The organism is Nocardia goodfellowii, from assembly GCF_017875645.1.
Classification (GTDB): domain Bacteria; phylum Actinomycetota; class Actinomycetes; order Mycobacteriales; family Mycobacteriaceae; genus Nocardia; species Nocardia goodfellowii.
Genome location: NZ_JAGGMR010000001.1, coordinates 3027285 through 3082967 on the forward strand (window position 1 = coordinate 3027285; position 55683 = coordinate 3082967).

The 55683-nt window shown below is 67.8% G+C and carries 56 protein-coding genes (2 of these 56 running past the window's edge); 27 read left to right on the plus strand and 29 right to left on the minus strand.

Going from position 1 to position 55683, the window contains the following annotated elements:
- Nucleotides 1-690: the 3' end of a class 1b ribonucleoside-diphosphate reductase subunit alpha gene (gene nrdE, locus BJ987_RS13580; protein ID WP_245366949.1), read on the plus strand. It extends 1392 nt beyond the left edge of the window; the window shows 690 of its 2082 coding nt (coding positions 1393-2082); its start codon lies off the left edge, out of view; the stop codon is at nucleotides 688-690.
- Between the two features lie 45 nt (nucleotides 691-735).
- Here nrdE and BJ987_RS13585 read toward each other — a convergent pair whose 3' ends face one another.
- From BJ987_RS13585 to BJ987_RS13635, 11 genes are all read right to left on the minus strand, one after another.
- Entirely contained in the window at nucleotides 736-1500 is a 765-nt protein-coding gene (locus tag BJ987_RS13585; protein WP_209889053.1) for a response regulator transcription factor, read from the minus strand.
- 112 nt (nucleotides 1501-1612) lie between these two features.
- Nucleotides 1613-2605, minus strand: coding sequence for an LLM class F420-dependent oxidoreductase (locus BJ987_RS13590; RefSeq protein WP_209889056.1), 993 nt, complete (start codon nucleotides 2603-2605; stop codon nucleotides 1613-1615).
- A 66-nt stretch (nucleotides 2606-2671) separates the two neighbouring features.
- On the minus strand, nucleotides 2672-2998 hold the full coding sequence (locus tag BJ987_RS13595) for a 4Fe-4S dicluster domain-containing protein (protein WP_209889059.1): 327 nt from the start codon (nucleotides 2996-2998) through the stop codon (nucleotides 2672-2674).
- Complete coding sequence (locus BJ987_RS13600; RefSeq protein WP_209889061.1) at nucleotides 2995-4569, minus strand: FAD-dependent oxidoreductase; 1575 nt, start codon at nucleotides 4567-4569, stop codon at nucleotides 2995-2997. The genes BJ987_RS13595 and BJ987_RS13600 overlap by 4 nt, the downstream gene beginning before the upstream one ends.
- Nucleotides 4566-5798, minus strand: a complete 1233-nt coding sequence (locus BJ987_RS13605; RefSeq protein ID WP_372446858.1) for an MFS transporter — start codon at nucleotides 5796-5798, stop codon at nucleotides 4566-4568. Before BJ987_RS13605 ends, BJ987_RS13600 begins: the two co-directional genes overlap by 4 nt.
- Before the next feature lie 103 nt (nucleotides 5799-5901).
- The gene (locus BJ987_RS13610; protein WP_209889064.1) at nucleotides 5902-7242 is read right to left on the minus strand and encodes an LLM class flavin-dependent oxidoreductase; all 1341 of its coding nucleotides are present in this window, start codon (nucleotides 7240-7242) and stop codon (nucleotides 5902-5904) included.
- 18 nt (nucleotides 7243-7260) lie between these two features.
- Entirely contained in the window at nucleotides 7261-8139 is an 879-nt protein-coding gene (locus BJ987_RS13615) for an ABC transporter permease (RefSeq protein ID WP_372446859.1), read from the minus strand.
- On the minus strand, nucleotides 8132-8992 hold the full coding sequence (locus BJ987_RS13620) for an ABC transporter ATP-binding protein (RefSeq protein ID WP_209889070.1): 861 nt from the start codon (nucleotides 8990-8992) through the stop codon (nucleotides 8132-8134). The genes BJ987_RS13615 and BJ987_RS13620 overlap by 8 nt, the downstream gene beginning before the upstream one ends.
- A complete protein-coding gene (locus tag BJ987_RS13625) occupies nucleotides 8989-10068 on the minus strand; it encodes an ABC transporter substrate-binding protein (protein WP_209889073.1) in 1080 nt (359 codons plus the stop codon). The genes BJ987_RS13620 and BJ987_RS13625 overlap by 4 nt, the downstream gene beginning before the upstream one ends.
- Nucleotides 10069-10378: 310 nt before the next feature.
- Entirely contained in the window at nucleotides 10379-11095 is a 717-nt protein-coding gene (locus BJ987_RS13630; RefSeq protein WP_209889076.1) for an IclR family transcriptional regulator, read from the minus strand.
- Between the two features lie 146 nt (nucleotides 11096-11241).
- A complete protein-coding gene (locus tag BJ987_RS13635; protein ID WP_209889080.1) occupies nucleotides 11242-11745 on the minus strand; it encodes a hypothetical protein in 504 nt (167 codons plus the stop codon).
- Nucleotides 11746-11793: 48 nt separating this feature from the next.
- Here BJ987_RS13635 and BJ987_RS13640 point away from each other — a divergent pair, with 48 nt between their 5' ends.
- The 6 genes from BJ987_RS13640 (at nucleotide 11794) to BJ987_RS13665 (ending at nucleotide 15608) form a co-directional block, all read left to right on the plus strand.
- Nucleotides 11794-12090 (plus strand): hypothetical protein, encoded by a 297-nt coding sequence (locus BJ987_RS13640; RefSeq protein WP_209889083.1) that lies wholly within the window; start codon nucleotides 11794-11796, stop codon nucleotides 12088-12090.
- Between the two features lie 106 nt (nucleotides 12091-12196).
- Entirely contained in the window at nucleotides 12197-12589 is a 393-nt protein-coding gene (locus tag BJ987_RS13645; RefSeq protein ID WP_245365950.1) for a hypothetical protein, read from the plus strand.
- A gap of 321 nt (nucleotides 12590-12910) precedes the next feature.
- Nucleotides 12911-14290, plus strand: coding sequence for a magnesium transporter (gene mgtE / locus BJ987_RS13650; protein ID WP_209889086.1), 1380 nt, complete (start codon nucleotides 12911-12913; stop codon nucleotides 14288-14290).
- 143 nt (nucleotides 14291-14433) lie between these two features.
- Entirely contained in the window at nucleotides 14434-14700 is a 267-nt protein-coding gene (locus BJ987_RS13655; protein WP_209889089.1) for a hypothetical protein, read from the plus strand.
- 177 nt (nucleotides 14701-14877) lie between these two features.
- The gene (locus BJ987_RS13660; protein WP_209889091.1) at nucleotides 14878-15132 is read left to right on the plus strand and encodes a hypothetical protein; all 255 of its coding nucleotides are present in this window, start codon (nucleotides 14878-14880) and stop codon (nucleotides 15130-15132) included.
- The gene (locus tag BJ987_RS13665) at nucleotides 15129-15608 is read left to right on the plus strand and encodes a hypothetical protein (RefSeq protein ID WP_209889094.1); all 480 of its coding nucleotides are present in this window, start codon (nucleotides 15129-15131) and stop codon (nucleotides 15606-15608) included. Before BJ987_RS13660 ends, BJ987_RS13665 begins: the two co-directional genes overlap by 4 nt.
- Before the next feature lie 116 nt (nucleotides 15609-15724).
- On the opposite strand, the gene nrdF is transcribed toward BJ987_RS13665, so the two are convergent.
- Complete coding sequence (gene nrdF, locus BJ987_RS13670) at nucleotides 15725-16687, minus strand: class 1b ribonucleoside-diphosphate reductase subunit beta (RefSeq protein ID WP_209889097.1); 963 nt, start codon at nucleotides 16685-16687, stop codon at nucleotides 15725-15727.
- A gap of 403 nt (nucleotides 16688-17090) precedes the next feature.
- Here nrdF and BJ987_RS13675 point away from each other — a divergent pair, with 403 nt between their 5' ends.
- Nucleotides 17091-19211 carry an MMPL family transporter gene (locus BJ987_RS13675; RefSeq protein ID WP_209889100.1) on the plus strand — a complete coding sequence of 707 codons (2121 nt, stop codon included), beginning with the start codon at nucleotides 17091-17093 and terminating at the stop codon, nucleotides 19209-19211.
- 41 nt (nucleotides 19212-19252) lie between these two features.
- Here the strand turns inward: BJ987_RS13675 and BJ987_RS13680 are convergent, their stop codons facing one another.
- On the minus strand, nucleotides 19253-19660 hold the full coding sequence (locus BJ987_RS13680) for a hypothetical protein (protein ID WP_209889102.1): 408 nt from the start codon (nucleotides 19658-19660) through the stop codon (nucleotides 19253-19255).
- A gap of 129 nt (nucleotides 19661-19789) precedes the next feature.
- Between BJ987_RS13680 and BJ987_RS13685 the strand changes: the two genes are divergently transcribed.
- The gene (locus BJ987_RS13685) at nucleotides 19790-20665 is read left to right on the plus strand and encodes a glycosyltransferase family 2 protein (protein WP_209889106.1); all 876 of its coding nucleotides are present in this window, start codon (nucleotides 19790-19792) and stop codon (nucleotides 20663-20665) included.
- A gap of 81 nt (nucleotides 20666-20746) precedes the next feature.
- On the opposite strand, the gene BJ987_RS13690 is transcribed toward BJ987_RS13685, so the two are convergent.
- A complete protein-coding gene (locus BJ987_RS13690; protein ID WP_209889109.1) occupies nucleotides 20747-21796 on the minus strand; it encodes an ABC transporter substrate-binding protein in 1050 nt (349 codons plus the stop codon).
- Between the two features lie 373 nt (nucleotides 21797-22169).
- On the opposite strand from BJ987_RS13690, the gene ctaD reads away from it, so the two are divergent.
- The 7 genes from ctaD (at nucleotide 22170) to BJ987_RS13725 (ending at nucleotide 28617) form a co-directional block, all read left to right on the plus strand.
- The gene (gene ctaD / locus BJ987_RS13695; RefSeq protein ID WP_209889112.1) at nucleotides 22170-23912 is read left to right on the plus strand and encodes an aa3-type cytochrome oxidase subunit I; all 1743 of its coding nucleotides are present in this window, start codon (nucleotides 22170-22172) and stop codon (nucleotides 23910-23912) included.
- Between the two features lie 121 nt (nucleotides 23913-24033).
- On the plus strand, nucleotides 24034-25269 hold the full coding sequence (serB, locus tag BJ987_RS13700; RefSeq protein WP_209889115.1) for a phosphoserine phosphatase SerB: 1236 nt from the start codon (nucleotides 24034-24036) through the stop codon (nucleotides 25267-25269).
- 99 nt (nucleotides 25270-25368) lie between these two features.
- The gene (locus tag BJ987_RS13705; RefSeq protein WP_209889118.1) at nucleotides 25369-25830 is read left to right on the plus strand and encodes a protease inhibitor I42 family protein; all 462 of its coding nucleotides are present in this window, start codon (nucleotides 25369-25371) and stop codon (nucleotides 25828-25830) included.
- A complete protein-coding gene (locus BJ987_RS13710) occupies nucleotides 25830-26609 on the plus strand; it encodes an aminoacyl-tRNA hydrolase (protein ID WP_209889121.1) in 780 nt (259 codons plus the stop codon). The genes BJ987_RS13705 and BJ987_RS13710 overlap by 1 nt, the downstream gene beginning before the upstream one ends.
- A 103-nt stretch (nucleotides 26610-26712) precedes the next feature.
- Complete coding sequence (locus BJ987_RS13715) at nucleotides 26713-26970, plus strand: hypothetical protein (protein WP_209889124.1); 258 nt, start codon at nucleotides 26713-26715, stop codon at nucleotides 26968-26970.
- Nucleotides 26930-27763 (plus strand): ABC transporter ATP-binding protein, encoded by an 834-nt coding sequence (locus BJ987_RS13720; RefSeq protein ID WP_209889127.1) that lies wholly within the window; start codon nucleotides 26930-26932, stop codon nucleotides 27761-27763. Before BJ987_RS13715 ends, BJ987_RS13720 begins: the two co-directional genes overlap by 41 nt.
- Nucleotides 27764-27846: 83 nt before the next feature.
- A complete protein-coding gene (locus BJ987_RS13725) occupies nucleotides 27847-28617 on the plus strand; it encodes an NUDIX hydrolase (RefSeq protein WP_245366954.1) in 771 nt (256 codons plus the stop codon).
- Between the two features lie 124 nt (nucleotides 28618-28741).
- Here the strand turns inward: BJ987_RS13725 and BJ987_RS13730 are convergent, their stop codons facing one another.
- Nucleotides 28742-29569 carry a GNAT family N-acetyltransferase gene (locus BJ987_RS13730; RefSeq protein WP_209889142.1) on the minus strand — a complete coding sequence of 276 codons (828 nt, stop codon included), beginning with the start codon at nucleotides 29567-29569 and terminating at the stop codon, nucleotides 28742-28744.
- 94 nt (nucleotides 29570-29663) lie between these two features.
- Between BJ987_RS13730 and BJ987_RS13735 the strand changes: the two genes are divergently transcribed.
- The 3 genes from BJ987_RS13735 (at nucleotide 29664) to BJ987_RS13745 (ending at nucleotide 32780) form a co-directional block, all read left to right on the plus strand.
- Nucleotides 29664-30440 carry an enoyl-CoA hydratase-related protein gene (locus tag BJ987_RS13735; protein ID WP_209889144.1) on the plus strand — a complete coding sequence of 259 codons (777 nt, stop codon included), beginning with the start codon at nucleotides 29664-29666 and terminating at the stop codon, nucleotides 30438-30440.
- A gap of 133 nt (nucleotides 30441-30573) precedes the next feature.
- On the plus strand, nucleotides 30574-31548 hold the full coding sequence (locus tag BJ987_RS13740) for a class I SAM-dependent methyltransferase (RefSeq protein WP_209889145.1): 975 nt from the start codon (nucleotides 30574-30576) through the stop codon (nucleotides 31546-31548).
- On the plus strand, nucleotides 31548-32780 hold the full coding sequence (locus tag BJ987_RS13745) for a THUMP-like domain-containing protein (protein ID WP_209889147.1): 1233 nt from the start codon (nucleotides 31548-31550) through the stop codon (nucleotides 32778-32780). Before BJ987_RS13740 ends, BJ987_RS13745 begins: the two co-directional genes overlap by 1 nt.
- Here BJ987_RS13745 and BJ987_RS13750 read toward each other — a convergent pair.
- Entirely contained in the window at nucleotides 32758-34062 is a 1305-nt protein-coding gene (locus tag BJ987_RS13750; protein ID WP_307869598.1) for an outer membrane protein assembly factor BamB family protein, read from the minus strand. The two genes, BJ987_RS13745 and BJ987_RS13750, sit on opposite strands and share 23 nt — an antisense overlap.
- Before the next feature lie 175 nt (nucleotides 34063-34237).
- Here BJ987_RS13750 and BJ987_RS13755 point away from each other — a divergent pair, with 175 nt between their 5' ends.
- Together BJ987_RS13755 and BJ987_RS13760 are read left to right on the plus strand one after the other, a co-directional pair.
- Entirely contained in the window at nucleotides 34238-34987 is a 750-nt protein-coding gene (locus tag BJ987_RS13755) for an acyltransferase (protein ID WP_209889149.1), read from the plus strand.
- A gap of 30 nt (nucleotides 34988-35017) precedes the next feature.
- Nucleotides 35018-35569 carry a DUF1697 domain-containing protein gene (locus BJ987_RS13760; protein WP_209889152.1) on the plus strand — a complete coding sequence of 184 codons (552 nt, stop codon included), beginning with the start codon at nucleotides 35018-35020 and terminating at the stop codon, nucleotides 35567-35569.
- 11 nt (nucleotides 35570-35580) lie between these two features.
- Here BJ987_RS13760 and BJ987_RS13765 read toward each other — a convergent pair whose 3' ends face one another.
- The 3 genes from BJ987_RS13765 to BJ987_RS13775 are packed head-to-tail and all read right to left on the minus strand — an operon-like array spanning nucleotide 35581 to nucleotide 39294.
- Nucleotides 35581-36843 (minus strand): glycosyltransferase family 4 protein, encoded by a 1263-nt coding sequence (locus BJ987_RS13765; RefSeq protein WP_209889155.1) that lies wholly within the window; start codon nucleotides 36841-36843, stop codon nucleotides 35581-35583.
- Nucleotides 36840-38399, minus strand: coding sequence for a 1,4-alpha-glucan branching protein domain-containing protein (locus BJ987_RS13770; RefSeq protein WP_209889158.1), 1560 nt, complete (start codon nucleotides 38397-38399; stop codon nucleotides 36840-36842). Before BJ987_RS13770 ends, BJ987_RS13765 begins: the two co-directional genes overlap by 4 nt.
- A 58-nt stretch (nucleotides 38400-38457) precedes the next feature.
- Nucleotides 38458-39294: a class I SAM-dependent methyltransferase gene (locus BJ987_RS13775; RefSeq protein ID WP_209889162.1), complete on the minus strand. Its 837-nt coding sequence runs from the start codon at nucleotides 39292-39294 to the stop codon at nucleotides 38458-38460.
- A 217-nt stretch (nucleotides 39295-39511) separates the two neighbouring features.
- On the opposite strand from BJ987_RS13775, the gene BJ987_RS13780 reads away from it, so the two are divergent.
- The 3 genes from BJ987_RS13780 to BJ987_RS13790 all read left to right on the plus strand — a co-directional run bounded on the left by BJ987_RS13780 (nucleotide 39512) and on the right by BJ987_RS13790 (nucleotide 42314).
- Nucleotides 39512-40297, plus strand: a complete 786-nt coding sequence (locus tag BJ987_RS13780; RefSeq protein ID WP_209889165.1) for an electron transfer flavoprotein subunit beta/FixA family protein — start codon at nucleotides 39512-39514, stop codon at nucleotides 40295-40297.
- Between the two features lie 42 nt (nucleotides 40298-40339).
- Nucleotides 40340-41296, plus strand: coding sequence for an electron transfer flavoprotein subunit alpha/FixB family protein (locus BJ987_RS13785; RefSeq protein WP_209889167.1), 957 nt, complete (start codon nucleotides 40340-40342; stop codon nucleotides 41294-41296).
- 79 nt (nucleotides 41297-41375) lie between these two features.
- Nucleotides 41376-42314, plus strand: coding sequence for an aminoglycoside phosphotransferase family protein (locus tag BJ987_RS13790; protein ID WP_209889170.1), 939 nt, complete (start codon nucleotides 41376-41378; stop codon nucleotides 42312-42314).
- Nucleotides 42315-42335: 21 nt separating this feature from the next.
- Here BJ987_RS13790 and BJ987_RS13795 read toward each other — a convergent pair whose 3' ends face one another.
- Nucleotides 42336-43190: a LysR family transcriptional regulator gene (locus BJ987_RS13795; protein ID WP_209889173.1), complete on the minus strand. Its 855-nt coding sequence runs from the start codon at nucleotides 43188-43190 to the stop codon at nucleotides 42336-42338.
- A 113-nt stretch (nucleotides 43191-43303) separates the two neighbouring features.
- On the opposite strand from BJ987_RS13795, the gene BJ987_RS13800 reads away from it, so the two are divergent.
- From BJ987_RS13800 to BJ987_RS38205, 3 genes are all read left to right on the plus strand, one after another.
- A complete protein-coding gene (locus BJ987_RS13800) occupies nucleotides 43304-44578 on the plus strand; it encodes an NAD(P)/FAD-dependent oxidoreductase (protein ID WP_209889175.1) in 1275 nt (424 codons plus the stop codon).
- A gap of 207 nt (nucleotides 44579-44785) precedes the next feature.
- Nucleotides 44786-45607, plus strand: a complete 822-nt coding sequence (locus BJ987_RS13805; protein WP_209889178.1) for a GNAT family N-acetyltransferase — start codon at nucleotides 44786-44788, stop codon at nucleotides 45605-45607.
- 6 nt (nucleotides 45608-45613) lie between these two features.
- The gene (locus BJ987_RS38205) at nucleotides 45614-46936 is read left to right on the plus strand and encodes a lysophospholipid acyltransferase family protein (protein WP_372446860.1); all 1323 of its coding nucleotides are present in this window, start codon (nucleotides 45614-45616) and stop codon (nucleotides 46934-46936) included.
- A 78-nt stretch (nucleotides 46937-47014) separates the two neighbouring features.
- Here BJ987_RS38205 and BJ987_RS13815 read toward each other — a convergent pair whose 3' ends face one another.
- The 9 genes in view from BJ987_RS13815 to BJ987_RS13855 are tightly spaced (at most 26 nt apart) and all read right to left on the minus strand, a layout consistent with a single transcriptional unit that may run on beyond the window.
- Nucleotides 47015-47662: a response regulator gene (locus BJ987_RS13815; protein WP_209889181.1), complete on the minus strand. Its 648-nt coding sequence runs from the start codon at nucleotides 47660-47662 to the stop codon at nucleotides 47015-47017.
- On the minus strand, nucleotides 47659-48831 hold the full coding sequence (locus BJ987_RS13820; RefSeq protein WP_209889184.1) for a sensor histidine kinase: 1173 nt from the start codon (nucleotides 48829-48831) through the stop codon (nucleotides 47659-47661). Before BJ987_RS13820 ends, BJ987_RS13815 begins: the two co-directional genes overlap by 4 nt.
- 3 nt (nucleotides 48832-48834) lie before the next feature.
- A complete protein-coding gene (locus BJ987_RS13825; RefSeq protein ID WP_209889187.1) occupies nucleotides 48835-49674 on the minus strand; it encodes an ABC transporter permease subunit in 840 nt (279 codons plus the stop codon).
- A complete protein-coding gene (locus BJ987_RS13830; protein ID WP_209889189.1) occupies nucleotides 49671-50561 on the minus strand; it encodes an ABC transporter ATP-binding protein in 891 nt (296 codons plus the stop codon). The genes BJ987_RS13825 and BJ987_RS13830 overlap by 4 nt, the downstream gene beginning before the upstream one ends.
- The gene (locus BJ987_RS13835) at nucleotides 50561-51760 is read right to left on the minus strand and encodes an FAD-dependent monooxygenase (protein WP_209889191.1); all 1200 of its coding nucleotides are present in this window, start codon (nucleotides 51758-51760) and stop codon (nucleotides 50561-50563) included. The genes BJ987_RS13830 and BJ987_RS13835 overlap by 1 nt, the downstream gene beginning before the upstream one ends.
- 26 nt (nucleotides 51761-51786) lie before the next feature.
- Complete coding sequence (accC, locus tag BJ987_RS13840; protein ID WP_209889193.1) at nucleotides 51787-53139, minus strand: acetyl-CoA carboxylase biotin carboxylase subunit; 1353 nt, start codon at nucleotides 53137-53139, stop codon at nucleotides 51787-51789.
- Nucleotides 53136-53627, minus strand: a complete 492-nt coding sequence (locus tag BJ987_RS13845) for an acetyl-CoA carboxylase biotin carboxyl carrier protein (protein WP_209889195.1) — start codon at nucleotides 53625-53627, stop codon at nucleotides 53136-53138. Before BJ987_RS13845 ends, accC begins: the two co-directional genes overlap by 4 nt.
- A complete protein-coding gene (locus BJ987_RS13850) occupies nucleotides 53624-55291 on the minus strand; it encodes an acetyl-CoA carboxylase carboxyltransferase subunit alpha (protein WP_209889197.1) in 1668 nt (555 codons plus the stop codon). The genes BJ987_RS13845 and BJ987_RS13850 overlap by 4 nt, the downstream gene beginning before the upstream one ends.
- Nucleotides 55288-55683: the 3' portion of an alpha/beta fold hydrolase gene (locus BJ987_RS13855; protein ID WP_209889199.1), read on the minus strand. 378 nt of this gene lie beyond the right edge of the window; only the last 396 of its 774 coding nucleotides appear in the window; the start codon falls outside the window, past its right edge; it ends in the stop codon at nucleotides 55288-55290. The genes BJ987_RS13850 and BJ987_RS13855 overlap by 4 nt, the downstream gene beginning before the upstream one ends.

Genomic DNA, 55683 nt, shown 5'->3' on the forward strand with positions numbered 1-55683 from the left:
GGGTCCGAAGAGGGCATCGACTTCACCAACATCTACTTCTACACCGTTGTCTACCACGCGATTCGGGCCTCGAACCTGATCGCGCAGGAACGCGGCACCTACTTCGGCGGGTTCCCCGAATCCAAGTACGCCACGGGTGAGTACTTCGACAAGTACACCGATCAGGTGTGGGAGCCCAAGACCGAGAAGGTGCGTCAGCTCTTCGCCGACGCGGGCGTGCACATCCCCACCCAGGACGATTGGCGTCAGCTCAAGACCCTGGTGATGGAGCACGGCATCTACAACCAGAACCTGCAGGCCGTTCCGCCGACCGGCTCAATCTCCTACATCAACAACTCCACCAGCTCCATCCACCCGGTGGCGTCGAAGATCGAGATCCGCAAGGAAGGCAAGATCGGTCGCGTCTACTACCCCGCGCCCTACCTCACCAACGACAACCTCGAGTACTACCAGGACGCCTACGAAATCGGCTACGAGAAGATCATCGACACCTATGCCGCCGCCACCCAGCACGTGGACCAGGGCCTGTCGCTGACGCTGTTCTTCAAGGACACCGCCACCACCCGCGACCTGAACAAGGCCCAGATCTACGCCTGGCGCAAGGGCATCAAGACTCTCTACTACATCCGCCTGCGCCAGATGGCGCTGGAAGGCACCGAAGTCGAGGGTTGCGTGTCCTGCATGCTGTAGACAGCACACGGTGAAAGGGCGGCCTCCCCACGGAGGCCGCCCTTTTCAGTCGTTCCGGAGCAGGCCGAGGGTGGTCAGTTCCTCCATCAGCTCGATGGCCGAGGAGGTGACGAAGTTCGCTCCCGCGGTCAGTGCGGGTTCCCGGAACCGGGCGGCGGCGTCCCGGCTGGTGAAGATGACAACCGGCAGCGTTATCCCGCGCCGCCGCACCTCCTCGATCAGGTGCAGACCGGCTTGGCGGCCATCGTCCTTCCGGCCGATATCGGACAGGACCGCGCCGTAATGGTTGCGGTCGAGCAGGTGCAGGCCCTCCTGCGTGGTCCGGGCTGAGTCGACCCGAATTCCGCTGCGCTCCAGGCGATCCAAGATCAGTGCGTTGTTGGCGGGATTGTCGTCCACCCAGAGGACGGCGGCCAGGGCTCGCCGCGTGGCGACCGCACCCGCGTCCGGCGCGGGCACCTCGCCCGCCGGTTCCATCCACGGCGGCGGACCACCGAAGGTGGGGCCGCCGGGAACCGGATTTTCGGTCGTCCGCGCGGGCTCCAACTCACGTACCGGCACGGAGCGCCCATTGAGTTGCACCATTTCTGCCCGGAGCTGCACCAGTTGCGCCTGCAGGTCCGCGATCAGGTCGTCCTGCTGTTCGCTGAGCTGCTGCATATCGAGTTCTTGACCGCCGACGCGCAGGGTGAACTGGCGGCGCTCCGCGGAGGCGATCACCCTGGTCAAGGGGCGCTTGAAGACCACCAGGGTCACCAGGGCGAGTACCGGCCAGGACAAAGCGGCAATGGAATCGATGATTTCTTGCATGTATTCCCCCGAGAAGATGCGTTCGCTTCTCGTGCACCATATTTCAGTGCCGTCGCACGGAGAAGGGCGGCCTCCGCCGGGCGGCCGCCCTTCTCGTGGTGGCGGAGCCGGATCAGCGGAGCGCCGGGGCGATCTCGCGTTCGAAGAGCTCGATGCCGGAGGTGTCGTAGGCCGACTCGGGGAAGTTGAAGATGGCGTAGCCCAAGCCGAGATCCTTGACGGCCGTGAGGTTTTCGATGACCTGCTCCGGAGTGCCCACGGCGGGCGAGGTGCGGAACTGGCCGTCGACGAAGCCCTTGGCTTCGTCCTCACCGATGACGGCGGCCAGTTTGGCTTGCACGCCCGAAAGCCGTTCCTCCACTTCGGCTTCGGTGCTGCCGACGACGATGTTGAAGTTCGAGGAGCGGGTGATGGCGTCGAAATCGGTACCGACGGTGGCGCAATGGCCGCGCAGGATCTCCGACTTCGCCTCGAACTCGGCGAGGTTGCCGCTGAAGTTGGTGTACTGGGCGTACTTGGCCGCGATCTTCAGCGTCACCTTCTCGCCGCCGCCGGCGATCCACAGCGGAATACCGCCCTCCTGCAACGGAAGTGGCCGCACCAGGGCGCCGTTCACCTGGTAGTACTTGCCGTCCAAGGTGGCTTCGCCGGTGGTCCAGGCCTGCCGGAAGATCTGCACGCCCTCGTCGAGGCGGCCCAGCCGCTCCTTGGCGGAGGGGAAGCCGTAGCCGTAGGCCCGCCATTCGTGCTCGTACCAGCCGCCGCCGATCCCCATCTCGGTGCGGCCGCCGGAGATCGAATCCACGGTCGCCGCCACCTTGGCCAGATAGGCCGGATTCCGGTACGCCATCGCGGTACACATCTGCCCGAGGCGGATCCGGGAGGTCGAGGCCGCGAACGCCGACATCAGCGTCCAGGCCTCATGGGTGGCCTCCTCGGTCGGCACCGGCACGGTGTGGAAGTGGTCGTACACCCACAGCGACTCCCAGACCTCGGCGGCGTCCGCCCGTCGGGCGAGATCACGCATCACCTGCCATTGCGCGGCCGGCTCGATGCCGACCAGGTCGAGCCGCCAACCCTGCGGGATGAAGATGCCGAAGCGCACAGATATCTCCTTCGTGTTTTTACTCGAACCTAGCGGCTGGAAATCGGCTCGGCACGCCGTTCCCGGTCAGGGCAATTCGGGGCCGATCGCGTCGCGTGCGGTGAGGCGGCCGCCACCCCAGCCGAGGGCTTTGCGGTAGCTGCCGAGCAGGCCGTGCTCGATCAGGTGCCGCTCGTCGCGTTGCGGGTCGTCCGGCGGCAACGGCGTGGTGCGCGGCGCGACGAACAGGGCGTCGACGGGGCAGTACGCCTCGCACAGGAAGCAGGTCTGGCAGTCCGATTGCCGCGCGAGGACCGGGATTCCGTCCGGGCCGCGGTCGAAGACGCGGGTGGGGCAGACCTCGACGCACTTGTCGCATTCGATGCAGCGGTCGGCGGAGACGAGTTCGATCATGCCGGCACCAGCGCCCGGCGACCGCGGAAGACGGGTTCGGGAGTGGTCCAGATATCGTCGAGGCCACCGGTGAGCAGCCGGTAGTGCTGCGCGGGGTCGAGATCGGGGAAATCCTGGCGCCGGGCCATGCCGCGGGATTCGGTGCGGGCCAAGGCCGCGGTGTACATCCAGCGGGCGTGCGCGGTCATCGCCGCCGCCGAACGAGCCTTCGAGGTGTCGGGTGCGGACAGGCCCGATCGGGCCTGCCGCCACAGCTCGTTCAGGGTGGCCAGGGCGGGCCGCAGCCGGTCACCGTGGCGCAGGTAGTTCTTGTCGTAGGGCAGCACCTCGGCCTGAACCGCCGCGACCAGGTCCGCCGGTCGCAGCTCGGCGTCGGGCCGGTCCAGCGGGCGCACACCAGCGCCACCGGCGCCGAGGCGGGGGCGCGGCACCGAATCCCGTTGCCGCAGTGCGTAACCACCCGCGCCGGTCCCCGCCCAAATGCCCGAGGACATGGCCCAGGCGGCATTGTGGCTACCGCCGCCGGTGAAGCCGCCGCAGATCAGCTCGCGGGTGGCGACATCACCGGCCACGTACAGGCCCGGCACGCTGGTCGAGCAGTCCGGGCCCGTGATCCGGACGCCGCCGGTGCCGCGAACGGTGCCCTCGAGCAGCAGGGTGACCGGGAAGCGGTCGGTGAAGGGATCGATGCCGAGCCGGTCGAAGGTGAGGAAGAAATTCGGCTGGCCGCGGCGCATGGCCTGCCGCTGAGCCGCGTCGGCGCGATCGAGAGTGCAGTACACCGGTTCGGTCAGCAGCGCCTTGGCGATCGGGGTCCGGGCCTTGCCGGAGGCGCCCGCCAGCGGTTCACCGCTGCCCAGATAGAAGGTGGCGAAGGAGTAGTAGGCGGTCTTGGTGACCGAGGTGAATTCCGGGGCGATCGCGTAGGCGTTGGAGAACTCCATGCCCGACAGCTCGGCGCCCGCCTCGACCGCCATGAGCGCGCCGTCACCGGTATTCACGTTGCAGCCCAGGGTTTTCGAGAGAAACGCGCAGCCGCCGGTGGCGAGTACGACCGCCGCCGCCGCGACGTCGATCCGGGTGCCGTCGGCCAGGCGTTGCAGCCGGGCGCCCGCGACCGCGCCGTAGGGATCGACGAGCAGTTCCACCGCGGGGGAGTGATCGAGAATGCGCACACCGGCGCGTTGCACCCGAAGCCGTTGGCGCTTCATGTAATCGGGACCTTGGACCCCGGTGCGGATCTGCTGCCCGTCGGGTCCGACCGGGAACGGGTAGCGGCCGTCGGTCGCGAGTTCATCGACCCGGTCGTAGGTTTCGTCGAGCACCCGCGCCATCCATTCGCGGTCGGCCAGATAGCCGCCCAGACCTTCGCGGCTCGCCATCGCCCGCTCACGAAGCTCGGGCTCCGGCCGGACATACCAGATTCCGGTGCCCGCGGCGGCGGTAGCGCCGCTGCTGCCGCAGAAACCCTTGTCCGCCAGCAGGACCGAGGCGCCGGTGGCCGCGGCCTTCAGCGCGGCCCAGGTTCCGGCGGGTCCACCGCCGAGGACGAGCACGTCTGTTTCGATCATGAGATCACCTTCTGTGGAAGAGACAGGGCCACCGGGGGCCAGGGGATGTGGCGGGGGATGAATCGGCCCATCACCACCGCGCCGAGTGCCGCGACACCGCCGATGGTCAGCGCGGCGGCGGCCAGCGGCGCGGCACCGGCCAGGATGCCGAGCAGCAATGGGCCGCCGAAAGCGCCGCAATCGTGGGTGAGCCGCCAGGCGGCCAGGAACTCCGCGCGCATGCCCGGTGGCGCGACATCGGCGCCGAGCACCATGATCAGCCCATTGCCGATGCCGTTGCCGACCCCCAGGGCGACCGCCACCGCGCCGAGCGTGATGGTCGAATGAGTCAGCGGCACAGCCAAATACGAGGCCGACAGGATGCCGAGCGACGGGACCGCGATCGGTGCTCGCCCGTAGCGGTCCATGAGATGCCCGGCCGGATAGGCGAAGACGAGTTCCAGGGCGGCGGCGATGCCGAAAAGCAAACTCGCGGTGGCCGCGTCGATTCCGATGTGGTGGGCCCACAGCGGCAGGATCACCTCCCGCGAGGCGCGGGCCGCGCCCATCAGCATCGACCCTGCGCCCAGCGTGCACAGCACCGAACGATGCTGCCGGGCCACACCGAGCAGCGAAATGGGCGGGGCCACCGCCGGTTCGGTGTAGCTGCCGCCCGGCAGCGGCAGCCGCACCATCATCCAGCCGGCGACCAGGAACGCCAGGAACTGCACCGCGAACCCGCCGCGGATCCCCACCCCGAGAATCGCGGCCGCGCCGAGCAGCGGTCCGACGAAGAAGCCCAGCCGCATCGCGCCGCCGAACAGCGACATGGCGCGCGCTCGCAGCGGCAGCGCGATGGCCTCGGCCATGAACGTCATCCGGGCCAAACCCCAGACCGCATTGGACAGTCCGACGATCAGCAGGCCGACGCACAGCACCGGCACGTTCGGCGCGAACACGCACAGCAGCACGCCCACCAGGCCCACGGCGGTACCCCAGATGGTCGAGGCGCGCTCGCCCATCCAGGCCACCAGCTGACCGGACGGAATACCGCCGAGCACCTGGCCGAGCCCCACCAGCGCTACCGCCAGACCCGCGACCGCCACCGACGCGCCGAGGTCGACGGCGGTGAGCGTCATCACCGGCGCGGCAGCGCCCATCCCGATGCCCCGCGCCAAGGTGGGCACGTAGACCGTGAGCACCAGAGGGCGCAGGGAATCGATCGGGGCGGCTTCGAGACATGCCGTCACGCCCGCGGCTCGCAGGCACGCGCTCCCGCGGCGGGGCGGACCACGGTTTGCGCGGCGGACCGCAACATGGTTCGCGCGGCGGGGCGGACCATGGTTCGCGTCCTCACGCGCTCACTTCGGTGCGCACCGCCGCGAATTGACTTTCGACCGGTCCGAGCCCGTAATGCCCACGCAGAGTGTCGGATTCGTAGTCGGCGCGGAACAGGCCGCGCTCCTGCAAGATCGGCACGACCTTGTCCACGAAGTCCTCCAGACCGCCCGGCAGGAACGGCGGCATGATGTTGAAGCCGTCGGCCGCACCACCCTCGAACCAGGCCTGCAGTTCGTCGGCGATCTGTGCCGGGGTCCCCGCGAACGAGCGGTGCCCGCGGCCGCCGCCGAGCTTGCCGATGAGCTGGCGCACGGTCAGATTCTCGGTCTCGGCCAGTTCTTTGACCAGCAGGAATCGGCTCTTTCCGCCTTCGATCTCGGTGACCGAGGGTAGCGGCGGCAGCGGTGCGTCCAGGGCGTGCTGGGTCAGGTCGACGCCGAGCAGGCGGGAGAGCTGGCTCAGGGCGTAGTCCGGGGAGATCAGGTCGGTGAACTCCTGCTCCAGCGCGTTGGCCTGCGCCTCGGTGTCGGCGATGTAGGGCACCAGGCCGGGCAGCACCTTCAGATCGTCGGCCGAGCGCCCGTATTTGGGCAGCCGCGACTTCAGGTCGCGGTAGAACGCCTGCCCTTCCTCGAGCGTGCGCTGCGCGGTGAACACGGCCTCGGCGTACTGCGCCGCGAATTCCTTTCCAGCCTCGGAAGATCCGGCCTGCACCAGCAACGGGCGGCCCTGCGGGCTGCGCGGTGAGTTCAGCGGCCCGCGGACCTTGAAGCGCGGGCCGTCGTAGTCGAGGGTGTGCACTTTGTCCGGGTCGGCGAAGACGCCCGCTTCCTCGTCCAGCACGATCGCGTCGGATTCCCAGCTGTCCCACAGCCGCACGGCTAGATCGACGAATTCCTGAGCTCGCTCGTAGCGGCGGGCGTGCTCGGGGATCGCGTCGTAGCCGAAGTTGAACGCCTCCTCCTCGCTGCCGGAGGTGACGATGTTCCAGCCGGCCCGGCCGCCGCTGATGTGATCGAGCGAGGCGAATTTGCGGGCCAGGTTGAAGGGTTCGTTGTATGTGGTGGACGCGGTCGCGATCAGCCCGACCTTGGAGGTGGCGGCCGCGATCGCGGCCAGCAAGGTCACCGGCTCGAAGACAGCGAGGGTGTTGCGCTTGATCCGCGGGCCGACCGCGAGGCCGTCGGCGAAGAACACCGAGTCCAGCTTGCCGCGTTCGGCGATGCGGCCGAGTTCCTGAAAGTGCGCGACATCGAGCACGGCGGGTGCTTCGGTGCGCGGGTGCCGCCAGGCGGCCTCGTGGTGGCCGACGCCCATCAGGAAGGCGTTGATGTGGAACTGCTTGGGAGACATAGATTGTTCCTCTATCGATCAGGAGTTGGTCTGGACGCGCCAGCGGGAGAAGCGGCGCTCCAGCGTGACGAGCACGCCGTTGAAGGTGAGCCCGAGCAGCGAGATGGCGAGAATGCCCGCGTACATGTTCGGGATCTGGAAGTTCTGCTGAGCGGCGGTGATCAGGTAGCCGAGACCAGCTCGGGCGCCGACCATTTCGGCGGCCAGCAGCACCAGGATGGAACTGGCGGCGGCCATCCGCAGACCGGTGAAGATCGACGGGATGGCGGCGGGCAGGATCACCTTCTGGAACAGCCGGATCGGCCGCAGGCCGAGGGACACCGCCGATTTGACGAGCAGTGGATCGACCGTGCGGACACCGGTGATGGTGTTCAGCAGAATCGGGAACGAGCTGGCGTAGACGACCAGCGCGACCTTCGAGGTCTCGCCGATGCCCAAAATCAGCACGAACACCGGCAGCAGCGCCAGCGCGGCGGTGTTGCGGAACAGCTCGAGGATCGGATTCAGCAACTCCGAAACCGGTTTGTACCAGGCGATCGCGATACCCAGGGGCACGGCGATCACCAGCGCGATACCGAAACCGGTGACCGAGCGTCCCAGGCTGGTGGACACGTGGTTCCACATCTCACCGCTGCGCACCAGGTCGACGAAGGCTTCGGCGACGACGGTGAACGGCGGCAGGAATACCTCGTCCACCAGCCCGGCGGCGGGGGCGAACTGCCACAGCAGCAGGAACGCGGCGATGGCCAGGAACGGTTTGGTCACCCGCCAGGTCAGTTGCCGGGCGGCCACCAGCGCACGCTGTGACATTGCGGGAGAACGTGTTTCGTCCCGCTGATAGGTGGTCGCTACCCTGCTGCGGACGGGCGGCTCGACTAGTTCCACTGCGCTAGACATGACTCGGCCTTTCGGTGCGTGCTTCGGCGGAGGTGGCGTTCTCGGTACCGGATTCGAGCTCCAGGCCCTGCGCGCGTTCGACCTCGCTGCGCAACAGGCTCCAGATCTGGTGCCGGTAGGCGCGGAAGGCCTCGGTGGAGCGGATGTCCTCGTCGCCCGCACGGGCGATGTCCACCTCGACGACGGCCTTGACCCGGCCGGGCCGGGAGGTGAGCACGGCGACCCGTTGCCCCAGATACACCGCCTCGTCGATGCCGTGGGTGATGAACAGGATCGTCTTGCCGGTGGCCTTCCAGATCCGTAACAGCTCGTCCTGCAACGACTCCCGGGTCTGGGCGTCCAGCGCCGCGAATGGTTCGTCCATCAGCAGAACCTCCGGATCGAAGGCGAGGCTGCGCGCGATAGCGACGCGCTGCTTCATGCCGCCGGAGAGTTCGTGCGGGTAGCGGTCGCCGAAACCGGTGAGGCCCACCAGTTCCAGGTACTCCTCGGCACGGGCCCGACGCTCTCTACGGCGGAGACCCTTTGCCTCCAAGCCGAATTCGATGTTGGCCCGGGCGGTGCGCCAAGGGAAGAGGGCGTACTGCTGGAAGACGATGCCGCGGTCCAGTCCGGGGCCGGTGACCGGGACGCCGTCCAGCAGGATCTCGCCCGAACTCGGCTTGGTCAGCCCGCCCAGCAGGTCCAGCAGCGTGGACTTGCCCGAGCCGCTGGGTCCGACGAGGACCAGGAATTCACCGGCGCGCACGTCCAGCGAGATCTCCTCGATGGCGGTGAAGGTGTCGTTCGCGCCGCGAACCGGGAATCGTTTGCTCACCCGGTTGATCGCGAGTTTCGGAGTGCGGTCGCTCATTTCGCCGCCACCACCTCTCCGGTGGGGCCGCTGGCGGGTTGGTAGGTGCCGTTGGCGTACGGGTTCAACTTGTTGGTGAACAGGTCGGTGCTCTTCAGCTGGTCCTTCTTCAGCTCGCCGTTGCGGACCAGCCAGTCGATCCAGATCTGGATCTCCTTCTCCTGCACCACCGCGCCGGGCGTCGGCAGACCGGAGCTCTTCCAATACTTCAGCAGGTCGGTGTTCTCGTTGCGCCCGCGCTCGGCGATGATCGAGCTGAACCGCGCCAGCACCTCCTCGCGCGGGGTGACCTGCAGCCAGCGGGTGGCGCGAGCGGTGCCCTGCACGAAGTCCTGCACGGCGTCGGCGTTCTTGGCGAGGAACTCGTTCCGGAACACATAGGTGCCGTAGCTGGCCTGCCCGAAGATCGCGGTATCGGTGTAGAGCGGATGGATGCCGCCGCGTTCCAGGGCCGAATCCCGGAACACCTGGCCCAGGGTCCCGACCTCGACCTGGCCCTTGCGCAGCGCGTCCTCGGTGTTGGCCGGCGGGACGACAAGCAGTTGAACCTGCTTGATCTCGTCCTCGGTCAAACCTTCCTTGTGCAGCCATTCCCGAGTGATGAACTCGTGGTGCGCGCCGAGGGTGTTGACCGCCACCTTCTTGCCGATCAGATCCCGCGCGGTCTTGATGGGGGAGTCGTCGCGGACGTAGTAGCCGGTGAAGGTCTTGTCGTCCGAACCGTAGGAACTCAGCACCGAGGTGACCTTCGCGCCACCGGCGATCAGCTTCACCACCGCGCCGTTGAACGCGCTGCCGAACTCGACCTGGTTGGTGGCCGCCGCCTGGATGTTGGCCGGACCGCTGGTGGTGTCGCCCTCCCACCGCAGCGAGATCTTGGTGAAATAGCCGAGGTCCGCGGCCAATTCGTAGGGGGTGACCTGGCCGGTGCTGCCCTGGTAGCGCAGCACGGTCTTGCCGTCGGCGGTCGTGCCCGCGTCGGACCTGCCGCACGCGGTGAGCACGGACACGCTGGTGAGCAGGGCCAAAGTGGCGGCGATCGCGCGGTGTCGTCGCCGTGGTGCGGTGAAGCGCATGGTGTTCCTTCAGGATGAAAAATGCTGCCGCGCACGTGAAAAGGGCATGCGGCGGCCGAGGTGTCGAGGGTCTGGACAAGGGGGCCGGTCCACGGAATCCGCGGCCGGACGCGAAGCGTCAGAGTCGACAGATCCCGTGCGGCACCCGCATGAGGTCGATCGCGCGGCGGCGGATCAGCGCTGTGGATGTCAACACGGTGGGTACTTCCTGGTCTGGATCGGAATGCGGGCGGGGCCCGTGGCTTTCATGGTGTGGGCGCGCCGGGTGCCAGACAACGGCCATTCCACATTGTGAAAATCAGGGTGAGTTTTACTCGGGTGTGCTGTTCTGGACGACGGAGCCGATCCGCACCGCGAAATGCTGCATGGCCGGCAAGATCTCGCGGACCAGTTCGTCGGTGAGCCGCGCCGAGCGCGCCTGCACGCTGAGCGCGCCCCAGACCTGCCGGCCCGGACCGAAGACCGGGACCGCGACGGCCCGCAGCGGGTCCGCCACGGCGATCTCGTGCAGCGCGAAACCCTTGCGCCGCACCAGGTCCAGGTCCGGGACGCGCCGCTGGTCGGCCGGCGTGTAGGCGAGCAGGGCGTGGCCGGCCGCGCTGGACCGCAGCGGCTGCCGGGGCCGGGGCAGCTGGTTGTTGCAGAACAGCACCGGAGGACGTGCCTGCAGGATCGTCACGGCGTCGCCGGCATCGATCACGCTGAGATTGGCCGTGATCTTGATCCCCGCTGCCAGCGCGTACATGTGCGGAGCGGCGGAATCGATGCCGAGCCGGGTCAGCGCCGGGCGCGCCAGAGTCGCCAGGCCCTGGCCCACGCGATAGCGATCGGTAGCCGGATCCTGCTCCAGCAGCCGCCCGCGCACCAACGCCTGGGCCAGCCGATGCGCGGTGCTCACCGGCACCCCGGCCAGGTGAGCGAGCTCACTGAGGGAGAACTCGGGGTCCTCGCCCTCGAAACAATTGAGCAGATGAATGGCTCGCTCGACGGCTTGTGACCCCGAACGAGGCTGATCGGTACTGGTCATGGGTAGAGCCTCGGCGCTCGGGCCCGCGCTGCACAGGGTTAGACGCCCGATGCATCTAATTGGGTCGACGTCCAACAAGCGCCCCGCACGGGTACTGCAGCCCGGCCGAGGTCTACGTTGAGCATCTGAACAGCCCGATTTGCGGTTCAGCTGTCGGACCTGGTCCAGGTCAGGTATTCGGCCTCACGGGACGGTGTGCCGTTCCACGGATGCTCCCGGAAGCCCTCGTCGCGCAGTTCGGTCCGGCTCGGGAGGTGAGCGCAGACGCAGGCAATGGTCAATGTGGCTGTGCGGGAACCGAGTTCGTCGGCCTTGAGGTCGTGGGCCAGGCCGGTGGCGACCGGAAGGAGGTCGTTCATCGTCGCCGTGCCCGGCAGGCAGAGGTCGAGATACAAGTCGACCAAGCCCGGTCGCCCGGGCGACACGGCCGATCTTCCCGCGGCTATGCGGACATCCGATGGGAGGCGGGTGCGCTGCATGAATGTCGAAAGGTCGAAACCGGCGATCGTCTGTGGACCGGTCACAAATTTGCCCTGGCACGCCAGAACGGTCTGTGGAGGCTCGGGCGCGGTGGTGTCGTCGGGCAGCTGGCAGGCGGCGACCAGCGTCGCCGCGAGGATCGAGATCAAGGCTGTCGCACGTCGTCTCATCGGAAAATGATGCTAGTGGTTCGTCACCGGGCGATGTGAGCATCGGCGGTGACGACGGTCCGCGCCTACTACCCGGGTGATGATTGGTTCGTTGTCGGTGCCGACCGCGCGGCCGCCATCGCGGCGCTGCATGCGGAATTCGACCGGCGGATCCAAGATCCGGCGTATGTGGCCGAGCATTGGGCGCGGACCCAGCGTCATCTGAATGGTGAGGTCACTCCAGGTTTCGAGGTCCGCGAGCTCAGCACCGAGGAGTACGAGCGACGGACCACCGACAGCGCCTTTCAGCGCAAAGACGACGTGTCCGCGGGCGCGGGGCGTGTTCGAATGCGGTATGAACACTGATGTAATACCTCGCCTGGGCGTGGATTTCGGGCGAGTGATCCAAGGGGCACTGTTGGAACCGGGGGACGCCGATACGGTTTTCCTCGACGGAGGTTTTGCCGAGGCGATGCGAACACCGCCCAGTCCCAATGCCTTTGAAGTCCTGACTCGGCTGGTGACGCGGTTCGAGGGGCGGGTCTGGGTGATTTCCAAGTGTGGGCCGAGAGTGCGGGAGCGGACGCGGCAGTGGCTCGACCAGCACGAGTTCTACGCCCGCACCGGGGTGCCGGAAGACAACGTGCGCTTCTGCCTGGAACGTGCCGACAAAGCGGGGCACTGTGCCGAGTTGGGGATCACCCACATGATCGACGACCGGATCGAAGTGCATCGGGCGCTGCGCGGGCTGGTCCCGTATCTCTATCTTTTCGGAGCGCAGAGCAAACCGGTTCCCGACTGGGTTCGGCACGTACCTACCTGGGACGATGCCGAATCGTCCATCGTCGCGACGCTGCCGGACTGAGCGGAGTCACCGGACGTGGTGAGCGTGTTCTCGGATACATGTATCCTTCTCGAGGATGCATTCGCATCCGTTCAACGTTTTCCGGGTAGCGACGCGTAGACCGTCCGGGTCCGCGGCACGACGAGCAGGAGGTGGGTCGCCAATGCGCAGTGAACCTCCGAGTCGAAGGCCGCGCGGCGCCGCCCCCTCGCATCTCTAGTTCTCTCGCGACATCCGGGCCGGCGCCACGCGGTGTGAAGTATTCGACCTCACATCTCACTCCCGCAGGGCTTTCTCCGCTCCCGCCCTTCGGGCCCGCCGCTCCCCGTGCGAGGAACACTCATGTCGCCGACCGATCTGATCGAAGCACGCCCCCAGATCGACAGCCTCACGCTGTCGGAATCCCTCCAGGACATTGTCGACAGCCACCGCGTCGACGTTGCCCAGGAGTGGCTCGACAACCATCCGCCGCACCTCATCGCCGACCAGCTCGCCCGCATGGACGCCGTGCAGGCCGTCGTGGCGTTCCGGTTGCTCGACAAGGACGCGGCGCTCACGGTGTTCGAGGAACTCGAGCCGGTCGACCAGCAGCAGATCCTGCAGGGACTGCGCGATCAGAGTTTCCGTGAACTCGTCGAGGAGATGGCGCCCGACGATCGGGCCCGCATGCTGCGCGAAGCGCCCGCGAAGGTCGCCAAGAAGGTGCTCGCCGGGCTGAGTCCGCGCGAGCGCCGGATGACCGCCGCGCTGCTCGGCTACCCCGAGGGCTCGGCGGGCCAGTACATGACTCCCGAGGTGGTCGCGCTGCCGCGCAACCTCTCGGTCGCCGAGGCGCTGGCCATGGTCCGCGCCAAGGGCGCGAGCGCGGAAACCGTCTACACCCTGCCCGTGGTGGACGGCGGCCGCCGGCTCACCGGCATCGTCGAACTGCGCGAACTGGTGCTGGCGGAACCCGGCACCATGGTTTCCGAGCTCGTCGTCACCGAACCCGCGTTCGCCCGGGCCACCGACGCCGCGGAGAAGGCGGCCCGGTTGATGCGCGAGACCAACGACATCAACCTGCCGGTCGTGGACAGCGAAGACCGGTTGGTCGGCCTGCTCACCATCGACGACGCGGTCGAGGTCATCGAGGCCGCCGACAGCGAGGACGTGGCCCGCCAGGCCGGCTCCGCGCCATGGGAGGGCCACTACATGGCGGCCGGTGTCTTCCAGCTGGCCCGCTACCGCGCCCTCTGGCTGATGCTGCTGCTGTTCGCCGCCACCTTGACGGTCAGTGTCACCGACTTCTTCGCCGGAACCCTCGAGCAGGCCGCGCACCTGGCACTGTTCATCCCGTTGCTGATCGGCGCGGGCGGCAACGCGGGGGCCCAAGCGGCCACCGCCTGTGTCCGCGCTCTCGCCGTGGGCGAGGTCCGCGTGTCCGACCTGTTCAAAGTGATCTGGCGGGAATGTCGCGTCGGCCTGGTCCTCGGATCCCTTTTGGCCAGTGCGGGTTTGGTGATCGGCGCCCTGTTCGTCGGCCCGGGGGTGGCCGCCGTCGTAGCCATCACCCTGGTCCTCATCTGCGGCTGGGCCGCCACCATCGGCGGCACCATGCCGCTGGTGGCGAAGAAACTCCGCATCGACCCCGCCGTCGTCTCCGCGCCCATGGTCACCACGCTGGTCGACGCCACCGGCCTGATCATCTACTTCACCACCGCCAAACTGGTCCTCGGCATCTGACCGCTTCGCATACCGGCTTGCGCTAGTGCCTACGGCGGACCGGGCAGCCTATTGCCCTGCTGATCGCCTCTGGCCTAAGCCATATCCAGTGGCTACGGTTCGGGCATCAATGCATGCACCGTCGGATGCAGGAGGGCTCGACCATGGAGGACGCAGGTAAGTCGGAGGCCGAACGGTTGGCCGAAGTCGATGATTGGCAAGCGTTTCGGAGCGAAGTCGACGCGTGGGCGTTCGACGAAATAGAGTCGCGCCTTCGCGACTTGCGGCTGAAACTGCACGAGTCCGACCCGCCGGCCAGCCGCGACAGTATCCGTTCCGATGTCGAGGACCTCCAAGCCGTCATGTACCGCCGGCACAAACGCTTGCGCCTGTACGAACGGCAGGTCAGGTTGTCCACGAACCGCGTCTGATGCGCCCGTGGGCTGAATCAGCCTGTCCGGCAAACTGTCTCAGCGTCCAGTTCACCCGCAGCGAACATCGACAACTTGCCGCACGTTTCCCTTCTGAATCGCTGGCATAAGCCAGATCAAGTGGCTATTGTTTCGGGCATCTGTTCGAAGTTCCACCGGATGAAGGAGGGCTCGACCATGGGTAAGAACGGCAAGTTGAAGTCGGAGCGGTTAGCCGAGATCGAGCAATGGCAGACGTTCCGGGGAGAGGTCGACACCTGGGCGTTCGACGAAATCGAGAACCGTCTCGGCGACTTGTTCATGAAGGTGGAGCATCGCCACGACCCGCCGCCCGACCTCGAGAGCATCAGCTCGGACGTGCAGGACATACTGGGTATCGCCCGCCGACGCCGCGCCCGTATGCGCCTGTATCCAGGGCGGGCCACCGAATGAACAACGGTCAGGACGGTGTACCGAAACGGCTGCTCAATGCCGAGGAGAAGATCCAGAAGCTCGAAGTCCGGCTGGATGAGGTGATCGTCCTGGATACTCATACCGTGACCGCCATCAATGAGGAGTTTTCGAAGGTTCACTCCGGTATTGCCGGAGTGCGAGCCGGTATCGGCGGTGACCTGGACGGCACCCTGCAAGGTCGATCGGTGCTGTCGCGACTGACGTCGATCGATACCGGCATCGACAACTTGGCGAAACGGCAGGATCTGCTGACACGTCGCCAGAACCGCGTCGAGGAACATCTCAAGTCGGTGGATGCGAATATGGCGACCCTGACCAAAGATGTCGGCGAACTCAAGGGGGATGTCGGCGAACTCAAACGGGATGTCGGCGAACTCAAGGGGGATGTCGGCTCGCTGGCAGCGGGCATGGTCGAGGTCCTGCGGATCCTTCGGAGTCGCGGCGACGATAGTTGAGTTCGAGCGGTGCTGCTGCCTGTGTCGGCGGCAGCACCAACTCGGCGACTGGCTTTGTAGCGCAGCGCAAAACGACGAAGGCCCCGCCGGAGCGGGGCCTTCTCGGAATCAAGGGATCAGAATTCCCAGTCTTCGTCTTCGGTGTTGACGGCTTTGCCGATGACGTAGCTGGAGCCGGACCCTGAGAAGAAGTCGTGGTTCTCGTCGGCGTTCGGCGAAAGGGCCGACAGGATGGCCGGATTCACTTCGCACTCGTCCTTGGGGAACAGCCCCTCGTAGCCGAGGTTCATCAAAGCCTTGTTGGCGTTGTAGCGCAGGAACTTCTTGACGTCTTCGGTGAGGCCGACGCCGTCGTAGAGGTCCTGGGTGTACTCGACTTCGTTGTCGTAGAGCTCGAAGAGCAACTCGAAGGTGTAGTTCTTGAGCTCTTCGCGCTCGGCCTGGGAGACCAGTTCGAGGCCGCGCTGGTACTTGTAGCCGATGTAGTAGCCGTGCACCGCTTCGTCGCGGATGATCAGGCGGATCATGTCGGCGGTGTTGGTGAGCTTGGCGCGCGAGGACCAGTGCATCGGCAGATAGAAGCCGGAGTAGAACAGGAAGGACTCCAGCAGCGTGGAGGCCACCTTGCGCTTGAGCGGGTCGTCGCCGTTGTAGTACGACAGGACGATTTCGGCTTTGCGCTGCAGGTTCCGGTTCTCCTCGGACCAGCGGAAGGCTTCGTCGATCTCGCGGGTGGAGCACAGGGTGGAGAAGATATTGCTGTAGCTCTTGGCGTGCACCGACTCCATGAACGCGATATTGGTGAGCACCGCCTCTTCGTGCGGAGTCAGCGCATCGGGGATCAGGCTGACCGCGCCGACGGTGCCCTGAATCGTGTCGAGCAGCGTCAGGCCGGTGAAAACCCGCATGGTGAGCTGCTTTTCGTCCGGCGTGAGGGTGTTCCACGAGGGAATGTCATTGGACACCGGGACCTTCTCGGGCAGCCAGAAGTTGCCGGTCAACCGGTCCCACACCTCGGCATCCTTCTCGTCGGGGACCCGATTCCAGTTGATGGCCGATACCCGATCGATCAGTTTCATCCTGCCTCCACGCCCTTTCCCGAGCACGCTGCCGTTCGGTATACCTCGCACTGAACACTACTCCTAGTGGGTGACAAGTCCGTGCAGCACAACACCTTGTGTCGCAGCGGGTGTAAGTCACCTATGCCGTGAATGGCGGTGACCACCGCGTGCGGCTCCCTATTGTGCGGTACGGGCTCGGGGGTGGATGCGGCGGTCCGGAGGGCCCGGATCGATCGCCTGCAGTTTGCCGGTTCGAGTCGCCTGGAGTGGGGAGGTGGTCGGTGCGCCGCCTGCCGGTTTGCCGGACCTCGAGGCCGGTGTCGGCGTGGGAGGTAAAGCGGGATGGACCGTTCATCGTTCGGCCTGGAATGTCGGATCTCACACGTACGATCAGGCGATACGCAGACCGAGGGGGACTGTGATGCCCGCACCGACCGACCCGGACATGACCGATCCGCTGGGCACACTCGCGCGAATTCCGTGTGGTCGCCGCGCCAAATGGGTCGTGCTCGGCGTCTGGATCATCGCGCTGCTCGCCCTCGCGCCGTTCGCGGGCAAACTCACCGGCGCCCAGCAGAACGACAGCGTCACCTGGCTGCCCGACAGCGCCGAATCCACCCAGGCGTTCGAGCTCGCCGAGACCTTCGGCAACAGCGAACACGTCCCTGTGGTGCTCGTCTACGAACGCACCAGCGGCATCACCGAGGCCGACCGTGCGGCGATCGCCGCCGATGCCGCGCGCTTCGAGCAGGTCGAACACATTGTGGCCGACAAGGTGATCGGGCCGATCCAGTCGCGCGACGGCCAAGCCGTGGAGCTGCTCGCACCGATCGATATGGGCACCGAAGGCTGGAGCAGGTTGACTCCGGTCGTCGAGGAGATCAAGGCCGCCGCCGGGGAGCGGCCGGCGGGCTTGTCCTTCCACGCCACCGGCCCGGCCGGTTACGGCGCGGAATTCGGTGCGGCCTTCGAAGGCATCGACGGACTGCTGCTGTACTCCGCCGCCGCTGTGGTCGTGGTCATCCTGCTGCTCACCTACGGCCCGATGCTGTGGGTATTGCCTTTGCTCGCAGCGGGTTTCGCGTTGGCCGTGGCCCAGGCCGCGGTCTTCGGCGCGACCGAACTCGGCCTGGTCATGAACGCGCAGAGCCAGGGCATTCTCACGGTTCTCGTCTTCGGCGCGGGTACCGACTACGCGTTGCTGCTGATCGCGCGCTATCGGGAAGAGCTACGCCGCCACGAGGACCGGCACGAGGCGATGGCGGTGGCGCTGCGCCGGGCTGGTCCGGCCGTGCTCGCCAGCGGATCGACGGTGATCGTCGCGATGCTGGCTCTGCTTGTGGCGGAGATGAATTCGACCCGCGGCATCGGCCCGGTCTGCGCCATCGGCGTCACGGTGGCGCTGCTGGCGATGCTGACGCTGTTGCCCGCTCTCCTCGTCATCGCGGGCCGCTGGATCTTCTGGCCGCGCCACCCCCGCTACGGCACCCGCGACCACACCGAGTCCGGGCTGTGGGCGCGGGTGGGGCAGTTCATCGCCGGGCGCCCGCGCATCGTGTGGATCGGTACCGCGCTGGCCCTCGGCGCACTGGCAACGGGCGCGATCGGGCTGGAAGCCAACGGCATCGCGAACAAGGACTCCTTCGTCGGCGCGTCGGACGCCGTCGACGGAACCGAGGTGCTGGAACGGCATTTCGAAGCCGGCACCGGCAATCCGGTGGTCGTCATCGGCCAGGCGGCACGGGCGGAGGCGATCACTGCCGCGCTGAAATCGACGCCCGGCATCACGACGACCACCGAGCCGGTGCGCAAGGACGGTCTGCTCTATCTGGAAGCCACACTCGCCGACCCGCCGGACAGCCCCGCCGCCGACGCCACCGTCGACCGCGTTCGCGAAGCCGTGCACGCCGCCGACGCCGACGCCGAGGTCGGCGGGCAGACCGCCACCGTGCTCGACATCAAACGCGCGGTGGCACAGGACAATCGGGCGATCGGGCCACTGGTGCTGGTCATCGTGATGGCCATTCTCATGCTGTTGCTGCGTTCGCTGCTCGCACCGATTCTGCTGACCGCCACCGTGGTCCTGTCGTACTTCGCGGCCCTCGGTCTGAGCCGGTGGATCTGGGAGTTGCTCGGCTTCCGTGGCGCCGACGCGGGCCTCCCGCTGATCGCCTTCGTGTTCCTGGTCGCCCTGGGCATCGACTACAACATCTTCCTGATGTCCCGGGTCCACGAGGAGGCCGGGAAACATCGCACCCGCGCGGGCGCGCTCATCGGCCTGTCCGCCACCGGCGGCGTCATCACTTCCGCAGGGCTCGTGCTCGCGGGCACCTTCGCGGTATTCACCACCCTGCCGGTGGTCACCTTCGCCGAGATGGGCATCCTGATCGCCGTCGGCGTCCTGCTCGACACCGTGATCGTCCGCTCGATCCTGGTCACCGCGCTGACCCTGGACATCGGCGACAAGATCTGGTGGCCGAGCGCGTTGTCCCGGCCGCGGGCCGAGGAATCCGCGGAACGCGAGGTCAGCCTCAGCACTTGAGAGTGCGGGCCGAGCGTTGCGAGCGCCCGGCCCGCCGGTGTTCAGGGCAGGGCCACGCAGGCGGTGCCCGCGTTCAATCCGTTGCCGACCGTCACCTTGACCGAGGCCCCTTCGCGATATTGGTTGTGGCCCGCACCGATGTAGTGCTCCCCGGTCGCGTTCGGGGTCCAGTCGACGGTGAATTTGCCCGGCTGGCCCGCGATCTCCTTGACCGCGCCGAACACGCCGGTGGCGGCGTGGCTCCACTGGCCGTTCTTGTACACCTGGTCCTCGACCCAGACCACCTTGTCGCCGGGGTCACCGGTGATGGTGACGGTGTACTTGCAGCCGGTGCCGAAGGAGTTGGCGCCGAGCGAAATGCCGGGCGCGACACTCACCTCGGTGATGTATGCCGAGGCGGTGGGCGCGGTGAGCACGGCTCCGGCGGTGGCGGTAGCGAAAACTGTCAATGCTGTCAGTGCAATTCGTCTATCGGTCATGTCCCCATACTCGCGCCGGGTGCCTGATCCCGGCAGGACTTCCGGAGCACTCGCAGGTCAGGGGTTCGGAGCGGCATCGGCGGTGATAGGTTCGCCGGCATGTCCCGCCGCGACGACAAGACGGTCTGCCTGATCCTGGTGACGTACCAGTCCGCCGAGGATCTACCGCCGTTTCTGGAGTCGCTGCCCGCGGCGGTCGAGCCCTACTCGCTCGAGGTGATCTGTGTGGACAACACCTCGACCGATGGGAGCGCCGACATCGTCGAGGAATTCGGTGGCCGTGCGATCCGCAACAGCGAGAACGTCGGGCTGTCGGCGGCGATCAATCAGGGCGCGGCCGAGACGGACGCCGAATGGCTGCTGGTGGCCAACCCGGACACCCGCCTGAGCCCCGGATCGATTGCGGCACTGGTGGACACGGCGCGCACGGACTATCGCATCGGCATGATCGGTCCGCGCATCGCCCGGTTGGACGGCACGCCGTACCCGAGCGGCCGGCGCTTCCCGTCGCCGCTGACCGGTGCCGCGCACGCGTTGCTCGGCGGGGTGTGGCCAAGTAACCCCGCGACGCGCGAATATTTCGGCGAACCCGGCACCACAGTGGGCGATGTCGACTGGATCTCCGGCTGCTGCATGCTCTTCCGGCGCGGCGCCTTCGATTCCGTCGGCGGCATGGACACCCGCTACTTCCTCTACTTCGAGGAAACCAAAATGGCTCTGGACATGCACCGCGCCGGTTGGCGCGTGGTGCTCGATCCCGGCGTGGAGATTCGGCACCGCGAGGGCGGCAGCATGCGTCACGCCCCCTTCCGCAAGGTGCGCACCCATCACCGCAGCGCACTGCGCTTCTACTGCGACTACCACCGGCGCTCTCCCTGGCTGCTGTTCGCGCCGTTCGTCGCCGCTGGTCTGGCCGTGCGCGGCGCGATCGCGGTGTCACGCACGGCGCTGGCGCGGCGACGCGAAGTCGAATGAGCCGCTCACTGCTCGAGCACGTCGGCGCAGGATCGATACGCCCGCACCGTGCTGATCCGCACGGTGCGGTGACAGACGCGGTCAGTCGGTGACGTACCCGTTCAACGTATTCCGCAGATCCGTGAGCAGGGCGCGGGCGGCGATCAACCCGTTGCCGTGCCACACCGAGTCTTCTACCGCGAACACCCGCTTGTCGGTGGACGCGCTGAGCTCCTTGAACTCCTCGGAGCGAAGCGTCTTCTCGCCGAAGGTCTTTCCGTCCGCACCGTCGAACAAGACATAGATGAGGTCACCCTCGATCGGCTCGAGATCGGCGGGCGGCACGTCGTAGGAGGCGCCGCGCTGCGCGGTGGGCCGCTGCACTCCGGCGTCGGCGAGCACCTGCCCGGCGAAGCTGTCGCCGCCCTGCACCTGGATGGCCTCGGCGGTGAAACGCGCGACGGAGGCCTGGGTTTGGCCGGCCGCGATCGCGTTGCCGGTGTCGGCGGCCTCGACGCGGTAATCGGCCAGCGCCTGCTCCGCGGCGGCTACCCGGCCCAAACCGGAAGCGTAAGCGAGGAATTCGGCCTGCCAGCCAGCGTCCGCGCCGACCAGAACGGTGGGGGCGATCTGCTGCAGGTTGCCGAAACCGGAAGCGCCGGTGGCGGACTCGCCGAGAATCACGTCCGGGCGGAGTTCGGCGATCTTGGCGAGGTCGGGCTGGGCGGGGGAGCCGAGGGCCGGGATCTGCACCACGCCGTAGCCGAGGTACTGCGGTTGCGGGCGAGGGCCTTCGATGGTGACCGCGCCGACCACCCGCTCCCAGAGGCCGAGCGCGCACGCCGCGTCGAGCGCGGCGGTCGACAGCACCACGATGCGCTGCGGATCGGCCGGCACCTGTGAGACTCCGGCCGCGTGGGTGACGGCCCGGGTGCCGCCCGCCTGATCGGGGGTGCTGGGCAGCGGGCAGGCCTTGGCGGTGTCGCGTTCCACTCCGACGACCCCGGCCCCCGCGATATTCGTGGTGGTGCGGACGATCGAACTCGCGTCGTCCGCTTTGCCGCAGCCCGCGACCAAGGCGACGACGGCCACGGCGCCCAACACCAAGGCGCGACTGTGATTTCGGGTGCGATCCAAGACGCTCACCGGCATGCCGGAGAGGGTACAGGGGGTCCGACACCGCCGGTCGCGCACCACAGACCCGTGTGCGACCGGCGGCCGCTCAGGCGGCGTCGCCGCCCAGGTTGAAGCGGGCCCCGGTCACATCGGAGACGGTGGCGATCCGCCCGTACGGAGTGTCCACGGCCTGGGGTGAGTCATTGGCGCAATCTCCTGTCCAGTGATGGAACACTCTCTGCGAATAGAGACGGAGTACTCGGCCGCGAATCATCGTCGCACGCCAGACGAGGTGCGCGCGCTTCTTATAGCTCTTGAAATACGACACAACGTAGGACCCGTGCGGATCACTGTCGCAGCACGGTTTACGATCTCAGGAGCGCACCTAAAGGCACCTTCAGGAGGATCAGTGACTGCGGTAGAGCCCCAGCCAGTCCAGTCGTTGGAAGCGACTCGGCCGTATCCGGCTCGGACCGGGCCGAAGGGTTCCTTCATCTACAAGGCGGTCACCACGACCGACCCGAAGGTCCTCGGCACCATGTACCTGGTGACCGCGATGACGTTCTTCTTGATCGGCGGTCTCATGGCGCTGCTCATGCGCACCGAGCTCGCCCGTCCCGGCATGCAGTTCCTGTCGGCCGAACAGTTCAACCAGCTGTTCACCATGCACGGCACGATCATGCTGCTGTTCTACGCGACCGCGATCGTCTTCGGCTTCGCCAACATCATCCTGCCGCTGCAGATCGGCGCCCCCGATGTCGCCTTCCCGCGTCTGAACGCGTTCAGCTACTGGCTGTACCTGTTCGGCGCGACCATGGCCACGGCGGGCTTCATCACCCCCGGCGGCGCGGCCGACTTCGGCTGGACGGCGTACTCGCCGCTGACCGACATCGTGCACTCGCCCGGCGTCGGTGGTGACCTGTGGATCATGGGTCTCGCGCTGTCCGGCCTGGGCACCATCCTCGGTGGCGTCAACATGCTGACTACCGTCGTGGTGCTGCGCGCTCCCGGCATGACCATGTTCCGGATGCCGATCTTCACCTGGAACATCGCCGTCACCAGCGTGCTCGTCCTGCTGGCGTTCCCGTTGCTGACCGCCGCGCTGATGGGTCTGGCCGTGGACCGCCACCTGGGTGGTCACATCTACGACCCGGCCACCGGCGGCGTGCTGCTCTGGCAGCACCTGTTCTGGTTCTTCGGCCATCCCGAGGTGTACATCATCGCGCTGCCGTTCTTCGGCATCGTCTCCGAGATCTACCCGGTCTTCTCCCGCAAGCCGATCTTCGGTTACACCACGCTGGTCTACGCGACGCTCGGTATCGCCGCCCTGTCCATCGCGGTGTGGGCGCACCACATGTACGCGACCGGCGCCGTGCTGCTGCCGTACTTCTCGTTCATGACCTTCTTGATCGCGGTTCCGACCGGGGTGAAGTTCTTCAACTGGATCGGCACCATGTGGCGAGGTCAATTGACGTTCGAATCACCGATGCTGTTCTCCATCGGCTTCCTCGTCACCTTCCTCTTCGGTGGTCTGTCCGGCGTCATCCTGGCCTCGCCGCCGCTGGACTTCCACGTCACCGACTCCTACTTCGTGGTCGCGCACTTCCACTACGTGCTCTTCGGCACCATCGTGTTCGCGACCTTCGCGGGCATCTACTTCTGGTTCCCGAAGATGACCGGCCGCATGCTCGACGAGCGCCTGGCGAAGTGGCACTTCTGGACCACCTTCATCGGTTTCCACACCACCTTCCTGGTGCAGCACTGGCTGGGCGCCGAGGGCATGCCGCGTCGTTACGCCGACTACCTGCCCTCCGACGGCTTCACCGCGCTGAACACCATCTCCACCATCGGCGCGTTCATCCTGGGCGCCTCGATGCTGCCGTTCATCTGGAACGTCTTCAAGAGCTACCGGTACGGCGAGGTCGTCACCGTGGACGATCCCTGGGGTTACGGCAACTCGCTGGAGTGGGCCACCACCTGCCCGCCGCCGCGGCACAACTTCTACGAACTGCCGCGCATCCGGTCCGAGCGTCCCGCGTTCGAGCTGCACTACCCGCACATGGTCGAGCGCATGCGCGCCGAAGCGCACGTGGGCTGGGGCTCGGGCAAGCACTCGCACGCGGTCACCGAGGGAGTCGCGGCAACTAAGTAAGATTCACGACGACGACGTGTGCACCTGCTGGTCACCAGCGGGTGCACACGCGTTTGAAGACCTGGTTACGCCCCTTTTAGGTCCGCGGCAACGGCGACGCAGCACAGGGAGGGCAAACACAATGGAGCAGGACTTGGCTGTCACCACCGTTCTCGTCACCGTCACTGGACCCGACCGGCCGGGCGTGACGTCCGTGCTGCTCGCGGCGATGTCGCGGCACCGGGTGAGTCTGCTCGATGTGGAGCAGGTGGTGATCCGCGGTCGGCTCACCCTGGGCGTGCTCGTCACCTGCCCGAGCGATCCCGAGGCGCTGCAGGACGAACTCGAAGAGGCGATGAATACCGTCGGCATGCATGTCGACGTGGAGGTCGGCGCTGCTATCGGCCGGCAGCCGATGTCGACGCACGCGGTGGTGATCCTGGGCGCACCGGTCACCGCGCGCGCGTTCAGCGAGGTGTCGCGTCGGCTGGCCACCCTCGGCGCGAACATCGACACCATCCGCGGCATCGCCGACTACCCGGTCACCGGCATGGAACTGCTTGTCACCGCCACCGACACGGGCGCCGGTAGCGATGCCCGGTTGCGTACCGCGCTGGCCGAGGTGGCCGTCGCCGAGCAGGTCGACGTGGCGGTGGAGCGGGCCGGGCTCGCGCGCCGGGCCAAGCGCCTCATCGTGTTCGATGTCGACTCGACGCTGATCCAGGGCGAGGTCATCGAGATGCTGGCCGCGCACGCCGGTGTCGAGGAGGAGGTCCGCCAGGTCACCGAGGCGGCGATGCGCGGCGAGATCGATTTCGCCGAATCGCTGCGGCAGCGCGTGGCGACGTTGGCGGGCCTGGACGAATCGGTGATCGAGGAGGTCGCCGACCGGATCGAGCTGACCCCGGGCGCCCGCACCACCATTCGCACGCTGCGCCGCATCGGGTTCCGCTGCGGCGTCGTCTCCGGCGGGTTCCGTCAGGTCATCGAACCGCTGGCGCACGAGCTGGAACTGGATTTCGTCCAGGCCAACACCCTGGAGATCAAGGACGGCAAGCTGACCGGCCGCGTCGTCGGCGAGATCGTCGACCGCGCCTTCAAAGCCACCGCCCTGCGCAAGTTCGCGGCCGAAGCGGGCGTGCCCATGGAGCAGACGGTCGCGGTCGGCGACGGGGCCAACGACATCGACATGCTCAACGCCGCGGGGCTGGGTGTGGCGTTCAACGCCAAGCCCGCGCTGCGCGAGGTGGCCGATGCGGCGCTTTCGCACCCCTACCTGGACGCGGTGCTGTTCATCCTCGGCGTCACCCGGGACGAAGTCGAGGCCGCCGACGCCCGCGACGGCGGTGTCCGCCGGGTACCGCTGGTCGGCACCTGAGGAACCTCCGACACGGTCCGCCGGACTGTCGCCCAGCGGACCGCCGATGGTCGCGACGGTAGGCTCGGGCGGATCGGTCCTTCGGCGAACGGAGACGTGATGCGGAAATCGTTGGTGATCTTGCTGCTCGGTCTGGCGGTCGCCGCCTGCGGTACCGATTCGGGCGATGAGCACGCCGGGCACACCTCGACGCCGCCGGTGACCAGCGGGGGGTCGGAAACGCCTGTGCCCCAGGGCGGCGCGGTGACCGTCACGAACGCCGACAACGGCCAGGAGCGCAAGCTGAACACCGGCCAGCGATTGGTGGTGCGGCTGCCGTCGAATCCGTCTACCGGCTACGGCTGGCAGGTGACCGGCCTCGACCAGAACGTGGTGAAACAGGCGGGGGACCGGGAATACGTCTCCGATCAGCCGGTTATGCCTGGTACGCCGGGCACCGAGGTGTGGACCTTCACGGGTGATGCCGCGGGTTCCACGCAGCTGAAGATGGAATACAAGCGGCCTTGGGAGCAGGGTGTGGAACCGGCCGAAACATTCACTGTGGTGCTAGTGGTGGTGTGATGACTTTCCCGGAGACGGGTTCGGTGGATACCCGATCGTCTACGCCGGAGGCTGATTTCGGCCTCCGGCATGCCGAGTTGGCGCGCGGTTACGGCGGCGCCGGTGACCCGGCGGACCCGGATCAGGTGCAAGCCATGCAGATGGTTTTGCACCTGCCCAAGCTGGATCCCCCGCCGCGCAGTGCCCTGCTGGCGGCGGCGGCGACCGCGGTGGTCGTGTTGTGCATGGACCCGCGGGTCGGACCCGAAGGTCCGTGGGCCGAGCGTTATCTCAGGTGGAAGCGGTCGCGGATCCGCAAGGTTGCCCGCCGCGCTCGCGGGGCGCAGTGGCTGGCCGCGAACGAGGTGGACGGCGTCACCGTCGACGTCGGCGGCGCGCAGGCTCGGGCTTTCGTGCCGAGTGCGGTGGGTGAGGTCGATCCGCGAATCAAGCGTTTGCAGATCGGCGGCACCGATCTGGCGCACGACGACCCGGGACCCACCGATCCGGAATTACCCGTGCTGTGGGTGAATTCGGCCTTGGAGATGACTCTCGGCAAGGCCGCCGCGCAGGTCGGCCACGCCAGTATGTTGCTCGCCGGCGCGCTGCCCGAGGAACTGGTCAGACGCTGGGCCGAGCGCGAATTCCACTGCGCGGTGCGCGAAGCCGACGGTGTGCGGTGGCGGGAGTTGTCGGCCAGGGTGAGCGCCGGTACGGCGGTGGCGGTGCGCGATGCCGGATTCACCGAAGTCGCTCCGGGTTCGCTGACGGTGATCGCGGTTCCGGCGGAGGCTTGGTAGTCACCGCCGTCGAGTGTGGCTCGCGCGAATCTGGGTAGTTTTCACGGGACAGGGCGGCACCAACGCTGGTTGTGGCCCATGCTGGTTCGGAGGACAAGTCATCATGAGCGTGCTGATGCTGATTCTTGCCGGGTGGATGCTGTTGTCACTTCCGCTGGCGCTGCTCGTCGCGCGGATGTTCCGGACCGCGCCGCCCGCCGATCGTCCGCGTCAGGGTCGCCTGAGCACCCGGGCCCGGATCATCCAACTTCGCCACCGGATGCCGCGCTCGGGCCGCGCCGCGTGGGTCGGTCGGACATCGCCGGCGCATTTGGTCCAAGATGGAGCGCGTGCCGCAACCGGATCCCGATCTGCTCATTGATTTCACCGATGTGACCATCCGACGTTCAGGCCATACCCTGGTCGGTCCGGTCACCTGGCAGGTCGAGCTCGACGAACGCTGGGTCGTCCTCGGACCCAACGGCGCGGGCAAGACCTCACTGCTCCGCATGGCCGCCGCCGAAGTACATCCCACTTCGGGGCAGGCCAATCTGCTCGGCGAGACACTCGGCAAAACCGATGTCTCCGAACTTCGTCCACGCATCGGACTGTCCTCCGCCGCCATCGCCTCCCGCGTGCCGCGCGAGGAGAAGGTCAGCGATCTGGTGGTCTCGGCCGGTTACGCGGTGCTCGGGCGCTGGCGTGAACGCTATGACGACGTCGACACCGATCGCGCCATCGACATGCTGGAAAGCCTGGGCGCGGAACATCTTTCCGACCGCACCTACGGCACCCTGTCCGAGGGGGAGCGCAAACGGGTGCTCATCGCGCGCGCGTTGATGACCGACCCGGAACTGCTGCTGCTCGACGAGCCCGCGGCGGGCTTGGACCTCGGCGGTCGCGAGGAACTGGTGGAACGGCTCGGCGACCTCGCCGCCGACCCGGACGCGCCCGCCATGGTGCTCGTGACCCATCACGTGGAGGAGATTCCGCCGGGCTTCACCCACGGGCTGCTGCTGAACGAGGGCGAGGTCGTCGCGCAAGGGCTGTTGAGTGATGTGCTCACCGCGGAGAACCTGAGTGACGCGTTCCGTCAGTCGATCGCGCTGGATCGGGTGGACGGGCGCTACTTCGCGCGCCGGGCCAGGCGGGCCGGCAAGCACCGCCACCGCTGAAGCCCGCGCAACCAAGCACGCGTTAGGGTGCAGACGTGAGTGACAAGACTGAGGCGGTACCGACCAAGGACGCGTCGACGGTGATGCTGGTGCGTGACAGTGCCGCGGGTCCCGAGGTGTTCTTGCAGCGCCGGGTCGGCGCCATGGCATTCGCCGCCGGGATGACGGTGTTCCCGGGCGGCGGCGTCGATCCGTCCGACGGCACCGCCGACATCGCCTGGGCCGGGCCCGAACCGGCGTGGTGGGCCGAGCGTTTCGGGACCACCGAGGAGCGGGCCAAAGCCCTGGTGTGCGCGGCGGTCCGCGAGACCTTCGAGGAATGCGGCGTGCTGCTGGCCGGACCCATCGCGGGCACGGTCGTCTCCGACACCACCGAGTACCGCACGGCGCGCGGCCAGCTGGAACGGCGCGAACTCTCGCTGGCCGCCTTCCTGGCCGAGGCGAACCTGGTGCTCCGCGCGGATCTGCTGCGGCCGTGGGCGAATTGGATCACCCCGGTCGTCGAGCAGCGCCGCTACGACACCCACTTCTTCGTAGCGGTGCTGCCCGCAGGCCAGCTCGCCGATGGCGCCACTACCGAAGCGGCCGAGGTGCAATGGCGCACCCCAGCTCAGGCGTTGGACCGCTGGCGCGCGGGCGAGGACATTCTGCTGCCGCCGACCTGGGCCCAGCTCGACGCCCTGAGCCGATTCGGTTCCACCGCCGACATTTTCGCCGCCGATGTCGTCATCGACCCGATCATGCCGGTGCTCACCCAGGTCGACGGCGCGCACGTGCTGTCGTTCCCCGACAACACGCGCTACTTCGCCGACCTACCGGACCAGAGCAAACTGCGTGGTTCCCTGCGCAAGTGAGGCGGGTCCGCTGATCGTGGGATGTCGGTGGTGGACAGAGCCCTGACGCCGTCTTGCGCCGGGCATCGGCGGCACCCGTGTCTAGACCAGCAGCTTGTTGCGGCTGATACGGCGGCACCCGCGTCTAGACCAGAGGCTTGTAGCGGCTGAAACGGGTGACCTCGTAGCCAAGGGACTCGTAAAGCCGTAGCGCCGGGGTGTTTCCGGCGAAGACGTGCAACCCCAGGCTGGTCGTCCCGGCGGCGAGCGCGACACCTTCGGCGAGCAGCATCAGGGACCGGCCGTGGCCGCGCCCGCGGTGCGCCTCCGCGACTTTCACGTCGTAGACGAAAGCGTGCGTGTCGTTCGTGCGTGCCACCCACACGTGACCGACTGCGGCCCCCTGGCATTCGAGCACGCGGAACCAGGTATCGGGTGTGGCGAGGCCGTCGGGCAGGTTGTCCCGGTCGTCGGCCTCGGCTTTGGTGCGGGCCTGCTCGGGGGTGAGGCCGCGGTCGATCCACTCCTGGGTGTACTCGGCCAGTTCGGTGCCCTGCCAGACGTCGAACTCGGCCTCGGTCATCGGCCGAGGACTGACCTCGGCTGGCAGCGTAGGTGGCTCGGCCGGAAGGTGTTTGACCATGTTCCGGCTGCGTTCGCGATAACCGAGTGCGGTGCTCAGGCGCAGTCCGGCGGCGGCGTCGGCGGGGACCGTGATGCTCACCTGCGTGCATCCCCACCCCTGCAGCACCTCCTCGGCCGCGAGCACCGCGATGGCTCCGCGCCCTTTGCGGCGCTCGTCCGCGTCGATGCGCAGCGCGCGGATCGTGCCCACGCCGGGCCCGTAGCGGGGCATGGTGGCGATCCGGATCAGGCCGACGCGCCTGCGGTTGACGCACACGTCGTAGGCGCGGGAGGTGGCGCCGTCGGCGTCGTGCTGGAGCGGCTGCGTGGGCCGAATCGTGGTCGTCATCAACGCCGTTGTACCTCGCGCGACGGCTCTTGTCGCGGGATGCGCGGACTCTGTGATGACAGGGTTGCGGGCGGCGGGCGGTAGCGTGCGTCCCATGGCCGAATTCGTGACCCTCGAGCTGCCCGCCGGCGACACTGCGCGCGGTGTGGCCGTGCTGCGGATGAACCGCCCGCCGATGAACCGGATCAGCGTGCAACTGGTGCGCGAGATGGCCGCGGCCGCGGCTACGGTGGCCGCGGACCCCCGGGTCGCGGCACTGGTCGTGTACGGCGACGAGCGGGTGTTCGCCGCGGGCGACGAACTCGCCGAACTGTCCGAGCTGAGCCCGGAACAGGCCGCCGCGATGGCCGCCGATCTCCAAGCCGGGCTCGGCTGCCTGGCCGAGGTGCCGCAGCCGACGGTCGCCGCGATCAGCGGTTACTGTCTGGGCGCGGGTCTGGAACTCGCGCTCGGCGCGGATCGCCGGATCATCGGCGACAACGTGAAACTCGGTCTGCCGCAGATCCGTTCCGGCCTGATCCCGCTGGCCGGCATCCGTCGCCTGTCGCTGCTCATCGGGCCGGGCCCCGCGAAAGACCTCGTCTACACCGGACGGTTCGTGGAGCCCGAGGAGGCGATGGCGCTGGGTCTCGTCGACGAGGTCGTCGCTCCGGACGAGGTCTACAACGCCGCGATGCGGTGGGCGCGGCAGTTCAGCGCGGGCCCCACGCGAGCGCTGGCGGCGGCCAAAGCGGTCTTCGAGGCGGGCCCACACGGCTTGAATCGAGCCCAGACCGAATGGGCGGGCTTGTTCACCACCGAGGACCGCCGGATCGGGACGGAGTCGTACCTCGCCGAGGGCCCCGGTTCGGCCGCATTCGTGGGGCGCTGAGCGACCGGCGCGCGATACGCGCACGCAGACCCGCAGATAGGAACACGTTTCAATCAGGCCGGATGTCCAGATCGATCTCGATCGGTGGCCCGATTGCTGGCCTCATCTGGGGATTTGGGTAGGCTACCCGACCATGACGGTACGCCCCGACGACCCCGCGCCGAACCCGCACGCCACCGAGGCGGAGGTCGAAGCAGCGCTCAAGGATACGAAGCTCGCCCAGGTCCTCTACCACGACTGGGAAGCCGAGACCTACGACGACAAATGGTCCATTTCCTATGACGAGCGCTGTATCGAATACGCCCGCGGCCGGTTCGACGCCGCGGTGGGCCCCGCTCCGCTGCCCTACGACAAGGCGCTCGAGCTGGGTTGCGGTACCGGCTTCTTCCTGCTGAACCTGATGCAGGGTGGCGTCGCCAAGTCCGGCTCGGTCACCGATCTGTCCCCGGGCATGGTCAAGGTCGCGCTGCGCAACGCCGACCACCTCGGCCTGGATGTGGACGGCCGGGTCGCCGACGCCGAGACCATTCCGTACGAGGACGACACCTTCGACCTGGTCTGCGGCCACGCCGTGCTGCACCACATCCCCGACGTGGAGCTAGCGCTGAAGGAGTGCCTGCGGGTGCTCAAGCCGGGCGGACGCTTCGTCTTCGCGGGCGAGCCGACCACCATCGGCAACCGTTACGCGCGCCGGCTCGGTCAGGCCACCTGGAAGGTCACCACCGAGATCACCAAGCTGCCGTTCCTGTCCGGCTGGCGGCGGCCGCAGACCGAACTCGACGAGTCCTCGCGCGCCGCGGCGCTGGAGGCCGTCGTCGACCTGCACACCTTCGATCCGCGCGAGCTCGAGGCGATGGCGTCCTCGGCCGGCGCGGTCGAGGTCAAGGCCACCACCGAGGAGTTCGCCGCCGCCCTGTGGGGCTGGCCGGTGCGCACCTTCGAGGCCGCCGTGCCCGACGAGAAGCTGACCATCCGCTACCGGATGGCCCAGTACAAGGCTTGGCTGGCGCTGAGCAAGCTGGACGAGAAGGTGCTCAAGCACGTTGTGCCGCGCCAGTTCTTCTACAACGCGATGATCACCGGCGTGAAGCCGGGCGCCGCCGAATAGTGGGATATCGCTTCAGCCGCGACGACGTCGCCTTCCTGACCGGTGCGGCAGGTATCGCCGCACTGGCGGAGGTGGACCGGCTGGAGCTCACCCCCGCGACGCAGCTGCGTGATATCGAGCGGGTGCGCCGCGACCACGGGTCTTTCGCGGCGGCGTTGATCGACACGATTCGGTTGCGCCGCAAGGCAACCGCCAAGCTCCTCGGTGCGGGGCAGTGGCTGTTCACCGATGACGCGTTGCAGCAGGCGACACCGTCTCTGGTGGCGCGGGCGCGGGCCGCGCGGCTGGCTGGTCGCGCCGTACACGACGTGACCTGTTCCATCGGTGCGGAGCTGGCCGAGCTGGCGCGGGTCTGCCCGGCGGTGATCGGCAGCGACCTCGACGACGTCCGGCTGTCGATGGCCGCCCACAATGTGCGCCACGCCCGCACCGGGCCGGGAGCCGCCGGCGTACTGGTGGCCAAAGCGGATGCACTGGTACCGGTCAGCCGGGACACCGTCGTCATCGCGGATCCGGCCCGCCGCGCGGACGGTCGCCGAACTCACGATTCGGCCAAGCTGCAACCTCCGCTGCCCGATCTGCTGGCCGCCTATGCCGGCCGTGATCTCGCCGTGAAGTGTGCTCCGGGACTGGATTTCGACAGCTTGGACTGGGCGGGTGAGATCGAAGTGGTCTCGCTCGACGGCGCGGTGCGCGAAGCCTGCCTCTGGTCGCCCGGACTGGCCGAAGCAGGGGTGACCCGCCGCGCCACCGTCTTGTCGGCCACCGGCGAACCTGTCGTGCTCACCGACGCCGACCCCGAGGACATCCCCGAACGCGAACCCGGCGAATGGATCGTCGACCCGGACGGCGCGATCGTCCGCGCGGGCCTGGTCCGCCACTACGCCGCGAAACACGGTCTGTGGCAACTGGATCCGCAGATCGCCTATTTGACCGGCGACCGCGTCCCCGACGGAGTGCGCGGTTTCCGCGTTGTCGACCGCCTGGAACTGCGGGAGAAATCGCTGCGCCGAGAACTGGCCCGCCGGGATTGCGGCTCGCTGGAGATTCTGGTCCGCGGCATCGACATCGATCCGGACGCCCTGCGCAAACGCTTGAAACTCCGTGGCGCACAACCTTATACGCTGGTCATCACTCGGATCGGCCGCACCGGCACGGCATTCCTGTGCACCGCGCACCGGATGCCACCCCGGTCGTCCGGAACCGGTCTCAGTGCTCCGGCTCGAAGGTGAAGACCTCGCCGATCCGGGTCGCTACGACGACCTCGCCCTCGGCTCCGACCGAGGTGCCGGTGGTGCTGCCCTTGGCCCCCGGCAACGGATCCGAATCCTCGGTCGCGCCGGTGGTGGTGTCGAAGGTGATGAGGTTGAGTCCGTCGCCGATCGCGGCGGTGGTGTAACCGATCCCGCCCGCGGTCTGCACCGGCGTCCCGCGCAGCACAAGGTCTTTACGCTCCCAGACGATTTCGGCGGTCTCGCCCTTGTCTCGCAGCGCCACCAGGTAGCCGTTGTCGCCCGCGGGGATGATCACGCCCTCGTCGGACACCGAAATGCCGTACCGGGGAGCCCATTCCAGATTGTGCACCCATTTGGTGCGGCCGTCCGCGGTGTCGACCGCGAGCAACCGGTTGCTGTTGTCGCCGACGTAGACGGTTTTGCCGTCCGCGGACAGGGTGGGGCTGGTGGCGCTGCCGCCGGACAGCATCTCCGCGCTCCACTCCCGCTGAATCTTGTTGTCGTGGTAGCGCATCGCGACCAGCGCGGCGGTCGGCGAGCCGGGCTTCCACAGGGTCAGATAGAAGCGGCCGCTGCCCGCGTCGACGGCGGAGATATTGGCGACCGAGCAGTATGGGCCGCCGGTGGCGCAATCCTCCAGGCCCTGGCCGGATGCCGGGCGGGTCAGCCCCGGATGCGCGAGAAAATCGGGTTCGCCGAGCAACTGCACGGTGGAGACCACGCGCGCGCCGGTCTGGCGGCTGAGCACATCGACCTGCCCGGACTGGGTGACGGTCAGCAGGTGCCCGTCACCGGTGAACTGCACCGAGACCGGCACGCCGGAAACCGGAGTGCGCCACCGCGGCTGACCGAGGTAGTTCAGCGAGTTCACCGCGCCGTCGTCGCCGGTATAGACATTGGCGGCGCCGTCGACCACCGAGGGGGAGCTGATCGCGTTGGGGCCCAGCTGATTACAGAAACGCTTGCGGCCGGTGGGCATCTGGAGCGAGAGCAGGGCGCAGTTGTTCGGGGTGCGGGTGGTGAGGAACATCTGCCCCTTGGGGCCGATCGCGACGGGTTCCTGGATCGGGCCGCCGACCGGGCGAGTCCAGCTCAGCGCCATCTTCCGGGCTCCGGCGACCGAGGTGACGCCGGCGTTGCGGCCGTCGTGGTGCGCGGCGGGCCAGCCCGCTCCGGTGCCGACCTCGATGTCGTCGATGTCGGTACCGCAACCGGCCACCGTCACCGCTCCGATGGCCGCGAGCACGGCCATCGCATGCATCCGGGATCGCGTACGCACCTGGTTTTCTCCCCTCGGGTCGATGGCCGCACGCAAGAGTAGTCGGTAGCCGATGGACCTCGGCCCGCACCCCACTAAGCTGTCAGCCGATGGACAAGCTGACCTTTTCGAGCGACCCGCAAGCGGTCGCCGGCGCCGGGATCTCTGCCCTGCGGAACGCGACAGGAGACGGTTCGTGACGAGCATGTGGGGCGCACCGTTGCGCGCGCGCTGGGCGGGCTCACGCCGCCGGGATCCGCAGCAGGCGCGATTTCTGACGATGGCCTCGCTGCGCTGGGTGCTTGCCAACCGCGCGTACACGCCCTGGTATCTCGTGCGGTACTACCGCTTGTTCAAGTTCAAGCTGACCAACCCGCATATCGTCCTGCGCGGCATGGTGTTCCTGGGCAAGCGGGTGGAAATCCACGCCACCCCGGAGCTGGGCCGGATGGAAATCGGCCGCTGGGTGCACATCGGTGACGGCAACGCCATCCGCTGCCACGAAGGCTCGCTCCGGATCGGCGACAAGGTGGTGTTCGGCAAGGACAACGTCGTCAACACCTACCTCGATATCGAGATCGGTGAATCCACCCTGGTCGCCGACTGGTGCTACATCTGCGACTTCGACCACCGGATGGACGACATCACCATGCCGATCAAGGATCAGGGCATCGTGAAGAGTCCCGTCCGGATCGGCCCCGACACCTGGATCGCCGCCAAGGTGACGGTGCTGCGCGAAACCCGGGTCGGGCGCGGCTGTGTGCTCGGCGCGCACGCGGTGGTCAAGGGGGATATCCCGGACTACGGCATCGCGGTCGGCGCGCCCGCGAAGGTCGTCAAGAACCGGAAGGCCGCGTGGGAGGCGGGCGCGGAGGAACGCGCCAAATATCTTGCCGCGCTGGCGGACATCGAACGCAAGAAGAACGGGGTCACCCAGCAGGCCTAGTTCGTCGGTGGGGTTGGGTACGGTCGGCGCATGACCGGATACGCGGCGCTGCTGCGCGGGATCGCACCCAGCAACCCGAACATGACCAACGACAAACTGCGCGCGGTTTTCGAGCGGCTCGGCTTCGAGAAGGTCGCGTCCGTCCTGGCCAGCGGCAATATCGTGTTCCACAGCGACGAATCCGATGTGCCCGCGCTCGAGGAGCGCATCCAGCAGGCCCTGATCGCCGAGCTCGGCATCGGCGGCGGCACCATCGTCCGCAGTCACGAAGAGCTGCGAAAGCTCTTGGACAGCGACCCTTTCCCCGGTCTCACCCACGGCCGCGGCACCTACCTCACCGCCACTTTCCTCAAAGAAGGCGCACCCACCCCCGTACGATTGCCCGACCAGCCCGATCCCTTGGTCCAGATCGTCGGGTACGACGAGGCGGCGCGCGTCTTCCTCTGGATCATCGACAACAGCGACCAGGGCAAGACTCCCGACTTCATGTCCTGGCTGGACAAGACCTACGGCAAAGACATCACCACCCGCACCTGGCTCACCGTCCAGCGCATCGTCAAGAAGCTGGAAAGCCTGGTGTAGCAGGGGGATGCTCAGATCGGGTTGTTCGGATCCCGTTCCGGCAGTGGGCGTTCCACGATCGTCGGACGTCCCAGCGGATTGCGGACGCGGCGTTTGGCGGAGTGGTAGACCTGGGCGGTTTCCGCGGCGACGACATCCCAGGCGAAGTCCGCGGTGAGGCGATCACGGGCGGCGTAGGCCCGAGATTGGGCGGCGGCGGGGTCGTCCAGGGTGGCGCAGACGGCGTCGACCAGACCGTTGACGTCGGCGGGCTCGAACGAGGCGCCGGTGACGCCGTCGATGACGGCTTCACCCAAACCGCCTGCGGTGGAAGTGATCAGGGGGGTTCCGGCGGCGGCGGCTTCCAGGGCGACGATGCCGAACGGTTCGTAGCGGCTGGGCAGCACGATGGCGTCGGCGCCGTGCAGCCAGCCGAGGAGTTCGGAATGATCGAGCTGGCCGGTGAAGGTGACCGCGCGGGCGACCCGGTGCCCGCGGGCCCGTTCCCGCAGCCAGTCGAATTGGGTGCCGACACCGGCGACGGTCAGTGTGGTGCCGGGGTGGGCGCGACGGATGCGGGGCAGCGCGGCAATGGCGTCCTGCACGCCCTTCTCGTATTCGAGGCGGCCGACATACAGCAGGCGGGGCGGACCGCTGCGGGGCGCGCGCGGCCGGAAAGTCCAGGCGCCCACGTCGATTCCGTTGCGGATGACCGTCATGGGGACGCGTTCGGGACCGTAGAGCCGCTCCACTTCGTCCTGCATGGACGTCGAACAGGTGATCAACGCGTCGGATTCGTTGGCCAGCCACCATTCGACGGAATGCACCTGCTTGTTGACCTTGCCCGCGACCCAGCCGCTGTGCCGGCCGGCCTCGGTGGCGTGGATGGTCGAGACCAGCGGCACGTCGTAGTACTCGGCCAGCGCGATGCCGGGATGCGCGACCAGCCAGTCGTGGGCATGCACCACATCGGGGGTCCAGCCCTCGCCGATACCGGGTTTGCCCAGCGCCACCCCGGCGCGCACCATGGCGTGGCCCATGGCCAGCGTCCAGGCGAGCATGTCTTCGCCGAAGTCGAAGGACGGCGGGTCCTCCGCGACCGCCACCACCAGCACGCCGTCGGCGACGAAGGAGTGCGTGGGATGGGTCGAGGAGTCGGTGCCGGAGGGCCGGCGGGAGAGCACGACCACTTCGTGGCCGCCGGCGGCCAATTCGGTAGCCAAGTGATGCACGTGGCGGCCGAGCCCACCGACAACAACCGGTGGGTACTCCCACGACACCATCAAGATTTTCATGTAATTCCTTCTGCAGCGGAGCCTGGTTCCGCAGAGCTGCCCGCATGTCTCCCGAGTCGTCTGGCATCGAGTCCGGGGAAGAGTCCGTCGGCCGCACCCCATCCTGCCGCCAACCGGTGTGCTTTGGCGAGTTGGCCCGCGCCCACGGCGGCCGCCAATTCCCGTACGGCGTGCGCGTGCTGATGCGCGCGTTCGCGGGCATAACCGGCCGCGGAGTCCTTGGAGACCATGAACGCCCAGTCGCTCTGCACGGTGAGGACCGCTTCGCGCAACAACTGGTCGGCGACCGGGTCACGCAGGGCCGGACCGGTTTCCGCGGCCCGCATCTTGTCGAGGGTGTCGAGGGTCAGCCGGACGATGTCTTCGTTCAGTTCCACCAGGTCACGGACTTGATCACCGGCCCACACCCGCCAGTCCTTGCCGGATCCCCACGACGAGTCGGGCAGCTGGACGGGCTCCCCGACATAGCCGCCGGCCCGCGCGTCGGCGAGGGTGCCGACGCGGACGCCCGCCTCGGGCAGTTTGCGCAGCACCTGGGCCAGCCATTGCGGTCCCTCGTGCCACCAGTGCCCGAACAGTTCGGTATCGAAAGCGGCCACTACCAGCGCCGGACGGCCGATCCGCGCGGATTCGGCGATCAGCCGTTCGCGCACGGTCTGCACGAAATCGTCGACATCGCGGACCACGGCCGCGGCCGCGAGCTCCGGGTCGTAGGGAGCCTTGTCCGGACCCGCCACCGTTTTGCCGGTGACCCGCGCCGGTTTGAGTCCGGTCGCGTGGTCATAGTGATGGAAATCACGGTACGCACCGTGCCCCGGATAGCCGGATTTCGGCGACCAGACCCGGTAGCTGACATGCAGATCGCGGCCGAACGCCACCACCTCCGAGTCCCGCACCGGCCGCCCGAGGCTGCTGTCACCGCGCAGCGAGGGGCCGTCGACCATGAAATGCGTCACACCGGCGGCGTCGTATTCGACCTCCATGCCCGGCGTGAAACCACACTCCGGGGCCCAGATGCCGCCGGGAGTGTGACCCCACCGATGACGCGCGTCGGCCAAGCCCTCGGCGAGCTCGAACTCGCGCAGCCGGGAATCCAGCAGCGGCTGAAACGGATGGGCCAGCGGCCCACCCAGCAGTTCGATCGCCTCGGCGTCGATGAGCTGCCGCCACACCGGCGCCGCCCCGTGCCGCCAGTGCTGCTCGAACTCGGCCGAAGCTGTTGCGGCAAGCCGGTGTTCGTGGCGGCCGAGGGCGACGTTGCCCGCCATCGCGGCTTCGTCGGCGCGCAGCTGCCAGTTGCCCAGCCAGTGGTGCATCCCCGCGAGGCAGTGCGGATCATCGAGCTGCGCCGCCAGCACCGGGGTGATGCCGAGGCTCAGCAGATGCGAACGACCCTCCGCGGCAAGGGTTCTGAGCACTTCGGCGACGGGAAGGTAAGTGGCGGCCCACGATTGGTACAGCCATTCCTCCCCGACCGGCCACCGCCCGTGATGGGCCAGCCACGGCAGATGTGAGTGCAGAACCAGCGAGAACTGACCGGGCACTTGCTCGGTCACCACGCCACCTCGCCCGTTGTGGCAGGGCAGGGCCGGGCTGCGGCCCGGTGCGCCGCGCTCATGCCGGTTTCACCGCGATCGCGAGCAGGTCGAGACTGGCGTCGATGTCCTCGGGGAAGATCGCGAAATCCTCGATGGTGACGCCCGCGACGTCGGCGGTCAGCTCGGCCGGCCACGGCTCACCGGCCAGCGCCCGCTCGATCTGCGCGTCGATGAACGATCCACCGTGCTTGGCGTCCAGCGCTTTCAGGCCCGGTCCGTGGTGCACGCCGGTCATCACCGAGACCTCGAATCCGGCGTCGACCAGCAGTTCGGTGAGTTCGGCGGCATTGAGTTCGCGAGTGTGGAACGGATTGAGCGGCGTATCCCGGCCGGGGGAGAAGGTGATCCGGTTCGGCGTGCTGATCAGCAGTTCGCCGCCGGGCCGCAGCACTCGCAGGCACTCGCGCAGGAACTGGCTCTGGTCCCAGAGGTGTTCGATGACTTGGAAATTCACCACGACGTCGACCGAGGCGTCCTCCAGCGGCAGGTCGGCGAGATTGCCCTGGATCATCTCCACCCGGGGATAGCGCGCGCGTACGTGCTCGACGGCGCTGCTGTCATAGTCCAGTCCGATCACCTGCGCGGCCACCCCGGCGATCATGTCCGCGCCGTAGCCTTCCCCGGATCCGGCTTCCAGCACGGTCTTTCCGGTGCAACGCTCCAGGAGGCGGGCGTAGACGATCTCGTGCCTGCGGAACCAGTAGTTCTCCTCCGCGATGCCGGGGACGGTGCGTTCGCCGGTCAGCGGCAGTGGTTCCACGGCCGCATCAGCCGGGACATCGCTGCCGTGGTCGGCCCGGGAGGGATGGTCGGGGTGGGTAAATACTGCGGCAGGGATCACAGCCTCGCTCATCCACCTGACGTTAGCCGAGCCCAAAACGGCCGATACCTGCGGCCGGGGGTTGCGGTGGCAGGCACGGGGAGGACAGTTGTAAGAGTGAGGCGGCTAAGTTACCCACGGGTAACTTAACGTAGGGTAATGTCACGCCCGAGCTCAATAATTGGACGTACGGCCCAGCTCGTGCGGCCACCGGATACACGCCCCCAGAACAGGAGGTCGACGAAGACCGATGCCGAACATCGTCGTACTCATCAAGCAGGTTCCTGACACCTGGTCCGAGCGCAAGCTGACCGATGGTGACTACACCCTCGACCGCGAAGCCGCCGACGCCGTCCTGGACGAGATCAACGAGCGCGCTGTCGAAGAGGCGCTGCTGATCAAGGAGGCGCAGGGCGGCGAGGTCACCGTGCTGGCCGCCGGTCCGGATCGCGCCACCGAGGCCATCCGCAAGGCGCTGTCCATGGGCGCCGACAAGGCCATCCACATCAACGATCCGGCGATCCACGGCTCCGACGCCGTGCAGACCGCCTGGGTGCTGGCCAGCGCGCTGGGCCAGGTCGAGGGTGTGGAGCTGGTCATCGCCGGTAACGAGGCCACCGACGGCCGTGCCGGTGCGGTCCCCGCGATCATCGCCGAGTACCTCGGCCTGCCGCAGCTGACCCACCTGCGCAAGCTGACCGTCGACGGCGACAAGATCACCGGCGAGCGCGAGACCGACGAGGGCGTCTTCAAGCTCGAGGCCTCGCTCCCGGCCATCGTCTCGGTCAACGAGAAGATCAACGAGCCGCGCTTCCCCTCCTTCAAGGGCATCATGGCCGCCAAGAAGAAGGAAGTGCAGACCCTCACCCTGGCCGACCTGGGCGTCGACCCGTCGACCGTGGGCGTCGCGAACGCGGGCACCGTGGTGACCGCCGCCACCCCGAAGCCCCCGCGCACCGCCGGCGAGAAGATCGCCGACGAAGGCGATGGCGGCACCAAGATCGCCCAGTACCTCGTCGGCCAGAAGATCATCTGATCGCCCGCCCCGAGACTGCCAATCAGACACAGGAGAACACAAATGGCAGAAGTACTTGTGCTCGTCGAGCACGCCGACGGTGCGATCAAGAAGGTCAGCACCGAACTGCTCACCGCCGCCGCCGCACTGGGTGAGCCGGCCGCCGTCGTCACCGGCCCGGCCGGCACCGGCGAGAAGCTGGCCGACGCGCTGACCGCCGCGGGCGCCGCCAAGATCTACATCGCCGAGTCCGACGATGTGGACAACTACCTGGTGACCCCGAAGGTCGACGTGCTCGCCGGTCTGGTCGAGTCGGTGTCCCCGGCCGCCGTGATCGTGGCCGCCAGCGCCGAGGGCAAGGAGGTGTCCGGTCGTCTGGCCGCGCGTCTCGGCTCCGGTCTGCTGGTCGACGTCATCGACGTCAAGGCCGACGGCTCGGCCGTGCACTCCATCTTCGGTGGCGCGTTCACCGTCGACGCCAAAGCCACCGGCGACGTGCCGGTGATCTCGGTGCGTCCGGGCGCCATCGAGGCGAAGCCGGCCGCCGGTGCGGGCGAGAAGGTCACCGTCGAGGTGCCGGCGCAGGAAGAAGGCGTCGTCAAGGTGACCGCGCGGGAGCCGATCGTGGGCGGCGACCGTCCCGAGCTCACCGAGGCCACCATCGTCGTCTCCGGTGGTCGCGGTGTCGGTTCCGCCGACAACTTCGCGGTCGTCGAGGCGCTGGCCGACTCGCTCGGCGCCGCCGTCGGCGCCTCGCGTGCCGCGGTCGACTCGGGCTACTACCCGGGCCAGTTCCAGGTCGGTCAGACCGGTAAGACGGTCTCCCCGCAGCTCTACATCGCCCTGGGCATCTCCGGCGCCATCCAGCACCGCGCCGGTATGCAGACCTCGAAGACCATCGTCGCGGTCAACAAGGACGAAGAAGCCCCGATCTTCGAGATCGCGGACTACGGCATCGTGGGCGACCTGTTCAATGTCGCCCCGCAGCTGACCGAAGCGGTCAAGACCCACAAGGGCTGATACGCGATAGCACGCAACGGTCCCGGGCTCGAAAGAGCCCGGGGCCGTTGGCATTTCCGGATAGTGAGAGGCTGGGGGCATGCGCCTGCCCGTGGAGGTCATCGAGAACGTCCGTGAAGTCTTCGCCGAGCGTGGTGAGCGGTGGCTGGCCGATCTACCGGATGTGATTCGAAGCCGTTGCGAGGCCTGGGGTCTGGAGGTGATCGGCGAAACCTTCGGCGGTGGCACGCATTCCTGGGTGGCCCCGGTGCGACGGGCCGACGGCAGCGTCGCGGTGCTCAAGATTCCGGTGGTCGACGAGGAAAACATCGGCGAGGCCGCCGGAATGTTCTGTTATCAGGGTGATGGGGCGGCGCGGCTCTACGAGTACGACCCGGAAACCGGTGCGCTGCTGCTGGAATGGGCGCGACCGGGGACTCCGCTGCTGGAACAGCCCGGGTTCCCCAGTCTGGAGGGCCGCCCCGAGCACACCGGCAAGATCGAGCTGGCCTGCCGGCTGTACCGGCGACTGCGGCGGGAGCCGACCGGCATTCCCGCCGACTACCCAGCGCTGCCCGCGGCCGCGGACATGGTCCGTCAGTGGGTCGGCATGTTCACCGACCCGGAACCGGAAGTGGCACGGGTGCTTTCGCCCGTGCTGCGAGATGCCGCGTCCGAGTGGTGCGAGCGGCTCGCCGAGCCCGACGGTCCGCTGCTCGTCGTCAACCGGGACACCCACCTCGGCAATATCGTTGCCGCCGAACGGGAGCCGTGGCTGCTGATCGATCCGAAGGCCTACCTGGGCGAGGCTGCCTTCGACGCCGGATTCCTCATCATGATTCAGGTGCAGAGCGATCCGATGCCGGAGCACGCCCGCTCGGTCGTCGCGCGCACGGCCGCCGCCCTGGCGGTCGATGCCGAGCGCGCCCGGGGCTGGGCGACCATGCGGGCCATGGAGGAGATCGTCTGGGCGGTCCAGGACGAGGAGCCAGCGGATCTGCGCCTGCACCTCGCTGTCGCGCGGGCGCTGGCGAGCTGAGCGTTCTCAGACCCCATTGGTTCAGCGGTGCAGGTTGGTGAGCAGCGTCGACAGGATGGACGACGGACGCGCGTCGCTGCGGACGACCGCCGAAACCGGGATGCGCAGGCGATGTTCGGTGAGTCTCAGCACGACCAGCCCTTCGGTGGGGCTTTCGGCGTAGAGCACGGTCCAGGCGTCGGGACGGTTGAGCAACTCCATGGTCGCGGTGTGATCGGGCGGAATCGGCGGACCGTAGGTGGGGCCGGTGGGCAGTTCGGCGAACGCGGCGCGAATGATGTTGTGCAGCAGCACCTGTTCCTGCTCCGGCGGCAGCAGCAGCGGATAGGGGCTGAGATCGGCCAGGGTGACGGTGTCGCGGGTGGCCAAGGGGTGCCCGCTCGACGTCGCGATGACGAGGTCTTCGACCCAGAGTTGTTCCACCGCGAGCCCCGGCTGGTCGACACTGCCACGGATGAGAGCGAGATCACAGTCGCCGTCCGCGACGGCGGTAATCCGTTGGCGGAACGGCTTGATCACATATTCGATTTCGGCATCGGGGTGCGCGGCACGGGTGCCCGCGATGGCCGACAGTGAGCGGGTCGCGAAGGACATGTTGGCCGCCAACCGGATTCGGGGCCCGGTGGTGCGCACGGTGGCGCGGATGGCAGACTCCAGGCTGAGCATCTGCTTAGCCAGGGGAAGTAGCCGAGTGGTCGCGTCGGTGGGGATAACGGCCCTGGTGGTGCGCTCGAACAGGGACACGCCGAGGTCGCGTTCGAGCCGTGCGATCTGGTGACTGATCGCCGACTGGGAAATGAAGCAGCGGCTCGCGGCCTTGCTGAAGCTCAGTTCCTCACAGACCGCGACAAAGTATGCCAGTTGGCGCAGCTCCACGACAAGCTCCCGATTCATGAATGATCTAGATAAGAGTCATCTCCATTATGCGCCCTAACACCTGAAATATCTGCGCTTCGTATGACGGTTGGTAATGAGAGAAGGAGGCTGTCATGGAACACGCAGATGTGGTCGTTGTCGGATCGGGATTCGGAGGTCTGGCCGCGGCCAAGCAGTTGGCGAAGTCGGGAATCAACTTCGTGCTCATCTCGAGCACGCCGGAGCATCTTTTCCAGCCCTTGCTGTATCAGGTCGCGACAGGTGTGCTGGCCTCCGATGAGATTGCGCCGCCGATCAAGTCGGTGCTGCGCCGGCACCGTGAAGCCGACGTGCGGCTCGGCAAGGTCGTCGATCTCGATCCGAACACCGCGGTGCTGACCTATGAGTCGCAGGGGGAGCAGCGCCAGATCCGCTACGGCTCGCTGATCGCGGCGACCGGTGCGAGCCAGTCCTATTTCGGCCGTGACGATTTCGCGGCCAAGACGTTCGCGCTCAAGACCATCGACGACGCGAAGGCGCTGCGCGCGCAGATCGAGCGCGTCTTCACCCAGGCCGAGAACGCCGACCCGCAGACCCGTGAGCGACTATTGAGCTTCGTGGTGGTCGGCGCGGGCGCGACCGGTGTCGAGGTCGCGGGCCAGCTGAAGGAACTCGCGAAAAGGCATTACCACCAAGAGGTTTCGGTGACCCTGGTGGAGGGTGCGGGTGCGGTGCTGCCGCCGTTCGGCGGTGGCCTGTCGGAGTACGCGAAGCGCTCACTGACCGGCAGCGGCGTCGAGGTGCTGCTCGGCACCTTCGTCACCGACATCGACGGCGGCAAGGTGACGGTGAAGGACGGCGAGGGCGCGGAACGCCAGATCGCCGCGGAGACCGTGGTGTGGTCGGCCGGTGTGCAGGCGGGCGGGTTCGCCAAGATCCTCGCCGAACGCACCGGTGTCGAGACCGACCGTGCCGGAAGGCTTTTGATCAACCCCGACCTCACCGTCGCCGGCTACGCGGACATCTACGCCATCGGCGACATGACCTCGCTCAACGGCTACCCCGGACAGTCGCCGGTGGCCATGCAGGAAGGCCGGCACGCCGCCGACATCGTCCGCCGAAAGAAGGCGCCCGGCACTCCGTTCAAGTACTGGGACAAGGGCAGCATGGCGGTGATCAGCCGGTTCAGCGCCGTGGTGAAGTTGAACGACCGCATCACCTTCCGTGGGTTCGTCGCCTGGGTGATGTGGCTGGCTGTGCATTTGATGTACCTGGTCGGGTTCCGCAACCGCTTCGCGGCGGTGGCCTCGTGGCTGGTCGCGTTCATCGGAACCGGGCGCCCCGGGTTCGCGGAGGTGGATCCCGCGGCCAACGCCGAGACCCAGGAGTTGCCGCGCATAGCGGCCTGAATTATCGAGCGGTAGCGCTCCCGGCTACCCGGGAGCGCTCTACTGTGTCCAAAGTTACCGGCCGGCAAGCAATAGGTGCAGGTCAAGTCCTATTCCGCGACCGCGCGGTAAACATCTGGTGTGACCGGCATCTCGTTCATCTGACCGGCATCATCGCGACACTTGCGAGTTCCTTCGAGGCAGTGTCGGACTGGCTTCATCGAAGTCATGACAATTTCGTCCGTGCTGACCGCCCCGGCTCCGACGGACTCGGGGGCGCAGAAGTCTACCTACTCGCTCGTCGTCTCCTCCGACGCCGACCACCGCGCGGCGGCGCAGCGGCTCCGCTATCAGGTGTTCGCCAACGAACCGGGCTTTCAGATCCCGGACACCGGGACCGGCCTGGACGCGGACCGCTTCGACGACCACTGCGACCACCTGCTGGTCCGCGACGACCGCAACGGCGAATTCGTCGGCTGCTACCGCATGCTGCCGCCGGACAAGGTGGACGCCGCCGGCGGCTACTACACGGCCACCGAATTCGATGTGACGCAACTGGATCCCGCCGGCCGCCGGATCGTCGAGATGGGCCGGGCCTGCGTGGTCCCCGACCACCGCAACGGCTCGGTGCTCACCCTGATGTGGGCAGGCATCCTGCACTACATCCAGCTCACCGGCTACGAATGGGTGATGGGCTGCGTTTCGGTGCCGATGCAGGACAGCCCCGCCGACCCGGTCGGGGTGAACGTCCGCGGTGTGCGTGACGTGCTGCTCGGCCGCCACGCCGCCGACCCCGAATGGCGGGTGCACCCGCACAACCCGGTGCTCGTCGACGGCAAATCCCTCGACGAGCTGGATCCGCCCGCCCGCCCGAAGCTGCCGCCGCTGCTGCGCGGATACCTGCGCCTGGGCGCGGAGATCTGCGGCGAACCCGCGCACGACCCGGATTTCGCCGTCGCCGATTTCGTCGCCCTGCTCGGCCTGGACACGATCAACACCCGCTACCTGAACCGGTTACAGACGGCTGCGGCCTCGCTCGACGGACGGTGAACAGCAATGGTTTTCGACGCCCCGCCCGCGCAAGCGGTGCACTCCTGGATGCCGTCGAGCCCCTGCGGGCCCAGCTGCGTGGAGTCCACCGCTGAAGTAGGTACCGCCCGAGTCGTCGCGCGCCTCCTGGGCGTCACCGGACTGATCCTCAGCTATCCACTCCTGAACGCCGCCACCCCCCGCAAGCGCCGAGAGTCCTTGCAGCGCCGCTACGCCCACGCCGTCCTCGACTGCCTCGGGATCGAACTGCGGGTCGTGGACCAGCGGCCCGAGACCGATTCCGGGCATTACGTCGACTCGGCATTTTCCGCCGACATGGCTCATCGCGTCCATTCCGCTCATTACGTTGACTCGAGCGGTTGCGTCGACTCGGCTCATTACGTTGATACGGGCCGTCGCGGCGACTCCGCTCACTACGTCGACTCGGCCCATCGCGCCGATCCGGCTCGTTCCGCCGACTCAGCTCGTTCTGCCGATTCGGTACCCGAACCAGGCCGTTCTGCCGTACCGGGTCGTTCTGCCGTACCGGCTCGTTCTGCCGTACCGGCTCGCGCCGCCGTACCGGGCCGTTCTGCCGAACCAGCCCGCTATGCCGAACCGGGGCGCGGCGTCCTGATCGTCGCGGGCCACGTCAGCTGGTCCGATGTCGTGGTTATGGCAGCCGTGCAGCCGCTCGGGTTCGTGGCGCGCGCGGACATGCTCGATTGGCCCCTGCTGGGCGGGCTCGCCAAGCGACTGCGGGTCATTCCGATCGAACGCGAACGGCTGCGCGAGTTGCCCGGTGTGGTCGATCAGCTCGGGGCCAGGCTTGCCGCCGGCGACCGGGTCGCGGTGTTCCCCGAGGGCACCACCTGGTGTGGGCGTGCCTACGGCCGCATGCGCCCGGCGCTCTTCCAAGCCGCCGTCGACACCGGCACTTTCGTTCAACCGGTGCGGTTGCGCTATCTCGACCAGCACGGCAGTCAATGCACGGTGCCCGGCTTCGTCGGCGACGACACCTTCGCCGATTCCGCCAAGCGGGTCCTGCGCTCGCGCGGCATGGTCGCCGAAGTCGTTCTGCTGCCCCAGGAATACCCCGGTCTCGATCGCCGCGACCTGGCCCGCCGCTGTGAGCACGCCGTCCGCGGCACCGAGCTCTCGCGGCACGGCAGCACGACCGACTGGATCGAGGCGAGCACCACCCGGGTCCAAGACCCCGCGCCTGCCCCGCCCCGCACGGAACCGGCGGTCGCGGAGGCTCCGGTCCACCACGCAATAGACCGGAGTGGCTTCCGCAGCCGCGCGGTCGCGGTATTGCGCCGCCGGCCTCGGAGGGTAGCCACGTACTGAGGCGGATCGGCTGCGAGGGGCCGATCCGCCTCAGCTGTCGATCGGCCCCGGGGCTCACGGTCGCATTACCGACCGAATTCAGCTCGGTTTGATGAGCAGGGTTTCGTAGGCGTAGATCGCGGCCTGGGTGCGGTCGCGCAGCTGCAGCTTCTCCAGCACTCGGCGGACGTGGGTTTTCACGGTCTGCTCGGAGATCACCAGCTCTCCGGCGATTTCCGCGTTGGACAGCCCGCGCGCGATGAGGACGAGAACTTCGGTTTCGCGGGCAGTGAGGTCGGCCGGTTTCGCGGCGGCGCGGGGTTGGCCGCGGCGGGCGAATTCGGCGAGCAGGCGTTTGGTGACCGAGGGGGCGAGCAGGGCTTCGCCGGCGGCGACGATGCGAACTGCCTCACCGAGGGAATGGGCGGAGGATTCCTTCAGCAGGAAGCCGGCGGCACCGGCACGCAGCGCGGCATAGACGTATTCGTCTAGGTCGAAGGTGGTCAGCACGATGACTTTGGCGGGACCGGCGGCGGTGATCTCGCGGGTGGCTTCGATACCGTCGCAGACGGGCATCCGCACGTCCATCAGGATGACGTCGGGTTGCAGCCGTTCGGCTGCGCGAATGGCCTGGCGGCCGTCGGCAACCTGCCCGACCACGTCGATATCGGGCTGGGTATCCAGCAGGACGGCTAGACCCTCGCGGATCAGTTCCTGGTCGTCGGCGATCAAAACGCTGATGCTCATCGGTCTCCGTTCTGGGTCGGAAGCGCCGCGGCGACACGGTATTTGCCGTCACCGGTGGGTCCGATATCGAGGGTGCCGCCGAGCATCGCGACTCGTTCGCGCATGCCGAGGATGCCATGGCCGGAGCCCGTGGTCGTCGGCACCGGCGGCATATGCTGATTCTCGACGCTGATCCGGATCTCCGCAGGGGTGGCGGCGATTTGGATCCGCACCGGTGCGCCGGGTGCGTGCCGAATGGCGTTGCTCACTGCTTCCTGCACGATGCGGAACGCGGAGAGCTCCACGCTCGCGGGAACTTCCGAGGTATCGCCGAGCAGTTCCAGCGCGACGCGCGCGCCGGTCGCGCGCACCGACGCGACGAGATCCGGGACGTCGGCCAGCGTCGGTTGCGGCAGCACCCCGGTGTCCCCGGAGCGCAGCACGTCGAGGATGCGCCGCATTTCGCCGAGCGCGGCGGTGGCGCTGGAGCGAATGGTGTCCAGGCTCGCGGCGGTCTGTGGCGCGAGCCCGGAGTCGCGGTACTGCGCCGCCTCGGCCTGGATCGCGATGACCGACATGTGGTGTGCGACCACGTCGTGCAGTTCCCGCGCGATGCGGGCCCGCTCCTCCAGCCGCACCGTGCGCTGATGCTGTGCTTCGGCGGCCGCGCGCTGACTGCGCAGGCTCTGACTGGTCGAGATCAGTGCCCGCACGGCCACCACGGTGGTCAACAGCAGTCCGGAAACCACGGTGGCCGCGATCAGTCCGACCGGCCAGTCGACCGGCCGCAGATACAGGGCGAGGGCGGCCCCGGTAGCGATCGTCGCACCCCACGACACCGCCGCGGCTCGGGCGCTGGTCCGGAACGCGGCCAGGCCGAGCACGACGAAATGACTGTTCAGCATGGGATCGACCCACAGCTCGGCGTTCGCCCACAGCGACGCCACGGCCACCCCGGCCAGCGAGACGGCCCACGCCGCGAACGGCAGGCGCTGCACCAGCAGCACCGCGCCGCCGGAGATCAGCGCGAGTCCGATCGCCTGTGCCTCGGACAGCCGGAAGGCGACGATCAGGGTAGTCAGGACCACCGTGAACGCCACGATCGCGGCGACGACCAGCACCGTCCGCTTCGGCCACCGCTCGAGCCGGCCGGGCCAGGTGTCCAGCACATGTGCCGCGATGCTGCGCATGCGTTAGACCACGTCGCGGCGGCGCTCGAGCCACAGCGCTGCCGCGACGCAGGCGCTCAGGTAAACGACCAGGGCGGCAACCGATTCCGCGCGCGAAATAGTGGTCAGCACACCGGGTGTGGTCTCGCCCTGCAAGGTGCGCAGCGACCCGGCGAGTGATCCGGCGGCCGTGCCGGGCAGATAGTTCATCACCACACCGGCGCTGCCGAGCATCTCCCCGAAGAAACGCAACACGTTCTCCAGCACCAGCACCCACACCAGGCCGAGCCCCACGGCGAGCGCGGGCCCGCGTGCGACGATCCCGATGAGCACACCGAGCATCGACCACATCCCGAGAATGGCGATGCCGCTGCCGATCCCGGCCAGCGAGCGGCCGGCCGAGGGCAGCATGATCGGCTGTGACTCGGCCCAGGCGATGGTCGTGGCGATGACCAAGTCGACCACGAACGCCGCCAGGACGACGGCCACGACGACGGCGAATACGGCCACCATGGTGCCGGCCAGGGCAGAGGTGCGCGAAGGACCTTGGGCCAGCACGGTTTTCCAAGTGCCCCAACCGTATCCGCTGCCGGTGGCGAGCGCGCCGAGAATCAGCATGAGCGCACCGCCGAAGATCACCGTGCCGCCGGCGAACTCCTCCGGCACCGCCGCGGGCATCATCTGGGCGAGCAGTTCCGCGGGCGCCTGGCCTTCGGTCGCGTTGCCGCCATCGCCGGAGACATAGCCGACGTAGTTGAGCGCGTACATGAAGGTCACATTCAGGGCGAACCAGACCCCGACCAGGACCCATAGTGTGGGCCAGCGCCGCAGGCGCAGCGCCTCGGCCCGGATGCTCGCCGTCATTTTCCCGCCTCCGTCAGCTCGAAGAATACTTCTTCCAAAGACCGTTCATCGGTGCGTAATTCGTGTAGATTGGCGCCCGCCTGCACGATCGCGCGGGCAACCAGCGGCGCCACCTCGGCGCCCGCGTCGACGCGGAAGCCGCCGGGAGCCGGGGCCGCCGTGCCGACCACTGCCCGCACCGCCTCCAGCGCGATCGCCGCCGGTTCGGCCCGCACGAAAAGTGTGGCATTGCCGCGCAGTTCGGCCACGGTGGATTCGGTGAGCAGTTTCCCGCCGTTTATCACCCCGACCCGGTCGCAGATCTCCTGCACCTCGGCGAGCAGGTGGCTGGAGAGCAGGATAGTGTGGCCGTGCCCGGCGAGATCGGTGATCAATTCCCGCATTTCGGCCATGCCGGCCGGGTCGAAGCCGTTGGTGGGCTCGTCCAGGATCAGCAGCTCCGGATCGCCGAGCAGCGCGCAGGCGACGCCGAGGCGTTGTTTCATACCGTGCGAATAGGTGCGGAACCTGTCGTCGCCGCGTGCGGTGAGCGCCACCCGGTCGAGCGCTTCCTCGGCGGCCGAATCGGGTAACCGCCGATAGCGGGCCATCACCCGCAGATTGTCGCGGCCGGACAGGAACGGATAGAACCCCGGACTCTCGATGAGCACGCCGAGACGTTCAAGCGTCCCGGGATCGCCTGGGGGGCAGCCGAATACCTGCGCCGTGCCGCTCGACGGCCGAACCAGCCCGACGAGCATGCGCAGCGTCGTCGTCTTACCCGCGCCGTTCGGGCCGAGGAAACCGTAGATCTCCCCCGCTCGCACGGTAAGGGCTACGTCATCGACGGCGAGGTGCTCGCCGTAGCGCTTGGTCAGTGCGTCGGTGCGCACGATCTCGGTCGCCATCACACGGCCGCGGGCAGGAGCGACGGGACCGCGATCCGGAATTCGCCTTCGATCTTCGCGACCTGCTTCTGCCCGACGATCGTCTTCATCATCAGGTCCCGGGCCTTGGTCGCGGCGTAGCCCCGCCACGAGGAGACCGTGCCGATACGCCACGACTCCTGCTGCAGTGCGGTGCTTTCCGGCCGTCGGACGGCTTCGTAGTCGGCCAGGGCAGCCGCCAGAGCGGCCCGATCACCCAGATCGATCGACACGATCCCGCGGGCGAGCACGATCGCGTCGACGATGGCCTCGCTTGCGCCCCGGCCGAGGTTCGGCGTGACGGCGTGCGCGGCATCGCCGAGGAACACGACCCGGCCCTGGCTCCACGACGGCATGGGCCCGAGGGCGCGGACATCGTGGTGCAGCATCGCCGCCGGCGGCGTCGCGGCGATGAGTGCCTGCACCGGTTCCGGGAAGACGCTGAACCGGTCCCGCAGATCGTGTTTGACGAGTTCGTTGGGCTGGTCGATGGCGACCTTCGGATTCCGCAGCGCCGCGGCCCAGAAGATGTGGTTGCTGCCGCAGTCCTTGACCGCGACCCGGGTGCCGCGCCCGAAGAACAACGTGAAATTGTTCGGCCCGCATGGCGGCTCGTGTTCGGCCACCGCGTGCACAATCCGGTAATTGGCGGTGAGGATTTCGACTTCGGGAAAGATCGCCTGCCGGGTAAGGGAATTGATGCCGTCGGCCGCGACGACCAGATCGGCCCGCTCCTGTCTGCCGTTCTCGAAGGTCACCGTGGCCCCGGCGGCGTCCTGCTCGACCTTCGTCGCCCGATGATCGAACTCGACCGGTCCGAGGTCGGGGGAGCCGGCCAGCGTCTCGATCACCTGCGAGCGCCGGATCATCACCGGCATCGGCGCGTTGTGCTTGCGGGCGAACTCCGCCAGCTGCGCGTGGTAGAGCGGAGTTCCGTTGTGATTGAAGAACTGCTGCCGGTGCACTTCCGCGCCGCGCCGGCGAATCTCGTCGCCCAGACCCAGTTCGGCGAAGGCCTTCATGCCTTTGACCCACACCTGCAGGGAGGCGCCGACGGTGCCGAAGGCGGGTGCTTGTTCGTAGACGGTGGCGTCGATGCCGACTTTGCGGAAGGCGATGCTGGCACACAGCCCGCCGATCCCGCCGCCGAGGATGATGACGCGTCCATTCGAGGTCGTCATGGGGAACTCCCGAAACTAAGTGTGGCTCAGTGGATGGTGTGCACGAGGTCGAGATCGAAGTTCCCCGAACGAAATTCGGGGTGGGCGAGGATCGCGTCGCGATGGAAGGCCGCGCACGTGGTCAGCCCCGGGCCCTCGAGCACGAGCTCGTCGAGGGCCCGGCGCATGCGATCGATCGCGGCGAGCCGGTCGTCGGCCCAGACGATCACCTTGGCCAGCAGTGCGTCGTAGTACGGCGAGACCGACATGCCTTCTTCCAGGTGGCTGTCGACCCGCACCCACGGACCCGCGGGCGGCCGGAAGCTCGCGATCCGGCCCGTGGACGGTGCGAAATCACGGTCCGGATTCTCGGCATTGATCCGGCATTCGATGGCATGGCCCCGTAACACGATGCCGGATTGCCGGATTCGCAGCGGCTCGCCCTGCGCGATCCGCAGTTGCTCGGCGACCAGATCGACTCCCGACACCATCTCGGTCACCGGATGCTCGACCTGCAGCCGTGCGTTCATCTCCATGAACCAGAACTCGCCGTCGCGGTCGAGCAGAAACTCCATCGTCCCGGCGCCCTCGTAGCCGACCGAACGGGCCCCGGCCACCGCGGCCGCGCCGATCGCGGCCCGCTGCTCGTCGTTCAGCGCCGGTGACGGCGATTCCTCCAGCAGCTTCTGATGCCGGCGCTGGACCGAGCAGTCCCGTTCCCCGAGGTGCACCACATTGCCGAAGCGGTCGGCGAGGATCTGCACCTCGATGTGGCGCGCACCCTCGAGGTAGCGCTCCAGATAGAGTCCGCCGTCACCGAAGGCCAGGGCAGCCTCGGCCTGGGTCCGGCGGTAGGCGTCGGCGAGTTCAGCGGGTTGGCGCACGACGCGCATGCCGCGGCCGCCACCGCCGGCGACCGCCTTGAGGATCACCGGGTAACCGACTTCGCCGGCGATCCGCTCGGCCTCCTCCGCGTTGCGCAGCGCCGCCTGGGTGCCGGGCAGCAACGGCAAGCCCGCCGCGCTCATCAGCGCACGGGTCACCGCCTTGTCGGCCAGGTTCGACATCACCTCCGCCGCGGGCCCGACGAAAACCAGGCCCTCCTCGGCGCACACCGCGGCGAAATCGGGGTTCTCCGACAGGAATCCGTAGCCGGGGTGAACCGCGTCCGCACCGGTGCGCAGTGCCGCGCCGATGACATTCGGAATGTTCAAGTAGCTGCGGCCGGGCTCCGGCGGTCCGATGCACACGGCGTCGTCGGCCATTCGCACCGGCAGCGAGTCGGCGTCGGCGGTCGAATACACCACCACGCTGCGTAATCCGAGTTCCCGGCAGGCCCGTACCACCCGGAGCGCGATCTCGCCGCGATTGGCGACGAGGACGGTCTTGATCTCGGTCACGACGCTATCTCCATCGCGGTCTCGGCGGGTTCGAACACGATCAGGCGCTGCCCGAATTCGACCACCGAACCGTCGGCGGGCAACACGTCCACGATCCGGCCCGCGCTGGGCGCGGTGATCTGGTTCATCAGCTTCATCGCCTCGACGATCGCGACCACCTGGCCTTCCTCGACGTAGTCGCCGGGCGAGACAAACGGATCGGCCCCGGGCTCGATCGCCCGATAGAAGTGCCCGACCAGCGGCGATTCGATCGCGAAGGCCGCCGCCGCCTCCTCGGCCGGTGGGGAGGCCAGGGTGAGCTGCTCGGAGCGGGTGACGATCTCGACGGCCTCGGCCCACTCGATGTCGACGTTGTATTCACCGGCCTGCACCCGCAATCGGCGGGGTTGCCGATCGAGGTCGGCGACGATGGCCCGCACCTCTCGCATCATGTGGGTGAGCGAGGGGTCGAGATGGGCGTTGTGCTCGGTGTGGCGGAAGGCGGTCATGACGGTTCTCCGATCATCGGGGTGGTCGATCCGAATTGGCGAAACTTGCGATACCGCGCCTCGACGAGGTCGGGGCCGGGCAGCGCAGACAGTTCGGTGAGCGCGTGCGCCACCGCGCCGCGCAGGCCGGCGGCCGCGGCGATGACATCGGCGGGCACCGATTCCGGGATGACGCCGTCCACGACGCCGAGCCGGAGTAGTTCGGGAGCGGTCAGTTTCAGCGCTTGCGCGGCCGCCCCCGCCGCACTACGGTCGCCCCACAGGATCGCCGCGCAGCCCTCGGGACTGATCACCGAGTAGTAGGCGTGCTCGAACATCAGCACCCGGTCGGCCACGCCCAGCGCGAGTGCGCCGCCGCTGCCGCCCTCGCCGGTGACCACCGCGACGATCGGCACCGGCAACCGGCTCGATTCCATGATCGCCCGGGCGATGGCCCCGGCCTGGCCGCGCTGCTCGGCCCCGACACCGGGATACGCGCCGGGCGTATCGATCAGCGTCACGATCGGCATGCCGAACTTGGCCGCGTGGTGCATCAATCTCAGGGCCTTGCGATAGCCCTCGGGCTCCGGCATTCCGAAGTTACGGGCAATGGATTCCTTTGTGTCGCTGCCTTTTTCGTGTCCGATCAGCATGACCGTGCGGCCGGCGAGTTCCGCGGGGCCGCCTACCAGGGCGGTGCTGTCGCCGAACATGCGATCGCCGCGCAGTTCCAGGAAGGAGTCGAACGCGACCGCGGCGAAGCTCAGCGTCGTCGGACGGTCCCGGGCGCGAGCGAGTTTGACGATCGCCGCCGCGGGCCGGACCGCGACCGCCTCCGGATCGGTGATCGTCGTAGGGTCGGGCGTCGCCCGGATCGGCCCGCCGACAGCATGTGCCGCAAGCACTTTCGTGAAAAATGAACGCAGCTGCGCGCGCGGTACGACTGCGTCCAGCATGCCGCACTCCAGCAGGAATTCGGCGGTCTGGAACCGCGGCGGCAGATCCTCGTTGATGGTCTCGCGGATCACGGTGGGCCCGGCGAAACCGATCAGCGCGCCCGGCTCGGCGACCAGCACGTCGCCGAGCATGGCGTAGGAGGCGGTGACGCCGCCGAAGGTGGGATCGGTCAGCAGGCAGAGCACCAGCAGGCCGTCCTCGTGCAGGCGGGCGATGGCCTGGCCGGTTTTGGCCATCTGCATCAGCGAGAGCGCGCCCTCCTGCATCCGCGCGCCGCCCGAGGCGCACACCAGCAGCAGTGGAAGCCTTTCGGCCAGTGCGTGTTCGGCGGCCCGGGTGATCACCTCGCCGACCGCGCTGCCCATCGAGCCGCCTATGAAACCGAACTCCATGGCCGCCACCACCAGTCGATGTCCGCCGAGACCGCCGACGCCGAAGACCGCGGCGTCCGACGCGCCGGTGCGGCCACGCGCCTCGTCGAGTCGTTTCCGGTAACTCTTGCGGTCCCGGAACGCGAGCACGTCCCGGGTCTTGATGTCGTCGTATTCGCCTGGGGTCCAAGAGCCTTCGTCGAGCAGCCCGGTCAGTCGACCGGCGGCGCCGAGGCGCAGGTGATGGCCGCAGGCGGTGCAGACTTGGAGGTTGCGTTCCAGTCGGCGCTTGTATTGGTATTCCGAGCAGGAGGGGCATTTCACCCAGGTGGTTTCCTGAGCGAGCACTGGGGTCATCCGATCTCTCCATTCACCGGTGTCTTCTCGGCCTGGGCGGCCAGAAATTCCCGCAGCGCGACGGCGACGGCGGCCGGGGCGTCCGCGTGCACCGCGTGCCCGGCGCCTGGGACGTAGACGTGAGTTCCGTTGTCGAGCAAAGACATCGCTCGCTCCACATGCTCCGGGGCCATGAGTGCGCCCGCGGCTGCGTCGCCCTGCACCAGCAGCACCGGGCAACGCAGGCGCGCGAGCATCTCGTCGGGATCCTGCTCACGCTGGTTGCGGCCCTCGGTCCAGCGTTGCTTCAGCTGCGGGTCCGCCAGCCGCAGCGAGACCGCGATCGAGCGCATCGCGAAGCTCGGATTCGCGTAGAAGGTCATGGCGTCACGCTGTTCCTGGCGCAGGTGGTA

Coding starts and splice junctions, on each gene's coding strand:
- BJ987_RS13585 (WP_209889053.1), bottom strand. CDS start 1,500: ATGCAAGAAATCATCGATTCCATTGCCGCTTTGTCCTGGCCGGTACTC.
- BJ987_RS13595 (WP_209889059.1), bottom strand. CDS start 2,998: ATGATCGAACTCGTCTCCGCCGACCGCTGCATCGAATGCGACAAGTGC.
- BJ987_RS13600 (WP_209889061.1), bottom strand. CDS start 4,569: ATGATCGAAACAGACGTGCTCGTCCTCGGCGGTGGACCCGCCGGAACC.
- BJ987_RS13610 (WP_209889064.1), bottom strand. CDS start 7,242: ATGTCTCCCAAGCAGTTCCACATCAACGCCTTCCTGATGGGCGTCGGC.
- BJ987_RS13615 (WP_372446859.1), bottom strand. CDS start 8,139: ATGTCTAGCGCAGTGGAACTAGTCGAGCCGCCCGTCCGCAGCAGGGTA.
- BJ987_RS13620 (WP_209889070.1), bottom strand. CDS start 8,992: ATGAGCGACCGCACTCCGAAACTCGCGATCAACCGGGTGAGCAAACGA.
- BJ987_RS13625 (WP_209889073.1), bottom strand. CDS start 10,068: ATGCGCTTCACCGCACCACGGCGACGACACCGCGCGATCGCCGCCACT.
- BJ987_RS13630 (WP_209889076.1), bottom strand. CDS start 11,095: ATGACCAGTACCGATCAGCCTCGTTCGGGGTCACAAGCCGTCGAGCGA.
- BJ987_RS13635 (WP_209889080.1), bottom strand. CDS start 11,745: ATGAGACGACGTGCGACAGCCTTGATCTCGATCCTCGCGGCGACGCTG.
- BJ987_RS13645 (WP_245365950.1), top strand. CDS start 12,197: ATGCGAACACCGCCCAGTCCCAATGCCTTTGAAGTCCTGACTCGGCTG.
- mgtE (WP_209889086.1), top strand. CDS start 12,911: ATGTCGCCGACCGATCTGATCGAAGCACGCCCCCAGATCGACAGCCTC.
- BJ987_RS13655 (WP_209889089.1), top strand. CDS start 14,434: ATGGAGGACGCAGGTAAGTCGGAGGCCGAACGGTTGGCCGAAGTCGAT.
- BJ987_RS13660 (WP_209889091.1), top strand. CDS start 14,878: ATGGGTAAGAACGGCAAGTTGAAGTCGGAGCGGTTAGCCGAGATCGAG.
- BJ987_RS13665 (WP_209889094.1), top strand. CDS start 15,129: ATGAACAACGGTCAGGACGGTGTACCGAAACGGCTGCTCAATGCCGAG.
- nrdF (WP_209889097.1), bottom strand. CDS start 16,687: ATGAAACTGATCGATCGGGTATCGGCCATCAACTGGAATCGGGTCCCC.
- BJ987_RS13675 (WP_209889100.1), top strand. CDS start 17,091: ATGCCCGCACCGACCGACCCGGACATGACCGATCCGCTGGGCACACTC.
- BJ987_RS13685 (WP_209889106.1), top strand. CDS start 19,790: ATGTCCCGCCGCGACGACAAGACGGTCTGCCTGATCCTGGTGACGTAC.
- BJ987_RS13690 (WP_209889109.1), bottom strand. CDS start 21,796: ATGCCGGTGAGCGTCTTGGATCGCACCCGAAATCACAGTCGCGCCTTG.
- serB (WP_209889115.1), top strand. CDS start 24,034: ATGGAGCAGGACTTGGCTGTCACCACCGTTCTCGTCACCGTCACTGGA.
- BJ987_RS13705 (WP_209889118.1), top strand. CDS start 25,369: ATGCGGAAATCGTTGGTGATCTTGCTGCTCGGTCTGGCGGTCGCCGCC.
- BJ987_RS13710 (WP_209889121.1), top strand. CDS start 25,830: ATGACTTTCCCGGAGACGGGTTCGGTGGATACCCGATCGTCTACGCCG.
- BJ987_RS13715 (WP_209889124.1), top strand. CDS start 26,713: ATGAGCGTGCTGATGCTGATTCTTGCCGGGTGGATGCTGTTGTCACTT.
- BJ987_RS13720 (WP_209889127.1), top strand. CDS start 26,930: ATGGAGCGCGTGCCGCAACCGGATCCCGATCTGCTCATTGATTTCACC.
- BJ987_RS13725 (WP_245366954.1), top strand. CDS start 27,847: ATGCTGGTGCGTGACAGTGCCGCGGGTCCCGAGGTGTTCTTGCAGCGC.
- BJ987_RS13730 (WP_209889142.1), bottom strand. CDS start 29,569: ATGACGACCACGATTCGGCCCACGCAGCCGCTCCAGCACGACGCCGAC.
- BJ987_RS13735 (WP_209889144.1), top strand. CDS start 29,664: ATGGCCGAATTCGTGACCCTCGAGCTGCCCGCCGGCGACACTGCGCGC.
- BJ987_RS13740 (WP_209889145.1), top strand. CDS start 30,574: ATGACGGTACGCCCCGACGACCCCGCGCCGAACCCGCACGCCACCGAG.
- BJ987_RS13760 (WP_209889152.1), top strand. CDS start 35,018: ATGACCGGATACGCGGCGCTGCTGCGCGGGATCGCACCCAGCAACCCG.
- BJ987_RS13765 (WP_209889155.1), bottom strand. CDS start 36,843: ATGAAAATCTTGATGGTGTCGTGGGAGTACCCACCGGTTGTTGTCGGT.
- BJ987_RS13775 (WP_209889162.1), bottom strand. CDS start 39,294: ATGAGCGAGGCTGTGATCCCTGCCGCAGTATTTACCCACCCCGACCAT.
- BJ987_RS13780 (WP_209889165.1), top strand. CDS start 39,512: ATGCCGAACATCGTCGTACTCATCAAGCAGGTTCCTGACACCTGGTCC.
- BJ987_RS13785 (WP_209889167.1), top strand. CDS start 40,340: ATGGCAGAAGTACTTGTGCTCGTCGAGCACGCCGACGGTGCGATCAAG.
- BJ987_RS13790 (WP_209889170.1), top strand. CDS start 41,376: ATGCGCCTGCCCGTGGAGGTCATCGAGAACGTCCGTGAAGTCTTCGCC.
- BJ987_RS13800 (WP_209889175.1), top strand. CDS start 43,304: ATGGAACACGCAGATGTGGTCGTTGTCGGATCGGGATTCGGAGGTCTG.
- BJ987_RS13805 (WP_209889178.1), top strand. CDS start 44,786: ATGACAATTTCGTCCGTGCTGACCGCCCCGGCTCCGACGGACTCGGGG.
- BJ987_RS38205 (WP_372446860.1), top strand. CDS start 45,614: ATGGTTTTCGACGCCCCGCCCGCGCAAGCGGTGCACTCCTGGATGCCG.
- BJ987_RS13815 (WP_209889181.1), bottom strand. CDS start 47,662: ATGAGCATCAGCGTTTTGATCGCCGACGACCAGGAACTGATCCGCGAG.
- BJ987_RS13820 (WP_209889184.1), bottom strand. CDS start 48,831: ATGCGCAGCATCGCGGCACATGTGCTGGACACCTGGCCCGGCCGGCTC.
- BJ987_RS13825 (WP_209889187.1), bottom strand. CDS start 49,674: ATGACGGCGAGCATCCGGGCCGAGGCGCTGCGCCTGCGGCGCTGGCCC.
- BJ987_RS13830 (WP_209889189.1), bottom strand. CDS start 50,561: ATGGCGACCGAGATCGTGCGCACCGACGCACTGACCAAGCGCTACGGC.
- BJ987_RS13835 (WP_209889191.1), bottom strand. CDS start 51,760: ATGACGACCTCGAATGGACGCGTCATCATCCTCGGCGGCGGGATCGGC.
- BJ987_RS13845 (WP_209889195.1), bottom strand. CDS start 53,627: ATGACCGCCTTCCGCCACACCGAGCACAACGCCCATCTCGACCCCTCG.
- BJ987_RS13850 (WP_209889197.1), bottom strand. CDS start 55,291: ATGACCCCAGTGCTCGCTCAGGAAACCACCTGGGTGAAATGCCCCTCC.